At 67.2% G+C, this 57,076-nt stretch carries 53 protein-coding genes and 2 pseudogenes (1 of these 55 running past the window's edge); 25 read left to right on the top strand and 30 right to left on the bottom strand.

Translation table 11 applies throughout. The annotated features are described in order from the left end of the window. Window positions 1–222, top strand: partial view of a GNAT family N-acetyltransferase gene (locus ACIBH2_RS01475; protein ID WP_397112214.1) — the 3' end only. Its footprint begins 342 nt before the window's first position; 222 of the gene's 564 nt are visible here — the last part of the coding sequence; its start codon lies off the left edge, out of view; its stop codon occupies window positions 220–222. Between the two features lie 173 nt (window positions 223–395). Here the strand turns inward: ACIBH2_RS01475 and ACIBH2_RS01470 are convergent. After that, window positions 396–452, bottom strand: a pseudogene (locus tag ACIBH2_RS01470) (hypothetical protein); the annotation flags it as partial. Window positions 453–1,535: 1,083 nt separating this feature from the next. On the opposite strand from ACIBH2_RS01470, the pseudogene ACIBH2_RS01465 reads away from it, so the two are divergent. From ACIBH2_RS01465 to ACIBH2_RS01450, 4 genes and pseudogenes are all read left to right on the top strand, one after another. After that, window positions 1,536–1,971, top strand: a pseudogene (locus tag ACIBH2_RS01465) (Tn3 family transposase); the annotation flags it as partial. A gap of 13 nt (window positions 1,972–1,984) precedes the next feature. Beyond that, entirely contained in the window at window positions 1,985–2,173 is a 189-nt protein-coding gene (locus ACIBH2_RS01460; protein ID WP_397117021.1) for a hypothetical protein, read from the top strand. Window positions 2,174–2,178: 5 nt separating this feature from the next. Further along, window positions 2,179–2,505 (top strand): FAD-dependent oxidoreductase, encoded by a 327-nt coding sequence (locus ACIBH2_RS01455; RefSeq protein WP_397116753.1) that lies wholly within the window; start codon window positions 2,179–2,181, stop codon window positions 2,503–2,505. Between the two features lie 168 nt (window positions 2,506–2,673). Then, the gene (locus ACIBH2_RS01450) at window positions 2,674–3,441 is read left to right on the top strand and encodes a DUF6968 family protein (RefSeq protein WP_397112212.1); all 768 of its coding nucleotides are present in this window, start codon (window positions 2,674–2,676) and stop codon (window positions 3,439–3,441) included. Between the two features lie 216 nt (window positions 3,442–3,657). On the opposite strand, the gene ACIBH2_RS01445 is transcribed toward ACIBH2_RS01450, so the two are convergent. Next, entirely contained in the window at window positions 3,658–4,119 is a 462-nt protein-coding gene (locus ACIBH2_RS01445) for a hypothetical protein (protein ID WP_397112210.1), read from the bottom strand. 1,347 nt (window positions 4,120–5,466) lie between these two features. Beyond that, a complete protein-coding gene (locus tag ACIBH2_RS01440) occupies window positions 5,467–6,927 on the bottom strand; it encodes a PucR family transcriptional regulator (RefSeq protein WP_397112208.1) in 1,461 nt (486 codons plus the stop codon). A gap of 31 nt (window positions 6,928–6,958) precedes the next feature. Here ACIBH2_RS01440 and ACIBH2_RS01435 point away from each other — a divergent pair, with 31 nt between their 5' ends. The 5 genes from ACIBH2_RS01435 to ACIBH2_RS01415 all read left to right on the top strand — a co-directional run bounded on the left by ACIBH2_RS01435 (window position 6,959) and on the right by ACIBH2_RS01415 (window position 13,066). Continuing rightward, window positions 6,959–7,324 carry a hypothetical protein gene (locus ACIBH2_RS01435; RefSeq protein ID WP_397112206.1) on the top strand — a complete coding sequence of 122 codons (366 nt, stop codon included), beginning with the start codon at window positions 6,959–6,961 and terminating at the stop codon, window positions 7,322–7,324. Between the two features lie 543 nt (window positions 7,325–7,867). Beyond that, window positions 7,868–10,195, top strand: coding sequence for an ATP-binding cassette domain-containing protein (locus ACIBH2_RS01430; protein ID WP_397112204.1), 2,328 nt, complete (start codon window positions 7,868–7,870; stop codon window positions 10,193–10,195). A 92-nt stretch (window positions 10,196–10,287) separates the two neighbouring features. Next, window positions 10,288–11,103, top strand: coding sequence for a VOC family protein (locus ACIBH2_RS01425; protein ID WP_397112202.1), 816 nt, complete (start codon window positions 10,288–10,290; stop codon window positions 11,101–11,103). Window positions 11,104–11,209: 106 nt separating this feature from the next. Then, entirely contained in the window at window positions 11,210–11,854 is a 645-nt protein-coding gene (locus ACIBH2_RS01420) for a TetR/AcrR family transcriptional regulator (RefSeq protein WP_397112200.1), read from the top strand. 216 nt (window positions 11,855–12,070) lie between these two features. Further along, entirely contained in the window at window positions 12,071–13,066 is a 996-nt protein-coding gene (locus ACIBH2_RS01415; RefSeq protein WP_397112198.1) for a MaoC family dehydratase N-terminal domain-containing protein, read from the top strand. A gap of 39 nt (window positions 13,067–13,105) precedes the next feature. Here the strand turns inward: ACIBH2_RS01415 and ACIBH2_RS01410 are convergent, their stop codons facing one another. Next, window positions 13,106–14,422 (bottom strand): ABC1 kinase family protein, encoded by a 1,317-nt coding sequence (locus ACIBH2_RS01410; protein WP_397112196.1) that lies wholly within the window; start codon window positions 14,420–14,422, stop codon window positions 13,106–13,108. Between the two features lie 143 nt (window positions 14,423–14,565). Then, entirely contained in the window at window positions 14,566–15,771 is a 1,206-nt protein-coding gene (locus ACIBH2_RS01405) for a PucR family transcriptional regulator (RefSeq protein WP_397112194.1), read from the bottom strand. Window positions 15,772–16,301: 530 nt separating this feature from the next. Between ACIBH2_RS01405 and ACIBH2_RS01400 the strand changes: the two genes are divergently transcribed. Next, complete coding sequence (locus ACIBH2_RS01400; protein WP_397116751.1) at window positions 16,302–17,603, top strand: lipase family protein; 1,302 nt, start codon at window positions 16,302–16,304, stop codon at window positions 17,601–17,603. Between the two features lie 132 nt (window positions 17,604–17,735). Here the strand turns inward: ACIBH2_RS01400 and ACIBH2_RS01395 are convergent, their stop codons facing one another. The 17 genes from ACIBH2_RS01395 to ACIBH2_RS01315 form a co-directional block, all read right to left on the bottom strand. Next, the gene (locus ACIBH2_RS01395; protein WP_397112192.1) at window positions 17,736–18,569 is read right to left on the bottom strand and encodes an SDR family oxidoreductase; all 834 of its coding nucleotides are present in this window, start codon (window positions 18,567–18,569) and stop codon (window positions 17,736–17,738) included. An 83-nt stretch (window positions 18,570–18,652) separates the two neighbouring features. Continuing rightward, window positions 18,653–19,087: a VOC family protein gene (locus ACIBH2_RS01390; RefSeq protein WP_397112190.1), complete on the bottom strand. Its 435-nt coding sequence runs from the start codon at window positions 19,085–19,087 to the stop codon at window positions 18,653–18,655. A 35-nt stretch (window positions 19,088–19,122) separates the two neighbouring features. Further along, window positions 19,123–21,045: a S9 family peptidase gene (locus ACIBH2_RS01385; protein WP_397112188.1), complete on the bottom strand. Its 1,923-nt coding sequence runs from the start codon at window positions 21,043–21,045 to the stop codon at window positions 19,123–19,125. 72 nt (window positions 21,046–21,117) lie between these two features. Further along, window positions 21,118–21,906, bottom strand: a complete 789-nt coding sequence (locus tag ACIBH2_RS01380) for a ThuA domain-containing protein (protein ID WP_397112186.1) — start codon at window positions 21,904–21,906, stop codon at window positions 21,118–21,120. Between the two features lie 16 nt (window positions 21,907–21,922). Further along, window positions 21,923–22,687: an SDR family NAD(P)-dependent oxidoreductase gene (locus ACIBH2_RS01375; RefSeq protein WP_397112184.1), complete on the bottom strand. Its 765-nt coding sequence runs from the start codon at window positions 22,685–22,687 to the stop codon at window positions 21,923–21,925. 44 nt (window positions 22,688–22,731) lie between these two features. Beyond that, window positions 22,732–22,962 carry a biotin/lipoyl-containing protein gene (locus tag ACIBH2_RS01370; protein ID WP_397112182.1) on the bottom strand — a complete coding sequence of 77 codons (231 nt, stop codon included), beginning with the start codon at window positions 22,960–22,962 and terminating at the stop codon, window positions 22,732–22,734. A 15-nt stretch (window positions 22,963–22,977) separates the two neighbouring features. Further along, window positions 22,978–23,181, bottom strand: a complete 204-nt coding sequence (locus ACIBH2_RS01365) for a ferredoxin (RefSeq protein ID WP_397116749.1) — start codon at window positions 23,179–23,181, stop codon at window positions 22,978–22,980. Between the two features lie 5 nt (window positions 23,182–23,186). Continuing rightward, window positions 23,187–24,335 (bottom strand): thiolase family protein, encoded by a 1,149-nt coding sequence (locus ACIBH2_RS01360; protein WP_397112180.1) that lies wholly within the window; start codon window positions 24,333–24,335, stop codon window positions 23,187–23,189. Continuing rightward, window positions 24,332–24,763: a Zn-ribbon domain-containing OB-fold protein gene (locus ACIBH2_RS01355; protein ID WP_397112178.1), complete on the bottom strand. Its 432-nt coding sequence runs from the start codon at window positions 24,761–24,763 to the stop codon at window positions 24,332–24,334. Before ACIBH2_RS01355 ends, ACIBH2_RS01360 begins: the two co-directional genes overlap by 4 nt. Further along, window positions 24,760–25,113: a 2Fe-2S iron-sulfur cluster-binding protein gene (locus ACIBH2_RS01350; protein WP_397112176.1), complete on the bottom strand. Its 354-nt coding sequence runs from the start codon at window positions 25,111–25,113 to the stop codon at window positions 24,760–24,762. Before ACIBH2_RS01350 ends, ACIBH2_RS01355 begins: the two co-directional genes overlap by 4 nt. Window positions 25,114–25,126: 13 nt before the next feature. After that, window positions 25,127–26,362, bottom strand: a complete 1,236-nt coding sequence (locus ACIBH2_RS01345; protein WP_397112174.1) for an acyl-CoA dehydrogenase family protein — start codon at window positions 26,360–26,362, stop codon at window positions 25,127–25,129. Beyond that, entirely contained in the window at window positions 26,359–27,450 is a 1,092-nt protein-coding gene (locus tag ACIBH2_RS01340) for an acyl-CoA dehydrogenase family protein (RefSeq protein WP_397112172.1), read from the bottom strand. Before ACIBH2_RS01340 ends, ACIBH2_RS01345 begins: the two co-directional genes overlap by 4 nt. Beyond that, the gene (locus ACIBH2_RS01335; RefSeq protein ID WP_397112170.1) at window positions 27,447–28,994 is read right to left on the bottom strand and encodes an AMP-binding protein; all 1,548 of its coding nucleotides are present in this window, start codon (window positions 28,992–28,994) and stop codon (window positions 27,447–27,449) included. The genes ACIBH2_RS01340 and ACIBH2_RS01335 overlap by 4 nt, the downstream gene beginning before the upstream one ends. Before the next feature lie 11 nt (window positions 28,995–29,005). Next, entirely contained in the window at window positions 29,006–30,043 is a 1,038-nt protein-coding gene (locus ACIBH2_RS01330; RefSeq protein ID WP_397112168.1) for an alpha-ketoacid dehydrogenase subunit beta, read from the bottom strand. Then, window positions 30,040–31,032: a thiamine pyrophosphate-dependent dehydrogenase E1 component subunit alpha gene (locus ACIBH2_RS01325; protein ID WP_397112166.1), complete on the bottom strand. Its 993-nt coding sequence runs from the start codon at window positions 31,030–31,032 to the stop codon at window positions 30,040–30,042. The genes ACIBH2_RS01330 and ACIBH2_RS01325 overlap by 4 nt, the downstream gene beginning before the upstream one ends. A gap of 38 nt (window positions 31,033–31,070) precedes the next feature. Beyond that, window positions 31,071–32,468, bottom strand: coding sequence for an SRPBCC family protein (locus ACIBH2_RS01320; protein WP_397112164.1), 1,398 nt, complete (start codon window positions 32,466–32,468; stop codon window positions 31,071–31,073). 42 nt (window positions 32,469–32,510) lie between these two features. Then, window positions 32,511–33,263: an SDR family NAD(P)-dependent oxidoreductase gene (locus ACIBH2_RS01315; protein WP_397112162.1), complete on the bottom strand. Its 753-nt coding sequence runs from the start codon at window positions 33,261–33,263 to the stop codon at window positions 32,511–32,513. Between the two features lie 156 nt (window positions 33,264–33,419). On the opposite strand from ACIBH2_RS01315, the gene ACIBH2_RS01310 reads away from it, so the two are divergent. The 12 genes from ACIBH2_RS01310 to ACIBH2_RS01255 are packed head-to-tail and all read left to right on the top strand — an operon-like array spanning window position 33,420 to window position 46,188. Beyond that, entirely contained in the window at window positions 33,420–34,688 is a 1,269-nt protein-coding gene (locus tag ACIBH2_RS01310; protein WP_397112160.1) for a cytochrome P450, read from the top strand. 20 nt (window positions 34,689–34,708) lie between these two features. After that, a complete protein-coding gene (locus tag ACIBH2_RS01305; RefSeq protein ID WP_397116747.1) occupies window positions 34,709–35,542 on the top strand; it encodes an MlaE family ABC transporter permease in 834 nt (277 codons plus the stop codon). A 1-nt stretch (window position 35,543) separates the two neighbouring features. After that, window positions 35,544–36,398 carry an ABC transporter permease gene (locus ACIBH2_RS01300; protein ID WP_397112157.1) on the top strand — a complete coding sequence of 285 codons (855 nt, stop codon included), beginning with the start codon at window positions 35,544–35,546 and terminating at the stop codon, window positions 36,396–36,398. A gap of 3 nt (window positions 36,399–36,401) precedes the next feature. Then, entirely contained in the window at window positions 36,402–37,673 is a 1,272-nt protein-coding gene (locus ACIBH2_RS01295) for an MlaD family protein (protein ID WP_397112155.1), read from the top strand. Continuing rightward, on the top strand, window positions 37,670–38,710 hold the full coding sequence (locus ACIBH2_RS01290; RefSeq protein WP_397112153.1) for an MCE family protein: 1,041 nt from the start codon (window positions 37,670–37,672) through the stop codon (window positions 38,708–38,710). The genes ACIBH2_RS01295 and ACIBH2_RS01290 overlap by 4 nt, the downstream gene beginning before the upstream one ends. A gap of 5 nt (window positions 38,711–38,715) precedes the next feature. Then, on the top strand, window positions 38,716–39,762 hold the full coding sequence (locus ACIBH2_RS01285; RefSeq protein WP_397112151.1) for an MCE family protein: 1,047 nt from the start codon (window positions 38,716–38,718) through the stop codon (window positions 39,760–39,762). Beyond that, entirely contained in the window at window positions 39,759–40,904 is a 1,146-nt protein-coding gene (locus ACIBH2_RS01280; RefSeq protein WP_397112149.1) for an MCE family protein, read from the top strand. Before ACIBH2_RS01285 ends, ACIBH2_RS01280 begins: the two co-directional genes overlap by 4 nt. Next, complete coding sequence (locus ACIBH2_RS01275; protein WP_397112147.1) at window positions 40,901–41,998, top strand: MCE family protein; 1,098 nt, start codon at window positions 40,901–40,903, stop codon at window positions 41,996–41,998. Before ACIBH2_RS01280 ends, ACIBH2_RS01275 begins: the two co-directional genes overlap by 4 nt. Next, window positions 41,995–43,266: an MlaD family protein gene (locus tag ACIBH2_RS01270; protein ID WP_397112145.1), complete on the top strand. Its 1,272-nt coding sequence runs from the start codon at window positions 41,995–41,997 to the stop codon at window positions 43,264–43,266. Before ACIBH2_RS01275 ends, ACIBH2_RS01270 begins: the two co-directional genes overlap by 4 nt. Window positions 43,267–43,285: 19 nt before the next feature. After that, complete coding sequence (locus ACIBH2_RS01265) at window positions 43,286–43,993, top strand: DUF3329 domain-containing protein (protein ID WP_397112143.1); 708 nt, start codon at window positions 43,286–43,288, stop codon at window positions 43,991–43,993. A gap of 28 nt (window positions 43,994–44,021) precedes the next feature. After that, complete coding sequence (locus tag ACIBH2_RS01260; protein ID WP_397112141.1) at window positions 44,022–44,723, top strand: hypothetical protein; 702 nt, start codon at window positions 44,022–44,024, stop codon at window positions 44,721–44,723. A 31-nt stretch (window positions 44,724–44,754) separates the two neighbouring features. Further along, on the top strand, window positions 44,755–46,188 hold the full coding sequence (locus ACIBH2_RS01255; protein ID WP_397112139.1) for a carotenoid oxygenase family protein: 1,434 nt from the start codon (window positions 44,755–44,757) through the stop codon (window positions 46,186–46,188). Window positions 46,189–46,227: 39 nt separating this feature from the next. On the opposite strand, the gene ACIBH2_RS01250 is transcribed toward ACIBH2_RS01255, so the two are convergent. The 3 genes from ACIBH2_RS01250 to ACIBH2_RS01240 form a co-directional block, all read right to left on the bottom strand. Then, window positions 46,228–47,763, bottom strand: a complete 1,536-nt coding sequence (locus ACIBH2_RS01250; protein WP_397112137.1) for an aldehyde dehydrogenase family protein — start codon at window positions 47,761–47,763, stop codon at window positions 46,228–46,230. A 31-nt stretch (window positions 47,764–47,794) separates the two neighbouring features. Next, window positions 47,795–49,243, bottom strand: coding sequence for a carotenoid oxygenase family protein (locus ACIBH2_RS01245; protein ID WP_397112135.1), 1,449 nt, complete (start codon window positions 49,241–49,243; stop codon window positions 47,795–47,797). A 119-nt stretch (window positions 49,244–49,362) separates the two neighbouring features. Further along, complete coding sequence (locus ACIBH2_RS01240; RefSeq protein WP_397112133.1) at window positions 49,363–49,986, bottom strand: TetR/AcrR family transcriptional regulator; 624 nt, start codon at window positions 49,984–49,986, stop codon at window positions 49,363–49,365. A gap of 155 nt (window positions 49,987–50,141) precedes the next feature. On the opposite strand from ACIBH2_RS01240, the gene ACIBH2_RS01235 reads away from it, so the two are divergent. Next, on the top strand, window positions 50,142–50,825 hold the full coding sequence (locus tag ACIBH2_RS01235; RefSeq protein WP_397112131.1) for a hypothetical protein: 684 nt from the start codon (window positions 50,142–50,144) through the stop codon (window positions 50,823–50,825). A gap of 11 nt (window positions 50,826–50,836) precedes the next feature. Here the strand turns inward: ACIBH2_RS01235 and ACIBH2_RS01230 are convergent, their stop codons facing one another. From ACIBH2_RS01230 to ACIBH2_RS01215, 4 genes are all read right to left on the bottom strand, one after another. Further along, window positions 50,837–51,976, bottom strand: a complete 1,140-nt coding sequence (locus ACIBH2_RS01230) for a hypothetical protein (protein ID WP_397112129.1) — start codon at window positions 51,974–51,976, stop codon at window positions 50,837–50,839. 18 nt (window positions 51,977–51,994) lie between these two features. Continuing rightward, complete coding sequence (gene cbiE, locus ACIBH2_RS01225; RefSeq protein ID WP_397116745.1) at window positions 51,995–53,257, bottom strand: precorrin-6y C5,15-methyltransferase (decarboxylating) subunit CbiE; 1,263 nt, start codon at window positions 53,255–53,257, stop codon at window positions 51,995–51,997. Between the two features lie 11 nt (window positions 53,258–53,268). After that, the gene (locus tag ACIBH2_RS01220) at window positions 53,269–54,018 is read right to left on the bottom strand and encodes an SDR family NAD(P)-dependent oxidoreductase (protein ID WP_397112127.1); all 750 of its coding nucleotides are present in this window, start codon (window positions 54,016–54,018) and stop codon (window positions 53,269–53,271) included. A 142-nt stretch (window positions 54,019–54,160) separates the two neighbouring features. Beyond that, the gene (locus ACIBH2_RS01215; RefSeq protein WP_397112125.1) at window positions 54,161–54,574 is read right to left on the bottom strand and encodes a PPOX class F420-dependent oxidoreductase; all 414 of its coding nucleotides are present in this window, start codon (window positions 54,572–54,574) and stop codon (window positions 54,161–54,163) included. A gap of 142 nt (window positions 54,575–54,716) precedes the next feature. Between ACIBH2_RS01215 and ACIBH2_RS01210 the strand changes: the two genes are divergently transcribed. Then, the gene (locus ACIBH2_RS01210; protein ID WP_397112123.1) at window positions 54,717–55,376 is read left to right on the top strand and encodes a phosphate signaling complex PhoU family protein; all 660 of its coding nucleotides are present in this window, start codon (window positions 54,717–54,719) and stop codon (window positions 55,374–55,376) included. A 4-nt stretch (window positions 55,377–55,380) separates the two neighbouring features. Here the strand turns inward: ACIBH2_RS01210 and ACIBH2_RS01205 are convergent, their stop codons facing one another. Further along, window positions 55,381–56,508: a M24 family metallopeptidase gene (locus ACIBH2_RS01205; RefSeq protein ID WP_397112121.1), complete on the bottom strand. Its 1,128-nt coding sequence runs from the start codon at window positions 56,506–56,508 to the stop codon at window positions 55,381–55,383. Window positions 56,509–57,076: the final 568 nt, after the last annotated feature.

Here is a 57,076-nt window from a genome sequence, read left to right as displayed (position 1 = left end):
TCAGCCCGCTACCGCGGAATCGGCACCGCACTGGTCAACGCCGCCATCGTCGAAACACGCCAGCAAGGCGCATCACGAATCACGCTGCGCGTCCTATCCACCAACGAAACAGCCCACCGTCTCTATGCCAGAACAGGCTTCATTCTCGAGGGCACGCTGCACGACGAGTTCCTGCTGGCGGGCAAATACGTGGATGACCATCTCCTGGCGCGAAAAGCCTGAGAAACCTCAACTGGGTTTTCAGTCGTCTGGGGCATCCAGATCGCGTAGCGGGCGATGAGCGCCGAGGTCGGGCAGGTGGAAAGCGTGGTGGCCGTCAATCCCGATGTGACCGCGGATGACGCCGACAATCGGGCGGCGTCATCCTCGCGCACCGGATAGTCCTGTGCGCGAAGCTGTTCCAGGGCGCGGTCGCTGTAGACGGTGTTCCACAACGCGAGACAGTTGAGCACCAGCACTCCGGAGCCAGCGAATCTCGCTGGCAAACATAAGGTTTGGCAACGCGATGGCTGTGCTGTTCCCACCGATCAGCACCGGCGCGCACAGGCCAAATCCAGGTGATCCAAAACACTCTCCGACCACATCAATTGCCAAGGGAATGCCGAAATGGTGTTGTGGCTTAACGGGCTGCGCATCACGGGCCCCGGCCCGCTGCCCTCGCTTCAATACGAGTGACCGTTGCGGTCGAAATCCGAACCGCCATGAAGGAGTCGATCATGCGCCGCCTTTTGAAGTTCTCCCTTTCGCCCCGGACCAATTCCCATGTCATACCGTGCCCCGGGATTCGCGATCGGACGAGATCCACTCTATGTCCTCGTTCAAAATCGACAGCTTGAGCGAAAGCGTCCGGTCGGCTGACCTGCTCGAGTGGGCTCTTCGCCTCAAGGGGGATTCATCGCGGGAAGTATGCGGAGATTCGGCGGTCTGCCCGGTGCGATCGCGGCCAAGGTTACCCGATTTTGCTCAATCACCCTCTTCAGCAGGCGGGACCGGGACAGACGACGACGTTGCGGCGAGACGCGTTGTCGGGCAGATGGTTAGGGCGTGGGAGCGCGCGGCCCGCGCTCGCACCGTGCCTCGTATTTCCTGACGCGCGGGGGCGGTGTCGTACGGATGTGGACGGCTGGCCCTCTCGGTGTGTCGGGTTGCGCGTGCGATCCCGAATGCGCTGTCGGTGTCCACCAGCGAGGATCAGCGGCAGCGGGAACAGACTGCTGCACAAGGCATCTCGCAACGGAAGATCACCTCCTTGCTAAGCATGTCTTTTCGAGTCTCTGCCCCTCGCGGGCCGGGCACGAGGCAGGCGTCCGGATAGCGAGTTACCGACTCGTCGCCGCATCCCCGATCAAGGTTCCGGCAGTCGCTCGGCATGCACGATGTACAGGTTACTGACGTCTCAAGTCAGGGCGACGTAGAGACGTTGCAGGCCACGGCTTTCCGCCTGCACGATATGGTCCGGTTCTGCGACAATCACGCTGTCGAAGCCTTGAATATGCCGAAGACCCCGACTCGACGTCCCCGTAAGGGGCCCGAACCACGTCACCGACCAGCACCCACCTGCGGAACCGAGGTCATCGTCGCTACCAAACGCGAAGCGCCCTACGTGCTCGACGAAATCCTCGGCAATGCAACCGATCTGGCGCTCACCGAACATGCCACGGATACCCAGGGCGTCACCCTCGCATCCCTACTGAGCGGCAAGCTGTCCGCGTCTGGGCGGCAGGACGCCTCGCTGCGGCGCTTAAGGAATACGGGGCACTGCGCTGAACGATCTACGCCGCGAAGTACCTGTCCGACCCGAACTATCGACGCAAGATCTCCCGCCAACTCAATAAGGGCGAATCTCTGCACGCCCTGCGGCGCGACCTGCTCTACGCCCACGAAGGCATGATCCGCGCCCGCCATCTGGAGGCCCAGACCGAACTGGCTTGGTATCTGACCGTGGCGACCAACGCTGTGATCGCCTGCACCGGGATTATCGAGAATGTCTGAGATCGTTGTCATCGGAGGCGGTTTCGCTGGTGTGTGGAGCGCCGCGGCGGCCGCTCAGGTCCGCCGCGCGGTCAGTGCCGATCTGAAGATCACGCTGGTCGCGCCCAATACGGACCTAGTGCTGCGGCCCCGCCTGTACGAACAGGGTCCGGGACGTGCCAAGGTCGCGCTCGTGTCCTAGAGCCGATCGGGGTTGACCATCTGCCCGCTACCGTCTCCCCCATCGACACCGACGGACAGCAGGTGATCACCGACGACGGCCGCACCCGCGGCTACGACCGGTTGATCCTGGCTGCCGGAAGCCAACTGGTTCGCCCTGATCTGCCCGGTGCGGAGCGGCTGTTCGACATCGACACCCTCGCCGCCGCCGAGCGGCTCGACGCCCACCTGCGCGACCGGCCCGACTTCCACGCCATCGTGGTCGGCGCGGGTTTCACCGGCCTCGCAACGCGCACTCGTAGGTCGGGCATACCCATTTCCACAGCGTATAACCTCACGTGCCCGGCGAAATAGGTTGTACCGCAGATCATTTCAGAGATCTGGCACGCGTTGTCGGTCACCGACGGCAGAATTTGCGGCGGGGATGGCGCGCTAAGGGGATGATGGGTGGGTTTGCTCGGGCGCGGTCGGGTATCCCGAAAACCTACCGGCGGGAACGATTCTCGCGTAGTGGTGAGTGTCATGCAAGGCCCAGTAATCGCCTCGCGGCTGACCGACGCCGGCGAGGAGGTGCGCATCGAGGTCTACGCGCCGGTGGCGACCGAGCGGGGTGCCGGGTGCGCGTTCCGCATCGACGAACACGCCTTCGTCAGCGACGGCGATGACACTGTGGCCGCGTTGTATACCGCGCTGACGCGTATCGGGGAGCTGCTCGCCGAGGCCAACCGCGACGCCGCGCGCGCCCGGTTCGCGATCCCGGCCGAGTTGGGGTTCCCTAACCCCGCCCCCGAGGACGCCGCGGCCACACCCGCGCCCAGCGCACAGGAGAAGCTCGCGGATGAGGAAGTCGTGGCAGAGCGCGTCTTCGCCGTCGATGCTCAGCAACACCACATCCGGCTCGGTCGTCCGTTCTCCGGCCCCGAGGGGCAGTACACATTGTGTCCATTTCAGGTTGATGACCATCGGAACGGCTTCCGGTCGGTCGGCGGTCAGCTCACAGACCAAGCCCACTACAAGCACACTGCCTGGAACAACAGGGCAAGCAGTGGCCAGAGGGACAACGGCCAATTCCCAATGGCACGCCGCGCGCCGCAGCTACCCTGCGCGCGACGGCCGCGACGATGCTCGCCACTGCGGCGAGGATCGGTATCGCCACCGCACCCAACAGCAGAGCGTCTGTGGCGGAGTGGAATTCGGCCTCCTCCGCAGCGCAGCGATCAGGTTGCCCACACGATGACGAGGAAAATGTGCCGGACCACGCCAACGTCATCAGTAACCAGTACCCGTTGACCAGCGCGAAGGCACCGACGCCGACCCACGGCAAGGCGGGCGACGCGCGACCGGCGGTCCGACCCTTGCGCTCTTCATACATATTTCGAGGGCGAAGGACCGCCAGGACCATCGACAACGGCACCGATAGTGGGGAGGACAAAAGGTGCATACAACGGACCTCGCTCTGCGGACGCCGGGCAAGGCTCGTACTCGACCTTGACGTTGCTATCCGCCCTACTCATCGATGCAGGGGCCTTTGGCCGTCACCCCGAATTTGACGCCATCGGGAGATGCACCGGCATAGCGGCCGACCGCGATCGAGAACCCCCGCTCGTCCTCGTAGGAGCGATTCACGGGATCGTCGCCGGGAACCGCGTCGGGTCTGCGGGAGAAGCCGTGGGCGGTCATCGCTTCCAGGTTGGCGAGAGTCTTGTCAATGAATTCCTGCGACGGGTTGTACACGTCCTCGCTCATGATGGCAGCCCAAGGAGGCCCTTCCGACATTCCCGCTGCGTTCGTGCCGCACCCTGGGCCGCGACTGGTAGTCACTGTCGGCCGCACTGGCCAGACGGCCGTAAAGTTCTCGACGACGACCCGCTCCGCGTCGTCGTAGGTCAGGTCGACGGACGGGGTTGGTTTGTCGTTGGTGCACGCGGCAATCAATGCCAGGGTTGCGACAGCGAAAAGTATCCTCATCGGACCTCGATATTCGAGCCGGGCAGGGAACTGCCTTCGGTGGTTTGCGGGTTGCCGTATGGATTAATCTTGTCGACGCAGGGAAGCCAGTGGCCCCTTTCGCTTCCGACCCGAGGAACCGCTGGCGCGGTGACGCGGAGAAAGATTCCGTCAGGGTCCTCGCTAGTCGTCGCGTCAGGTTTGTGCTGAACCAGGCGGGATTCGGACTGCGGCGCGGCCATACCCGAGATTTGATCCATGCTCATCCGTCCATCCTCACCGGCCGCTTCCGCTTCCGGATAGAAACTCCGCATGTCATCACCACGTGAATCCGAGTATCGCTTCCATAAGTAGCCAAAGGGTTGCTGGCCAGAAAAACTCCCCGGCGTGTCGATCTACGACACGCCGGGGAGGGCAGCCAGGGCACGACTTGAAGGGGTACCTTTCCTGCTCGTTCGTACCCACAACCGCCCTGGACCGACTACCGAGATCCACTCGATGCCAACCGAGCCCAGGCCGAACCTTCGCGGGATGTCACGGGAACCGAACTCCACGATTGCGTGCCACTTTGGATCCGGATATCCGGGAACCCCCAGGAGAACAAGGGCGTGGCCGGGAACACCGAGCGACCACCAAACCCCTTACGCCCCAGACGGTTAAGGCGCGCAAAGCAACCGTCACTCGAGAGGCATTGGAGACTTCAATGCATCTCCCAATAGAGCTGAAACGACCCCCGATAAGCATCGGGTTCCGGCACGTCACCCTACCGTTGACGCAGTGACGTTTCAGTCTGAGTGCTGATGCGGTCAGGATGTCGTGCTCCAGGCTCCCCGATCGACCACGTCGGCAGCCGGTGGACCTTGGCGCAAGGAGGACTTTCCGGCGAAATGGCTGACACGTTAGCGACAGGCCAGCATCGCTGAAATCCGTTCCAGAACAAAGTATTTCATGATTCGTTGTTGCCGAGCCCAGAGGTTTCCGAAACACTACCGGTCGGTAACGAGGCGTGATGTTCTGAACTCGTTCCGATTTCGGAATGCGTCACATTGCACAACAACCAGAGGAATTCGTATGACCTCGAGAATTGTTCGCTCGTCTACTGTCGCCGCTCTCGTACTCGCGGCCGGTGCGCTGAGCGTGGGTACCGCCACCGCGTCCGCCCCCGCCGCATCCCCGGTATCGGGTTCTGCGGGTGGCGGTTCGGTGGAGGTGTGCACCGGTATTCCAGTCGGCCCGGTGGAACTCAGCTTCTGCCTGTAGCGGGTGAATAGCCGGAGCGAAACTCTCGGGGGATGCGCGGTCTCGACGGATTTCGCTCCGGTTCACCGCGCTCGGATATAAGAGACAGCCGAGCCCAACACATGATTTCTATTGCTGATCGGCGTTCTCGGAGGGGTAATTCGTTTTCGGTGCGCGGTAGGTACGGGCGACGAGCGCGGCGCGCAAATTCCACAGGCCACTGGGTTGCAGCGGATCGAGCCCGGTCAGTCTGGCGATGCGTTTGAGTCGATAGTCGACCGTGTTCGTGTGGACGTGCAGGCTCCGCGCCGTCTGCTGGCGATCGAGATTGGTGCTGATATGGCGCTCGAGCGTGGCGAGCAGATACGGGTGCTGATCGAGCGGATCCAGCAGTGAGCCGAGTGTTTCGCGGGCCGGGCCTGGGCGCGTCAGCTGATATTCGAGTGCGAGGTCGTCGAAGTGATACAGCCCGGGCTGACACTGCAGCCGCTGCACGATATCCAGGACCTCGTGCGCGCGCTCGGCCGCGGCGGGAACGTCGGTGGCGGGGGAATCGACGACCGTCGCACGGACCGGAACCTGAGCGTTTCTCGCCAGGACCGCGATGAACTCTCCGAGTCCGCCGTCGGCGATCGACGAGGTCGGGATCAGCAGTGTCCCGCCCTTGACACTGAGCAGCGACAGCGCCGTTCCCCCACATCCATCGGCGACCGCGGCTTGTACGCGACGCAGCTTGCGCCGGGCGGCGATGGCGCTGTCGAGCGCCGGATTGAGCTCGTCTGGATGAGCCGGAACGGCAAGGGCGACAACATGATAGGTATCCGCGACCTCGATGCCGGATTCGCGGGCCATCACCGACGTGGGGTGGCCAGCCAGTAGCGCGGAGGTGAGCGTGTGGACCGCGGTGTGGTGCTCGCCTACGACAGCGCGCAATTCCTTGACGTAGGCCAGCGACGCGGTGACGTTGATCGTATCGAGAACCTCCAGCAGTTTGCGTGAGACGCCCTTCAGGCTGTCGAAGTCCTCGGGAGTGGCCCGATCGATGATCAGGTCGAAGCCGAGTTTGAAGCCTTCGTGGAGCGCGTGCTGGATGGTGTCGATCGGAATTCCCTCGCGAGCCCAATTCGTCGCCGCGTCTTCCACTTTGGCGATCTTGTCCGGGGAGTCCTCACCGTCGATCATGCTGATCGCCAGTTCGAGGCAGGCCCGCGTGACCTTCGTGATGTCGCCCCGCACCGCGTCGCCGGGCAGCGTTCGGCAGGTGAAGATCGTGTCGACGAAATGGCCGACCATGGTGCGCGCCAAGGCTCGAACGTCCTTGAGCGGAGAGGTGGCCGGGCGACCCGACACCGTGAGATTCGCATGCGCGGTACTCGTACCTGTCATCTGCCGACTCCCTTCGAACAGTCGCAGCTGCGGCGTGTCAGAGGCTAACTCGCGGGTCGTCGACACAGACATCAGCCGCAGTGTTCTGTTACCGAGGCAAGAGCCTCGCGCGAAAGCTTGTGAGCGGTCACAGGAGCGCGGTGCTAGATCGACATCACGCCATGAGTACGCCGTGTTGGCCGACGTGGTCTGCCGTACCGTCATCGGGGTGCGTCGGCGACGGAAGGAATGGTAAATGCGCTCACAGCCCGCTGACGAGGAACCCGCGAATTCGCACCGGACCGGCCCTCGCCCGGAGCGCGTATCGCCCGCCGAGGCCCGCGAAAGAGCCACCCTAGTATGGGGATTCCTCGCCGCGCTGTCGGTGGTGCAGGCCGCGGAAGCCGCCGGAGTGTCGACTCTCGACTCCTTCGAGCGTGCCGCAGTGCACTGTCAACGTTCCGGGATTCCGGCCGACGCCGTACGCGCCGAGATCGAACGCGGACTCGCGGAGGGGCTGGGCGGTTCGGAACTGCTCACCGGCACCGGCACGACCATGGGATTCCTGGAACCCCTCAAGGACCTACTCGGCAAATCCATCGACCGAATCTACCGAGCCTGATCACTGCTGACATCACGAAATATGCTGCGTCTCAAAGGAACAGCCGGACCGTTGTGGTGGGACTCAGAGACGCTGCGATGAGTAGCCCCCAACGAGATCGAAGCAATATCGTGAACTCACCTGCCGAGCGATGCGGCAGGAGGCGAACACAGGTTCCAGTCATGCCACCAATGGGCGAGTCCTGCCAAACTACCCCCACGTCCGGCGGACAGACTGCACTGCCAGTGAGTCGGAGCCGCCGGGATGCCCTGAAACTCCATTCCCACGCGGCATCGACTCACTGGCGGTGGCCGTGGAAGACCTGTGGGTCGTAGCTGCGGAGCAGTTCCGTTCGGGACTCCAAGTCGCCTGTCTCACCTTGATGGCGGGAGGGACCTAGCGGCACCCCCGATGATTCCCCGATGCGTCACGCATATAGGTCACTGATTGACCTATTGGGCTTCTACCGTCGGCACGGAGGCAAGCGAAAGGAGACCGAACCATGCGGTTCGCTACTGGGCTGCTGCGTGACTACGACTGGACGCAGATCGGAGTCGAGATCGTATGAGCACCGACACGGGCACCGGGACGAATCCCACGAGGGACGCTGAGCGGGATCCGAGGAGGTGGATCGTCATCGACGGCGCGCGCGAGCACAATCTGCGATCGGTGTCGGTGGCGATCCCCAAGGACGCGATCACGGTGTTCACCGGAGTGTCCGGGTCGGGTAAGTCGTCGCTGGTGTTCTCCACCGTCGCGGTGGAGTCCCAGCGTCAGCTCAACGAGACGTTCCCGACCTTCGTGCGAAACCGGTTGCCGCGGTACGAGAAACCGCAGGTCGATCGCATCGAGGGAGTGAGCACGGCGGTGGTGGTGGACCAGAAGCCGATCGGCGGCAGCGCCCGCTCCACGGTCGGCACCGCGACCGACATCTACTCGATCATTCGGGTGCTGTTCTCCCGGGCCGGTGAGCCCTCGGCGGGGATGGCGACGGCGTACTCGTTCAATACTCCGGAGGGCGCGTGTCCGCGATGTGACGGGCTGGGGCGCACGACCACGGTCGATCTGGACGCGATGATCGACAGGACCAAATCGCTCAACGAAGGCGCGCTGCGGTTTCCGCTCTTCGCGCCCGGCATGGTGCAGTGGCAGATGTTCGCCTCGTCCGGCCTTTTCGAACTGGACAAGCCGGTGGGGAGCTACAGCGAGACCGAATGGCGCAACCTCGTCTACGGTCCGGACGGTGGAATGCCACTCGAAATGCCGGGTCCGTGGACCAGCTACGAGGGCCTGCTCGACAAATTTCAGCGACTGTATCTGAATCGGGACCTGTCGAGTTTATCGGCTCGGACGCGAAAAGCCGTGCAGCAGTTCACCACACAGGCAGCGTGCCCGCTGTGTCACGGGGCGCGGCTGAACCAGGCGGCACTGGCGACCAAGCTCGACGGTTACACCATCGACGACTACGCGAACATGGAGGTCGTCGAGCTCGTCGAGGTCCTGGGCAGGATAGATCACCCGCTCGGCGTGCAACTGGCCGCGCAGGCCATCGCGGGGCTGCAACGCCTGGACGACATCGGGTTGGGGTATCTGCATCTGGGGCGGGAGACAACCACCCTCTCCGGTGGTGAGGCGCAGCGGTTGAAGATGGTGCGGTTCCTGGGCTCGTCGTTGACGGGAATGACTTACATCTTCGACGAACCCAGCGTCGGGCTGCACCCGCGCGATGTGGGCCGGATGAACGGACTGCTGACACAACTGCGGGACAAGGGCAACACCGTGCTCGTGGTCGAGCACGACCGCGACGTCATCACTGTCGCCGACCACGTCATCGACATGGGCCCGGCGGCAGGGGTGCACGGCGGCGAAGTGGTGTTCCAGGGCACCGTCGCCGACCTGCGCGCCGCTGACACCGCGACCGGGTTGGCGCTGCGTCGCCGCAGCGCGATCAAAACCGAATTCCGCACGCCCACCGGCTGTCTGAAGGTCGTCGGCGCGAATCTGCACAATCTGTGTGACGTGAGCGTGAACATCCCGACCGGCGTGCTCACGGTCTTCACCGGCGTTGCCGGGTCGGGCAAGTCGACGCTGGTGAGCGAGGTGTTCGCCGCGCAGCATCCGGAGGCGATCATCGTGGACCAAGCGGGTCTGGGCAGCTCCACCCGCTCCACGCCGGTCAGTCACCTCGGTGTCATGGACGCCATTCGTAAGGCCTTCGCCGCGGCGAATTCCGTTGACGCCGGGCTGTTCTCGTTCAACAGCACCGGCGCGTGTCGGACCTGTGGCGGACGCGGGGAGGTGACCGCCGACATGGCGTTCATGGATCCGGTCACCACGATCTGCGAGCGCTGCCACGGCGACCGCTACGACCCCGACGTACTCGGTTACACCCTGGGCGGCAAATCCATCGTCGAGGTGCTCGCCCTGACCGCCGAGGAGGCCGTCGACTTCTTCACCGACCGCTCCACGCGCCGCAAGATCGTTTCCCTGGTCGAGGTCGGTCTCGGCTACCTCACGCTGGGGCAACCGCTGTCGAGCCTCTCCGGGGGTGAACGCCAGCGGCTGAAACTGGCTGGAGAACTCGGCAGATCCGGCGGGCTCTACATTCTCGACGAACCCACCACAGGCCTGCACATGTCCGATATCGACATCCTGCTGAGGCTGTTGGACCGGCTCGTCGACGCGGGCAATACGGTCCTGGTCATCGAACACGACCTCGATGTCATCGAGCACGCCGACCACATCATCGACCTCGGCCCCGACGGCGGCCGCCACGGCGGGCGAGTCGTCTTCGAGGGAACGCCCGCCCAGCTGCTCGACGCGCGGAACTCCTACACCGCGCGGTACGTGCGCCGTGACCTCGATCGCACCGCAGCATCCAGCATTCAATAGGACGTTTTTCGTCCTATTTGGTTCCTACGGTGGTGGCGTTCGCGCGGAATCGAGACAAGCCGCTATCGAGAAGGAGAAACATCATGGGTTTCATGGATCCTGGCAACGTCGTCTGGTTCGAGATCGCCACCAGTGATGCCGAACCGGTTCAGAAGTTCTATTCCGAACTCCTGGACTGGACCTACGAGATCGACCCCGATTCATCCATCAACGGCATCCGCTATATCCGGATCATCGCACCGAAGGCGCCTTTCCCCATGGGCGCGATCCGGGAAGCACCCGACCAGCCGACCACGATGAACATGTCGATCATCTCCGAAGACGTGCCCACCGACACCGAGCGACTGGCGAAACTCGGTGCAACCGTCCAGATTCCGCCCACGCAGGTCGCTGACGTCACCTGGTTCGCGGTGCTCACCGACCCCAGGGGCAACGCCTTTTCGTTGTTCTCCCAATCCAAGTCCGAGCGTTTCGCCGAGCGTATGGAGCAGGGCGGCAAGGCCATGAGCGAGGCCGCCTACGCGCCGACGCCGGGCGCGATGGGCTGGTTCGAGATCGGCACCACCGACGCGGTGACCACCCAGGACTTCTACCGGCAAGCGTTCGGCTGGAAGTTCGAACTCGACGACTCCGCTGGCGGCAAGCCCTACTACAACATTTTCACCACCAACGAATGGCCCTCGGGCGGAATGTACGACCACGGCACAGGTGGCACCGACTACCTGATGCCCAGCTTCCTCGCCGCCGACGTCCCCGCGGTGACCACCCAGGGCGAAAGGCTCGGCGCCACCATCGAAGTCGCGCCGGAGCCGAATCCGGACGGCTTGGTCTTCGCCCGGCTGCTCGATCCGGACGGCAACCGGTTCGGACTGTTCTCACTGCCCGACTCGATGAATGCGGGAAACTGATGCTCGACGCCAAATGAGGCCGCACGGATCCGGAGCATCGTGCCCCCGGGCGATCGTCGATCCTTTACAGTGAGCGACGCTCGGTTTCTGGATACAGAGGGGTGCGATGCCGCCTAAGGCTGTCAGGCAGCGCCGTCGTCCGACGCAAGAACGCGCCAAGGCGACGCGGGAACATATCTTGGAGACGGCGGCGCGGCTGTTCGGGGAGCGGGGGATCGCCAATACGTCGACGAATCGGATCGCGGCCGAGGCGGGGGTGAGTATCGGTACGGTGTATCGGTACTTCGAGGATCGATCGGTGATGGTCGACGAGTTGTTGGGGCGGCTGCTCACGGATGCGGAGCAGAGGTTCACCGAATGGGTGTCGACCCTGTCGCAGCAACCCTTTCCGCGGCTGCGGGATTCGATGCGGGAGGTGATCGTCGATCTCCTCGAGGTGTTCGCCGACGCGTTGGTCACCAATGCGAAGCTGGTGCGCGCGCTGGTCGAGGGCGTGCAGTTCTACAGCAGCGGTATTCCGGAGTTCGAACCGCGCCTGCGGCTGTTGGTCAAGGTGGTGTTGATCCAATTCTTCGGTCCTGGAAACGATCACAAGTACGACACCATGACGTTCGTGTTCATCAACACCGGCTTCGCGGCGGTGCTGCGGGCCTCGGCCCTCGAGATGGACGGTGACGCACGGCGGGAGGCGATCACCATGACGGCGTCGATGATCGCCAACTGGCTCGAGGCCGAGGCGCGCGCGGCCTGACGAAGCGGCTGCCGGACGGACAATGACAGCGCACTGAATTCTGTATTTCGTCACCAATTCCGTTCGGGCACACGGTGATAGATGACAGACGATTTGTTCGTCACAACTCCGCGCCCGGATCTCGGTGAAATTTCCAGGATTTCGCCAGGAATTGCTTTACCGAGGTCCAGAACGTCGAATCTATAGCGGCACACCAGGTTCGAATGGAAGGCGACCATGACCAGCACGACACATGCCGCAGCCGAACAAGCCATGGCTCTGGTGGGCCACCACTACCGATGCCGGGAACCATTCGTGGTCGAACGCCGTCACATTCACGAGTTCGCGCGTGCCGTACAGGCTTTCAATCCGGCGCATTGGGACGAACGGGCCGCCAGGCACCTGGGTTACGAGGCGATCGTCGCGCCGCCGACCTTCGCGGCTCTGGTGTGGCACAAGGCGCGTCGCGAAATTCTGGAGCATCTCATAACCGGCTACCACATCGACCGTGTCGTGCACGTCGACCAAACTCTGGAAATAGGTCGGCCGCTACTCGCGGGTGATGTGCTGACCTGTGATGTCTATTTCGAATCCTTTCGGCATTTTCATTCTTTCGACGTCATCACCGTGACGGCCGTACTCACAGACCAACACGGGTTACCCGTCCAGACCGGCTCCACCGCGGTTCTCGCGCATACCGGCGCGCACACGCGCGACAAGGACCATAGGCACTGCGCCCCTACCGATCTGATCGCGGCGGACGACACCCGGTTCGCCGTGGTTCGGCGGCCGCGTCGACCGCGCACCGGCGTGAATTTCGATCGGCTGGCCGTGAATACCGAGTTGCGCGCCACGAACGTGAACCTGACCGCTCGTGATCTCATGAATTTCGCTCGCGTAGTGGGCGACACACCCACGACGGCGACCGACCGACTGGCCGCGCGCCCCCCACTCGTCGCACCCGGTCTGCTGGTACTGGCGCTGACGGCCGAATACGTCACCTCTTGGTGCAAGGATCCGGGCGCGGTGACGAAATATCACGCGGAGTTCGCCAACCAGGTGCATTACCTCATGGTCCCGCAGGCCGGGGGCACGGACATCGAGTTCCACGGCAGAATCACCGAACTCGATCACCTCCAGCGCACCGCGACCGTCTCGGTCAGCGCGAAGTCGCAGGGGCGCAAGCTATTCGGTTACGCGAGTGCCACAGTGCAGTTCGCCAGACCACTGTGACGGCTACTGATCGGCCCCGAACGGTGTTGGGACGCAGCCTTATTGCCCGCTGACCCACTGCGCGATGGCTTCTCCGATTTCGGTGGTGGGCGGCTCCTGGTAGAGCCACTCCCGCGCGATGCGGTGCCAATTGTTCGTGGCCGCCAACTGTCCGAGCGTCGCGAAGGTCCACAGGTCAGCGCGGCGGGAGAAGACGTGCTCGGGAGGCAGCAGTTGCTGGCGCAGACCGCGAAACTGCGCGACCCTCGGGTCGATCGCTTGCACGACCGCCGCGGTGGCCCGCTCGGGTGTGACCGTGAACCGTCCGTCGAGCAGGTGCCAACCGGCGGCCGCCCACACGTAATCGACGCATTCCTGCGGTGTCACCTTCGCATCCGGTGCGATGATGCCGCGCCCGCGCCACTGATCGTAGAGATCCTGGGCGCGGTCCTCACCGGCGGCCCGCAAGGCCGCACGTTCGAAATGCACTGCGGCGGGATCCATTTGCTTGTAGAGACCGAAATCGACGAAGGCCACGCGGCCATCGGCGGCGAGCAGAACATTGCCCGGATGCGGGTCACCGCAGAATTCGTGGTCGGTGAAGATCGAACTGATGTAGAAGCGGTAGATCACCTCCCCGATCCGGTCGCGCTCGACGTCGGGAAGGGCTCTGATCTGCGCGAACGACATACCGTCGACGAACTCGGTGACCAGGACGTGGTGCGTGCAGTATTCGAGGACGCTGTCCGGGACCAGAATGAACGGATGATCGCGGTAGCGTTCGGCGAGACGATGTTGAGTCCGCGCTTCCCGCAGATAATCGAGCTCGCTGTTGATATTTCGCGCGACCTCGTCGATGACCTCGGTGTCGGCCGCCGACGGCAGCACGGATTTCCACAGCTTGCTGAAGAACGCCAGATTTCGCATATCGGCGGCGACGGCGTCGTCCACACCGGGATACTTCACCTTCACCGCGACCGTGCGGCCGTCATGCAATCGGGCCCGGTACACCTGTCCGATGGACGCGGCCGCGACCGGGCGCTCGTCGAAGTCGGCGAAGACGCGATGCAGCGGACCCAGATCATCCTCGAGCACCTGTCGCATGGCGGCGAACGACACCACCGGGGCACGGTCCTGTAGTTCGGTGAGCTTCTCGCGGAACATTTCCCGATGCGATTGCGGGACCAGATCGAGGTCGAGTACGGACAGCATCTGCCCGAGTTTCATTGCCGCGCCCTTCATTCCGCCGAGCACGGTGACCAACTGTTGCGCGGCCTGCAGGGCGGAGCGCTCCGCGAGAATCGCGCGCGCCCGGTCGGGCCGTCCGATCATCGCCAGTCGCGCGCCGATCCCGCGGGCGGTGCGCTCCGCGGCCAACTAGCCGATCCGGCCGCCGCGCGCGAGCCGACTGGCGGGTATTCGGTCACTCATCGCTTACCTCCCACGAACCTGAAGAGCGGCAACACTAGTCCGGCTGCGAATCGACCGCAGCGCCGAATTCGACGGCCGGTGCGCCGATTTCACGCCGAGACCTTTGGTCGCGGGCCGGGGCGTGCCTGAGACCGGTCGGCCTCGGGACCCGTCGCGGCCGGGGAGCGATCGCTGAAAGTTCGGGCGATCATGGCCGACCGAAGTTTGCACAGGCCGGAGGCCGTGGTCGGATCCAGGCCGGTCAACTGGCCGATGCGCCGCAGCCGATAGTCGACCGTATTGGCGTGGATGTGCAGTGCGCGCGCGGTGCGCCGACGATTGAGGTTGGTGCCGATATGGCATTGCAGTGTTTCGAGCAGTTCGGGGTGGGCGTCCAGCGGCTCCAGCATCGATCCGAGGAACTCGCGGCCGGGGCCGGGGCGGGTCAGCTGGTATTCGAGCGCGAGTTCGGTGAAGCGGTACAGCTTGGGCGGTGCCTGCAAGCGCTCGACCATATCCAGCAGTTCGTGGGCGCGCTCCGCCGCCGCGGGCACCTCCGCCACCGGGGCGGTGACCGCGCCGACAGTGACCGCCACCCCCGCCGCTTCCGACAGCGAGGCCACCAGGTGATCGAGGTCGTCGTCGCTCGATGTCGTTGTCGGCAAGAGGATCGTCCCGCCACCGACGCTGAGCAATGCGAGTACGTCCGCTCCGCAGTGCGCGACGAGCTCGTTGCGCAGATTGTCGAGTCTGCGCCGCAGGGCACCCACATCGCGCAGCGTGCTCCGCTCGTCGGTGTGGTTCGGAATCGTCAGGGCGAGAACGATGTACTCCGGGGCGATCGCTATCCCGTACTCGCGTGCCATCGTCGAAGTGGGGAGACCGCTCAACAGGGTGGCGGCGAGCCGCTGAGCGCCCGGGTGCTGTTCACCGGCGACGACTCGCCGTTCACCGAAGTAGGCCTTGGTCACGGCCACGCTCATCATGTCCAGCCGCGCGACCATTACTTTCATCGCGGCGACGAGCCCGCCCGTCTCGACCGCGGCCGTCTTCGACACCAGACGATCGAGGCAGAGTTCGAAGCCCTGGTGGATCGTGTGCAGGACGGTGTCGACCGGCACCCCGGTCCGCGCCCAGCCCGCCGCCGCCGTGGCGATCTGCTCGACCTCCGTGGGTTGGGGGCCATCGAGTACACCGACCGCCAGCTCCAGGCATTCCCGCACCACCGCGGCGGCGGACTTCGGGGGGTCCGCCGGGCCGGGCCAACGCCGTTCGGCCGCCGCCAGACCTGCTGATTTCGTCTTATCGGTTGTCATTGTCGACGCCCTTCTTCGATCGCTGTGTCTCAGCGCGGCTGTCCCGTGTGATCGGGCGACAGCGTGCGGTTCCGTGCGCTGAGCCAGGCGAATTCGCCGCGATACTTGCCAGCGATCGAACTCTAAAGTGATCGATTGCTCACCTTCTACTCCTCTTTGTCCATTGACCCACCGGCTCGATGACGGGTGGTGTGAGCTGGTCGTTCTCGTGCACAACGGACAGGCTCGGAGCCGCCGAGTGACGCCATTACGGCAACAACACTCACCTTCGGTCGCGGCGGCGCACCATCCGCGACTCCGCGCGCGAACAGCGCCGCGCGTTATCCGTTGTGAGGCAACACAATCAGCAGGCGAACGCCTTCGATCCGCCCGAACGTGGACCTACCGTGAGGGAGATGCCCCGTGCCGAGCAATGGGAGGATGCGCGGATGTCTGTGCCACGCAGGGTTGGTTCGTTGGTCGGCGCGGCGCGACCGTGGGCGACGTTGACAGGTCTGTTGGACCGATGGGACCGCGCCGAGCCGGTACTCATGTTGCCCAGCCAGGATGCGTTCGGAGTGGCGCCGGAAGGGTTGGACGCGGTCGCGCCGGGGACGGTACTGCGCAGCCGTCGCGTGAATGTCGCGATGTTCGGTGTTGTGCGGCAACAGGTTTCCGCATGGCAGCTGCTGTATCGCAGCACCGACATGGACGGGCGGCCGGAGGTCGCGGTGACCACCGTGCTCGTCGCCGGTGACGCCGACCCGCGACTGCCGCGCCCACTGCTGGCGTTCCAGTCGGCCATCGACGCCGTGACCGAATGTTGCGCTCCGTCCTACGCGTTGTGCCACGGCGCACGCGCGCTGGGGTCGATCACGCAGTTGGAGTGGTTGCTCATGATTGTGCCCGCGCTGCGGCGCGGATGGGCCGTCAGCGTCGCCGATCACGGTGGCCCGCAAGGCAATTTCGGTGCGCCCAGAGAACCCGGCTACCGGGCTCTCGACGGCATCCGCGCCGCGTTGGCGTTCCGGCCGCTCGGGCTAACACCGGATGCGCCGGTTGTGCTGTGGGGGTACTCCGGTGGCGGCATGGCCAGCTCATGGGCCGTCGAGATGGCACCCGGGTACGCTCCCGAACTCGACATCGTCGGCGCGGTACTCGGTTCGCCCGTGGGTGATCCCGGAGAAGTGTTCCTGCGACTCAACGGCGGACTGTTCGCGGGCTTCCCCGCCATGGTGATCGCCGCCCTGCGGCGGCTCTATCCGGTACTCGACCGCCTGACGCGCGATCACTTGGCCGAGACCGGACTCCCGCTGCTGGCCCGAGCCGAACAGCTCCCCCCACTGCGCACGCTCATGCACCTGGCCAACCACAACCTCGACGATCACCTCACCCGCCCCCTCGCCCAACTGTGGGCCGACCCGGAACTCCTCGTCCTCCTCGAGGATCTGCGCTTGGGCAACAACATCCCAACCTGTCCGCTGCTCGTCGTACAACCGATGTACGACCAGGTCATCCACCGTGCAGCGGTCGACGGCCAGGTCGCCCGCTACGACCGCGGCGGCGCCGAGGTGACCTACATCCGCGACCGCCTCAGCGAACACTTCACCCTCCTCGCACTGGCCACTCCCCTCAGCCTCAACTGGCTGGAAGCACGCATCGCGGGAAACCCACAGCACCAGACCGGATCCCACACCGTCTGGTCCATCGCCCTCCACCGCGCGAGCCTGCGCGGCTACCTCGACATGGCCGTCGGCATCGCACGCGCCGCCCTGAGCTGGCCCCTGCGCAGCTCACCTCCCCCACCGATACCCGCGGTGCGGCGCGGCCCGATGCCGCGCGCCGCGGGCTAGATGGTCGACGTCCGTGTACTCAACGGACGCCCACCGGTCCACGCGCTCGAGGCGATCACACGTGACGCATTGACCGAGAAGGTTGCCGAGCGCCTCGCGGATTCGCTGTGCCGCTAGCGATCCGGGGCACGGTCACCGGAACGCGTCGATGTTCTCCGCCGCCCAGTCGGCGAAGGTCCTGGCCGGGGAACCGGTGATGTGCGAAATCGTGTCGCGCACCCGTCGCAGCTCGTCATTGATATCGCCGCCGGTGACGTCGAGGACGGCGTCGGCGGCGTCCTCGCCGAAGACCTCGACCATGGCCGGGCGCGCTTGGGCGGGAGTGATCTCGATGAGGTCGATGTCCCGGCGCAGCAGGCTCGCGATGGTGTCGATCTGCTGGCGAGCGCTGATCGGGGCCGGGCCGGTCAGGGCGTATCGCTGCCCGCGGTGACCGGGTTCGGTCAGTGCGACGCGTGCCACCGACGCGATGTCGGCGGGGTGCACGGTGGGCAGTTCGGTGTCGGCGTAGGGCAGCCGAACCGGTTGGCGCGCTTGGATTGTCGAGGCCCACATGAGCGCGTTGGAGGCGAACTGGGTGGGGCGCAGGGTGGTCCAGTCCATACCGCTGGCCTCGAGGAGTTTCTCGACGGACGCGTTCTCGGCGGCGGGGCCGAGGTGCGGGTGGGTGTGCACGGTGATCGACGAGACCAGGACGACGTGCTCGACTCCGGCGGCCCGGGCGGCGTCGAGGATCTCGCCATCCGTGCCGAGGCGCGGCACGAGGAATAGCGCGCGTACGCCGTCCAATACTGTTGGCAGTGCGGGGATATCGGATAGGTCGCCTGCGACGGCCTCGACACCGGCGGGGAACCCGGCTCCCGAGATATCGCGAGTGAGCGCCCTGACCGGCTCACTCCCGTACGCGCGCAACTCCTCGAGCAGTGAGCGTCCGATATTCCCCGTGGCTCCCGTTACCAGAATCATGTGCCGTCCTTCCGCGCGCGATGATCAACTCGCGCTCACGCTAAAACCTGAAGTCGCCTCGAGGTCAAGCGCCGCGGTCGACGTCAGTCGAGGCAGAATTCATTGCCTTCGACGTCCTGCATCACCAAGCACGACTCGTTGAAGCCGTCGGCGCGCAGGAGGTGCAGACGGGTCGCGCCGAGGGCGACCAGGCGGGCGCATTCGGCCTCGAGCGCGGCGACGCGTTCCTCGCCGACGAGTCCGGTGCCGACGCGCACGTCGAGGTGTACGCGGTTCTTGACGACCTTGCCTTCGGGTACGCGCTGGAAGTACATGCGCGGGCCCACGCCCGTCGGGTCCATGCAGACGAAGGCCGAGCCTTGCCGCTCCGGCGGCAGTGACCGATCGAATTCGCCCCAGTCGGCGAAGCCCTCGGGCGGCGGCGGGACGACATAGCCGAGCACCTCGCACCAGAAGCGCGCCACGCGTTCGGGTTCCGCGCAATCGAACGTGATCTGGATCTGTTTGACCGCTGCCATCGGTCCACCATAGAACCGAATGCGTTGTGCCCGTGCTATGTCGGGTCGCCGGTGTCGCGGCCGCCGAGATGCTCGGCGAAGAGGCGTTCGATGGCCCGGTGCAGCTGGATCTGGTTCTCGGGGTTGTCGAAGCCGTGTCCCTCGTCGGCGGCCACGAGGTACTCGACCGGGACGCCGCGAGCGCGCAGCGAGGCGACGATATTGTCGGATTCCTCCTGGACGACGCGAACATCGTTGGCGCCCTGGGCAACCAGGAGCGGGGTGCGAATGCGGTCGACCATGGTGATGGGCGAGCGGGCGAGCATCTCGGCTTCCTGGGCCGGGTCCTCCGGGTCGCCCACGTAGCGGTACCAGTTGTTGATCATGGAGGGCCGGAGGAACGCTGGCAGGGTACGCATGAAGTTCGCCAGGTCCGAGATTCCGACATAGTCCACCGCCGCGGCAAAGCGATCGGGTGTGACCGTGATGCCGAGCAGGGCCGCGTAGCCGCCGTAGGAGCCACCCGCGATGCCGACACGCTCCGGATCGGCGTGGCCCTGTGCGACCGCCCAGTCGACGGCGTCGAGGAGATCGTTCTGCATCTTTCCGGCGAATTCGCCTATGGCGCTGGTGATGTGGCGTTTACCGTAGCCCGAGGAGCCGCGGAAGTTGACCTGTAGCACCGCGTAGCCGCGATTGGCCAGGAACTGCACCGTCGAGTTGTAGGTCCACCAGTCGTGGAACCACGGCCCGCCGTGCACCAGCAGTACCAGCGGCGGTTTCTCGGGAGCGCCGACCGGCAGGGTCAGAAACGCGGGCAGCGGCAATCCGTCCCGCGCCGGGAAGTGAACTGCCGTCATGGGAGCCAGGTTCGCGGAGTCCAGCCGAGGATGCGCGCGAAACAGCAGGCGGCTCTCACCGGTGTCGTGATCGTAGAACCACGTGACCCCCGGTTCGCGGTCGCCGACGAACGTCGCCACCCACCGCCGCTCCGATTCGTCGGAGGACAGCTCCGACAACACACCCTCGGACAGCGTGGACAGTACGGCGTACACCTGCGCGAAATGCGGGTCCAGCACCTCGATTACGGGCCGGTCGCCGACGAAACGCGCGGCGATGACCTCCCCGGTGCGCGCGCTCCGGAACAGGCTCGCGGGCAGGCCCGGGATCAAACCCACGGTGCACAGGCTGTGCTCCTCGACGGCGGCGACGACTGTTTCCCTCCCGGTCTCCCGGTCGATACGCACCAGCCGCAGATCGTCGCAGTCCTGGTACGCGCCGACGAGCAGGCCCTGTCCGTCCGGTGTCACCACCGCGGGGATCACCCCCAGCGGATGCTCCGAGCCGCCCAGGCGGCGCAGCAGTCGTTTGTCGCCGGTCTCGGGGTCGATCGCGTAGATCTCGTGGGTGCCGTCCTCGGCCTGCGACACGAAGAACGCCGCCTTGCCGCGTCGATCCACCAGCGATGTGTCGGTTGGTTCGGGCCGCTCCAGATGCGGCGTCGTCTCGCCGGTGGCCAGGTCGATGCGAAACAGGTCGATGTACATCGGTCTGCGGTTCATCCACACGTACACGGCTCCGGGATCCGCCGTGACCGGCTCGATGCCGATGACGCGCGACCCCGGCGGCAGGGGTGTCAGATCGACCGCGGGCTCGTCCGGCGCGGTCAGATCGACCCGGTACAGATGCCAGTCCTCGTTCCCGTCGATGTCCTGCTGATACAGCAGCCAGCGCGGATCGTCGGTCCAGTGGTAGGTCTTGATGCCGCGCCGCGCGTCGCGGGTGACGCACACCGCGTCCTCGTGCTCGTCGTCGATCGCCCGTACCCACACGTTCGTCCGCCCGAATCTCGGTGCCAGATAAGCGATTCGCGTGCCGTCCGGCGAAATCGTCGCCGCCGCGAACTCCGGATCGGCGAAGAATTCCGCGATGTCGATCGTTGCGGCCGCGGATTCCGCGCGACTCGATAGCTCCGTCATTCGTACGCCCTTCACATCCGCCGGTGCTTCCTGAATCCGACCTCAGGGAACCACCATGACGCAGCGGCAAACTCAAGTCCGAGGGCTGTGACCGGCGATCTCCGGCATCTCGCCGGTGACCGCCCAGTGCAGGCAGCGGCGCAGGATGGTGCGGTAGGCGGGCACGGTCCAGCTGGCCAGGTCGGTCCGGCCGAGGTCGTCGACGCCGAGGTCTTGCAGGTCGTAGCGGCCTCGGCAGTGGCCGAGCGTGAAGTAGCAGACCGCCCCGGGCGCGTGGTCTTTCAGGTAGAGGATCGGGCGGGGTTCGTCATCGGTGGTGTGGCCTTCGGCGAATCCTGGCGATTCGCCGACGTATCGGGTGTGCGCCAGGACGCGCAGCGGCGGATGCAGTTCGCTGATGTAGAGCTCGTCGGTGACCTCGAAGGGGGCGATGCCCGCGACGAGAGGATGGTCGGGCTCGGTGTATTCGACCTTGTAGGGGGCGATCGGCGGATGTCCGAGGAATTGGCTGCCCAGCAGGCGCGGCAGTTCGCCGAGCGTGCGCGGCGTGGCGAACTCGTTCGGGCCGATGGGTTCGATGGCGGAGTTGGTGCCGTGCAGCGCCAACCACCGCCCGCCGCGAGCGACGAACCGGGACAGCGCCTTTCGCTGCTCGGGCGTGGGCACGGTATTGCAGGTGTAGGTGATGAGCAGGTCGGCGCGGTCCAGGGCGTCCACGCAGTCGTAGTTCTCGAAGACTCGGGTTTTGACCTGCTCGTGCTCGGCCAGTTCGGTGAGCAGCCGGAGGCGGGCGTAGTCGAAGTCGTGCCATTGGCCGCCGCACACCAGCACGGCGTCGATGCGGCCCGCGGGTCCGGACATGGGAATCCTTACGTCGTCAGTAGTCGAAGCGGTTGGTGAAGCCGCCGTCGATCACGAGATTGGTGCCGGTGATCTGCCCCGCGACCGGCGCGGCCAGGAAGGTCACGGCGGTGGCGACATCCTCGTCGGAGGCGAGTTTGCCGAGCGCGGTGGCGCCGACCGCGCCCTCGAACAGCGGCGGGATGCTGGCGCGAATGTTGTCCCACACCCCACCCTCGAAGTACACCGGCCCCGGTGAAACCGCGTTCACGCGAATGCCTTTCGGGCCGAGCTGACGCGCCTGCGCGGAGACGTGCTGCAGCATGGCGGCCTTCAACGCGCCGAAGCTGTTGGCGGTGGGCAGAATTCCGGCCTCCAGGGCCGAGGTGCTGGCGATGGCGATGACGCTGCCCGCGCCGCTGCGCTCCAAATGCGGTGTGGCGGCCTCGATGAGCGTGACGAGGCTCATCAGGTCGGTTTGGAAGTTGTTCAGCCAGGCGTCGGGGCCTTCGCCGACCGAGGCCGACGCGTTGGCGACGACGATGTCGAGCCCGCCGAGCGCCTGCGCCGCCTCCTCGACGAAGGCCGTCAGCGCGGCGCTGTCGGCGACATCGAGGGACCGGTGGAATACCGTGCCGCCCTGCTCCCCCAGCTCCCCCGCCGCCTGCGACAACTTCTGTTCGTCGCGCGCGCAGATGCCCACCGACGCGCCCTCCGCGAGCAGCGCGCGGGCGATGGCCCGCCCGATGCCCCGACTGCCGCCGGTGATGAGCGCGCGCTTGCCTTTGAGATTCAGATCCATGGTGACTCCTTCGAACGAGGCGGTACGGCCGCACCGCGCGTGGTTTACAGATCCAGCAGCCCGAGCGTGGTGCCCACCGGATAGTCGGTATCGGCCGCCGCGTCGCCGTAGCGCAGCACCCCGTCGGCGGGCGCCGGGATCTCGGTCTCGACCTTGTCGGTGCCCACCGAGTAGATCGGTTCGCCCGCTGCCACGGTGCTGCCGTCGGGGACCAGCCAGCCCATGAAGGTGCCCTCCGTCATCGACACATCGAGCTTGGGCATCTTGATTTCCATACGTATTCGCTTTCCTTACAGGCTGTTTCGAGGTCGGAGGCGCAACGCCCGGCTCGGGCACCCGGCGACGGCGCTCTCGGCGTCGGCGAGCGCTTCCGGCAGGATGTCGTCGCGCAGGATGTCCACGGTGCCGTCGTCGCCGACGGCGAACAGGTGCGCTGCGATCGATTCACAGATGCCGTGGCCGACGCACAGGTCGCGGTCGACGACGATCTCCATGGCGCTCACCGCGTGAGAATGGTGCAGCCGCTGAGGCCGGGCGCACCGTAGACGTGGGAGAAGGCCACCGATGGCGAGCCCGGCACCTGCCGCTCGCCCGCCGCGCCGCGCAATTGCAGCACGTTCTCGTGAATCTGCCGCAGCCCCGACGCGCCGATGGGTTCGCCGTTGGCGAGGCAGCCGCCGTCGGTGTTGATCGGCAGCGCGCCGCCGATATCCGTTGCGCCGCTGTCGATCAGCTCGGTCTGTTCACCGTGTGCGCACAGCCCGGTCTCGGCCATGTGGATGATCTCCGCTCCGGCGTCGGTGTCCTGTAGCTGCGCCAGATCGACGTCACCGGGCCCGATTCCGGCCAGTTCGAAGGCGGCGCGCGCCGCGTCGACCGACGGGCTGTCGCCGCGGTCGATGGACAGTGACGGGCTCAACACCTCGAACGAGCCCGGCCGTCGGGTGCGCACGGCGGTGGCCGCCACATACACCGGATCGGGTCGATATCGCTTGGCGTGCTCGGCTTTACACAGCACGAGCGCACACGCCCCGTCGCCCGGGGAGCACAGCATGTACTGCCGCAGCGGGTCGCTGAGCAGCAGCGAATTGTTGATGTCGTCCTCCGACAGGGCTTTGCGACGCCACGCGTTGGGGTTGCGCGAGCCATTGCGAAAAGCCTTGGCCGCCACCGTGGCCAGCAAGCGCCGCGGCACCTGGTGCTCGTGCAGATAGCGTTGGATCTTGAGCGCGAAGAACTGCGAGGTCATGGCGAGCCCGGTGGTGCCGTACCACTGCCCCAGCCCCATCTGTTCGGGCCGGATGGCGAAGGCGCCGCGGGGATGGGAGTCGAAGCCGACCACGAGCGCGAGTTCCGCCGCGCCGGAGGAGATCGCGTGCACCGCCGAGCTCAGCGAGCTGCTGCCGGTCGCGCATCCGTTCAGGACATTGAGGAACGGCACGCCGGTCAGTCCCAGGTCGGCGACGAGGGTGTCGGCCGATCCGCCGGACATGCTGCCGCCCACCGCGTACTGGATATCGGGCCACGACACCGACGCGTCGTCGAGCGCGCGGTGGATCGCCCGCACCGCTTCCCGCCGCACCGTGGTGTCCTGGTATCGCCCGAACGGGGTGCACCCGACGCCGATGATCGCCACCGCACCGCTCATCCTGGCTCTCCCGTCGCGACCGGCTCGAACGCGAAAGTCGTCGCCTGTTCCCCACAGTGGGTGAGCACATCGAGGGTGGTGAGCCGCATCGGCATGCCGATGCGCAGTTTCTCGGCATCGGATTCGGTGAGCAGCGCTTCGACGATCACCTCACCGGGCAGCTCCACATACCCCACCCCGAAGGCCTCGAATTCGCCGCCGCGCGGTACGTACGGCGGGCTGGGCGGCGGGAACCGCTGCACGGTCCAGCTCCACAGCACCCCCTGATCGGCGAGGCGCACCGTGCTCATCTCGACGCCGCCACAGCGGCGGCAGGAGTCCTGGGCCGGAAAATCGGTTTCGGCGCAGGTGCCGCATCGGCCTCCGAGCAACCGGAGTTCGCCGTCGTGTAGTTCCATGATTCGCGGATCGATCGGTCTGGCCGTCATATCCGGTCACCTCCTCCGGTGTTATCGCGTGCCGCGGGGCGCACCCCGCGCTTGTGCACCACCACATCGCCGTGCACGGCCGCCTGGCAGGCGAGTCGGACCGGTCCGGTCCGTCGCCCGAGTGTGGCGGCCAGTTCCTGAATGGCTTGCGCCTCAGCGGGTTCGGGCTCCGAGAGGTGTTCGGCGTGTTCGAGCACCTCGGCGAAGCACACCCGGCAGTCGCCCTGGCCGCCGCAGACGGTGGGCCAGCGCAGCCCGGCCGCGATTCCGGCGGCCATGATGGATTGCCCTGGGGCGGCGGGGAATTGGATGCCGGACGGTCGCACCGTCACGGTCGGTTGGGCGGCCACCACACTGCCCCGCTCACCCGCGCCGCAGTTCGCGCCAGGGCCGTCCGCGATTCGGGTCGGGTTCGCGGTCGAGGCCGAGGACGCGTTCGGCGATGATATTGCGCTGGATCTCCGAGGTGCCCCCGGCGATGGTGAGCCGTCGGCTGTCGAGCAGGGCGTAGGCTTCCGCGCTCACCGGTTCGGCTCCGGGTTCGGGCACGATCGCCGAGGTGTCGTCCCAGTAGGCGGCGCGCGGCCCGGCGAGTTCGAATCGGATCTCCGCGATGCGCTGCGACAGCTCGGACTGCACGAGTTTGGTGATCGACCCGGTGGCGTCGGAATCCTTGGTGCGCACCCGTGATCGGAGCGTGGTGAGCGCCAGGGCCCGTTCGGTGGCGATCAGCGCGGCCAGCCGGTCACGCATGGATTCCTCCTGCCACCCGCCCGTCTCCCGAGCGAGCGCGAGGACCGGTTCCAGTGCGACGACGGCGACTTCGGAGCCGCCGGAGAGCCCCGACCGTTCGGCGTCGAGCGCCGACAGCGCCACTCGCCACCCCTCGTGCACCGGACCGAGCCGGGCGCTGTCGGGCACCATCACATTGTCGAAGAACACCTCACAGAAGTGTTCGCTGCCGGTGAGCTGGCGCAGTGGTCGCACGGTGACGCCCGGCGCGCGCATATCGAGCAGGAAGCAGGTGATTCCGGCGTTCTTGGGCCGCTCCGGGTCGGTGCGCGCCAGCAGCAGCCCGTAGCGGGACTGGTCGGCGAAGGAGCTCCACACCTTCTGCCCGTTGACAATCCAGTGTCCGTCATCGGTGGCGACCGCCCGGGTGGCCAGCGAGGCCAGGTCCGACCCCGCGCCGGGTTCGCTGAACAGCTGGCACCACATATCTGCGCCGGAGATGATGCCGGGCAGGTAGCGGGCGCGCTGTTCGGCGGTGCCCCAGCTGATGAGGCCGGGGCCGACCAGGGTGATGGGGACGAAATGCCGGATCGGCAGGTCGGCGCGATAGTGCGCGAGCACCGACCGCACCACCGCGCCGTGCTCGGCGTCCAGGCCCGCGCCGCCGTACTCCGGGGGCCAGTGGGGGACGGTGAAGCCGCGGCGGCTCACCGCCTCGAACCAGGTGCGCGTCGCCTCCGGATCGGTGAGGGCCGGGTCGCCGGGGTCGCCGGATTCGATGGCCGCCAACCATTTCGGCGGCAGAGTCGCCCGCACCCACTGTTCGACTTCGTGCCGGAAGTCCGCGAGTTCGCCGCTGTCGGTCATGATCGACCGTCCCGGTCGTCGACGAGGGTGGCGAGGCGTCGCCGGTAGTGCGGTGCGCCGCCGGTCTGCGCGGCCACGGCGTGCGCGCGGCGCAGGTAGCGGTGCGCCCAGTGTTCCCAGGTGATCGCGATACCTCCGTGTAACTGCACCGTCGCCTTGGTGACGGTGACGGCGGTGTCGGTGGCCAGCGACGCCGCCACCGCCAGGTCGATCTCGGTATCCGGCGCGTCGGGTGCGGTGGTGAGCGCCCAGGCGGCCCCGTACACGGCCGAGCGCGTCAGTTCGACCTGGGCGAGCAGGTCGGCGAGCCGGTGCTTGACGGCCTGGAACGAGCCGATGCTGCGGCCGAATTGCACTCTGCCGCCGACGTATTCGATGGTGCGGTCGAGGGCGTGGCGGGCCACGCCGAGGGATTCGGCCGCGAGGACGAGGTCGGCCCGCGCGCGCATCGCGGCGAGGGCGCGGCGGGCGGCGTCGTCGCGCAGCACGCGCAGTGGCTCGACTTCGGCGCAGTCGACGCGGCCGACCCGCCGCGACAGGTCCAAGCCCGACAGCGGTGTGACCGTGACCGCGTCGGTGTCGGCGGGCAGCACCGCGACGGCGGGCGACCCATCGGCGGAATCGGTTGCGGTACAGACGATCAGCTCCGCGCCGTCGATATCCCAGACGGGTTCGATCCGTCCCGACAGCCACGGTGTCGCCGCGGTGCCGCGCAGTTCCGGCCCTGCCGAGGACCGCGTTCCGAACAGACGGGCGTCCACCGCAGCGAGGGGCGTGCGGGCACCGGCCGGGTTCGGCCAGCCCGCGTCGCCCGCCGCGTCGGCCAGCGCGCTCGCCACCGCCATCGACACCACCGGCCCGCCGTACAAAGCGGCTCCCGCTTCCTCGGCGAGAATGGCGAGATCGATGGCGCTGCCCCGGAATTCGCTGTGCTCGTCGCCGAAGAGCAGGTCCTCGATACCGGCCTCGTCGGCCAGCTCTCGCCAGCCGGTGTAGGCGGTCTCGAACCGCTGGCGCAGCATCTCGCGCAGTGCCCGGTGCTCATCGGTGAACTCGAACAGCGGCGGCGTCTCGGTCGCGTGGTTCATGACGCACCGCCCACGGCCTCGGCCGTCTCCCGGTGCGCGGCCAGATAGCGGTCTCGCAGCCGCCGTTTGTCGACCTTGCCCATGGCGGTGCGCAGGTCGAAGTCGACGAACTCGACCAGTCCGGGACATTTGTAGTGCGCCAGGCGATTTCGACAGAACTCGATGAGTTCCTCGGCGGTGGGCCGCTGTTCGGTGGGCACCACCAGCGCGCACAGCCGCTCACCGAGATCGGCGTCGGGAATACCGATCACCGCGATATCCGCGACGCCGGGATGGGTGCGCAGCACCGCCTCCGATTCGGCGGGATACACGTTCACGCCGCCGCTGACCACCATGTCGGCGGCCCGGTCGGTGAGGTACAGGTACCCCTCCTTGTCGAGGTAGCCGATCTCGCCGATGACGAAGACGTCGTCGGCGATATAGCTGCGCCGCGTCTTGTCCGGGTCATTGTGGTAGGCGGGGTGCGCGCCGATGGTGGAGCGCACACAGACCAGACCGTGTTCGCCCGCGGGCAGCACGGCCCCGTTCTCGTCACGAATACTCAGCTCGTAGCCCGGCAGCGCCTGCCCGACCGAGCCCGGATGCGCCAGCCACTCCTCGGAGGAGATGAAGGTGACGGTGCCGACCTCGGTGGAGCCGTACGCTTCTCGCAGCACCGGGCCGAACCACTCGATCATGGCCCGCTTCACCTCCACCGGGCAGGTCGCACCGGTGTGCACGAGCGAGGTGACGCTGCTGACGTCGTAGCTCCTCCGCACCTGTTCGGGCAGTGCCAGCAGCCGCGAGAAGTGGGTCGGCACCATCATCGTGGTCTCCACCCGATGCCGGTCGATGAGCCGCAGCACCTCTTCGGCATCGAATTTCGGCAGGATCACCAGCGGCACCCCGGCGCAGAGGGCGCGCACCCCGCCGATCGGCCCGGTGTGGTGCATGGGCCCCACGATGAGGTGGCGACCGGTGGGCCGCACCGGGGACGCCTCGATGCGGCTGACGTGTTCGACCATCGAGGCCCCGCCCGGGAACATCTGGTCGGGCAGCCGCACGCCCTTGGGCAGTCCGGTGGTGCCGGAGGTGTAGTACAGCGGCGCGGCGGGTGCGATCTCCGCGGAGACCTCGACGTCCGGGGCGGCATCGAGGACGCTGTCCAGCGGATCGATACCCTCGGCTCCCGCTGTGTCCCAGGCGATCACACGCACGCTCGGTGACGCCGCGCGGGCGATCGGCGCGGTGCGCGCGCTGCACAGCACGGTGTGCACGCCGCCGTCGTCGAGAATATGGCGCACCTCGTCGGCGGTGAGCTGGAAGTTCACCGGCACCACCGATTTTCCGGCGAAGGTGGCGGCCAGATGCGCCAGGGCGGTGTAGGTGCTGTTCTCCGCCATCACCCCGACCCGCTGGTCGTCGCCGATACCGGCGGCGAGCAGCCAGCCCGCCAACCGGTTCACCATCGAATTCAGTTGCGGCCACGTCCATTCCGTCGTGCCGTCGGTGACGGCGAGCCCCGACGGGTCTCGGCGCGCGACCGCTGCCAGACCGTGTACCACTACCCCACTCCTCAGCTCGCCACGCGCGTGCGCGAGCGCGCCAAGGTCTGGCGCACCGCCGCCACCACGGCATCCGGATTCGGCACGAACGCGTCCTCCAGGGGTTTCGCGTAGGGAATCGGGGTATTGGCCCCGGCCACCCGAGCCACCGGCGCGCCGAGCTCGTAGAACAGCTCCTCGCTGATCATGGCGGCCAGTTCCGCGCCGAAACCGTTGCGGCGCACCGCTTCGTGCACCACCACGGCGTGCCGGGTGCGCGCCACCGACTCCAGCACCGCCCGCTCGTCCAGGGGCACCAGCGACCGCAGGTCGATGACCTCGGCCTCGATACCCTCGGCCGCCAACACCTCGGCCGCGGCCAGCGCGTCGTGCACCTGCCGCCCGTAGGAGATGAGGGTGATGTCGCGCCCGGGCCGCGGCGTGGCCGCCACACCGAGGGGCACCACGTGGTGGCCGACCGGAACCGGTTGCGGCGGCGCGAAGTACAACAGGCTCTGCTCGACGATCACACAGGGGTCGGGGTCGAAGACGCAGGCGGTCAGCAGCCCCTTGGCATCGGCGGGATTGCTGGGCACCACCACCTTCAGGCCCGGAATATGCGTCAGCCAGGCCTCGAGCATCTCCGAATGCTGTGCGCCGAACTGCATTCCGGCTCCGGCGGCGCAACGCACCGTCAGCGGCACGCTGGTCTGCCCGCCGGACATGTAGCGCAGTTTGGCCGCGTGGTTGGAGAGCTGGTCCATACAGACCGCGAGGAAGTCCATCAGCATGATCTCGGCCACCGGCCGCATGCCCGCCACCGCCGCGCCCACGGCCGCGCCCATGATGGCCTGTTCGCTGATCGGGGTGGCCCGAACCCGGTGCGCCCCATACTTGCTCGACAGGCCCGCGGTCACCTTGAACACGCCGCCGCCCGGATCGGCGATGTCCTCGCCCAGCAGGAATACCGACGGATCCCGCCCCAAGGCGTCGTCCAGCGCGCTGCCCAGCGCCTGGAACCCCAGCATCGGCTGGGTCTCGACGGTGGTCTGCCCGGTCGCGTCGCTCATGCCAGCGCCTCCTCGTAGACATCGGTGAACACTTCGGAGAGGTCGGCCACCGGACTCTCGTTCGCGAAGCGGAAGGCGTCGTTGACGGCGTCCTTGGTCTCGGCTTCGATGGCCGCGAGCTGCTCCTCGGTGGCGATCGCGCTGGCGGCCAACCATTCCCGGAACTTCACCACCGGGTCCGCGGCGCGCGCCGCCTCCAGTTCACCGGGTTTCATGTACTCGTTCTGATCCGACATCTGGTGGCCGTAGAACCGGAAGGTCATGGCCTCGATGAGCGTCGGCCCCGCACCGGCGCGCGCCCGCGCGATGGCGTCCTTGGCGGCACGGTGCATGGCGACGGGGTCGTTGCCGTCCACCCGCACGCCCGGGAAGTCGTAGGACGCGGCACGGTCGGCGATGCGCCCGACACTGGTGCCGTCGGCGTAGGAGGTGTGCTCGGCGTAGAGGTTGTTGTGGCAGCAGAACACCACCGGCAGCTTCCACAGCCCGGCCAGGTTGCAGGCCTCGTGGAACGCGCCGATATTGCTGGCCCCGTCACCGAAATTGACCACGGTGACCTGGTCGGTGCCGCGCAGCTGGGCGGCCAGCGCCAGTCCCGCGCCGACGGGCAGGCCACCGCCGACGATGCCGGTGGTGACCATCAGCCCGGATTCGGGGTGGGTGATGTGCATCGGCCCGCCCTTGCCCTTGCACGTGCCGGTGGCCTTACCGAAGAACTCGGCCCAGAGTTCGCGCAGCGGAACACCTTTGGCGAGCTGGTCGTGCAGGCCGCGATAGGTGGTCACCACGTAGTCGTCGCGCCGCAGCAGCGCGCCCATGGACGCGGCGACGATCTCCTGTCCGCGCGGCGAATAGTATTGGGCGCTGACCTGGCCAGCCAGCACCAGCGCGCGAAACTTCTCGTCGCACACCTTGATTCGGGTGGCGAGGGTGAACACCTCGAGCAGGGTGTCCGGGCCGATATCGGCGGGAACGGTGGTGTCGTCCACAGCGATCCTCACTGTTGATGGGGTTGATCGGTGACGCGTCAGGAGCCGAGCTGCGCGTCGAGGTCGCGGTGGAACTGCCGGATCCGCACCTCTTGGTAATTGGCCAGCGTCACACCGGGTTTGGTCATGGCCTTGAGCCCGCGCTGCACCTTGGGCAGGTTCGACAGGTCCTGGTTGAAGACCGGTGCGAGCCCGTTCAATTCCGGCGCGGCACTGAAGTCCTCGTCGGGGCCGAGCCAGTGGATGGGCCCGGCCTTGGGCTTGGGCACGCCCGCGGGCAGCGGGTAGAGCATCATGATGTCGAACACGCAGCGGTCCGGGTCGTTGCCGTAGGGCCGGAAGCGGTAGGTCAGCGGTGCGCCCACACCCGCCCACGGCACGAAGTTCGGGAACACGAAATACTCGATGGCATCGACGATTTCGGAGTCGCTGGTACCGCTCAGATCGGCCCCGGTGGCCTGGGCCAGTCGGTCGCGCAACGCGGCGGCGACGGTGGCGCGCACCGATCCGCCTTCCGGCACGTGGACACTGCCGATGCCCTCGGGGTAGAAGTCGCGGAACATGGCCTCGAGCACGTCCTGGGGGTCGAGCTGTTCGCCCAGGTTCGGGCTGCTGGTGGCCTGCGGCGTGATCATCCGGTTGAAGCCGGGCAGTCCGTCGTCGCGGGTGTAGATGTCGTACTGGGTATTGCTGTCGCCCAGGTAGTCCAGCAGCTGCGGATGCGTCGCGATGACGTGATAGGACTCGATGAACGCCTCGAGCGCCACCTTCCAGTTGCAGTCCACGACCTTGGCGACGTGCACCGCCTTGAAGCGGTTCTCCAACTTGTAGTGCGACAGATGCTTGTCCACCTCGCCGAGGTAGGTCGCCAGCGAGACCGCGTCGCGATCGGGATTGACGAACACGTACCCGGCCCACACGCCGGTCAGCGCCTCGGGCAGCGCGAACTCCGGATCGGCGACGTGCGGGAAGTCCCAGCGACCCGGCACATCCTTCAGCGCTCCGTTCAGGCTCCAGGTGAAACCGTGGAAGGGGCAACGCAATTGGGTCGCGGTGCCGGTGTCGTCGCAGAGCCGGGTGCCCCGGTGCAGGCAGGCATTGTGGTACGCCTTGATCTCGCGGTCCTCGGTGCGCACCACGATGAGGGAGATATCGGCGATGTCGTAGACGATGTAGTCGCCGGGTTCGGGGATGTCCTCCTCGCGACAGGCCATCTGCCAGGTCTTCTTCCACACCTTCTCCACCTCGCGGCGGTGGAAGTCGTGGCTCAGGTAGCGGTCCTTGTCGATATCCTCCGACCCGAGGTATTCGTAGGACTCCGAGAGCAGCGGCGGCGGCACCTCCCGGCTGTCGGCCGCCAGCAGGCTCTGTACGGTGGGCCCGGCGGAGCGCGCCTCACCGGGCGCGATCTCGGCGGGGTTCTGGATGTCGGTCATGACCTTCTCCGAATTTCTCGACTATCTGTGTGACGGTGGCGATTACGAGGTCGCCATCAACTGCTCGACATAGCGCTGCGCGGCATTGGCGATGAACGCCGAGCCGTTGACGGTCCACCCGCCGTCGACGAACAGCACCTGCCCGGTGACGTAACTCGAGGCGGGCGAGGCGAAGAAGTTCACCACCGAGGCGATGTCCTCCGGGACGCCGAGCCGCCCCAAAGGCATGGCGGCGCCGATCGCCTCGGCGATCCCCGGATCGCCGAATTCGCCCCGCGTGCCCTCGGTGATGACCAGACCCGGCCCCACCGCATTGACCCGAATGCCCAAGGGCGCGTATTCGGAGGCCATCTGCTTGGTCAACGCGACCACCGCCGCCTTGGACGCCGGGTACGCGCCCCGGCCCTCTCCCCCCGTTTCGGCGAGCACCGAGGTGAGGTTCACGATCGCGCCGCCACTCTCCCCGAATTTCGGCACCAGCGCGCGGGCGACCAGCCAGCTGCCGATCACATTGGTGCGCAACACCTGATCGACCTCCGACAGGGTGCTCTCGGCCAGCGTGCGCGACCGCCAGATGCCCGCGTTGTTCACCAGGATGTCAAGGGAGCTAACGGTTTCCGCCAGGGCGGCCACCTCGGTCTCGTCGGAGATATCGCAGCGCACGGCCCGGCCCTTCACGGCCGCCGCGGTGTGCTCGGCCGCCTCCCCGTCCAGGTCCACGGCGATGACCTCGGCACCCTCCCCCGCGAGCCGGTGCGCGATCGCCCGGCCAATGCCATTCCCAGCACCTGTCACCAGAGCTTGCACGCCATTCCTCCGATCCCGGGCCATTGCCACCCGCTTGCCTATGACCGGTATCACTATTATATTGACCGACTAATTAGTCAAGCAGGAGCCGATCGGCTCTTCGGTCCTCAAATCTTGTGGACACCAACATCTTTGGAGGCCTCCGTGACCTCGACCCCAGCGCACTCCGTCGACGAGTTCGATCCCCTGGATCCGCAGACCCTGCAATGTCCGCATGCCTGGCACGCCCGGTTGCGCGCCGAGGCGCCGGTGCATTTCGTGGCGAGCCGGGGCATGTGGTTCGTCACCGCGCGCGAACTCGTCGCCAAGGCGCTGTCCGATCACGCCACCTTCTCCTCGGCTTTCGGCCTGCCGCAGATGCCGATTCCGGATTCCATCTCCGACGAGGTGGAGAAGATCCAGGCCGAGGGGTGGCCGCCCGTGCCGACCCTGCTCACCGCCGATCCGCCCGAGCACCACTACTACCGCCGCATGCTGGCCAAGGCGTTCACGCCGCGGTTCATCGCCCAGCTGGAGCCCGAGATTCGTTCCATCGCACAGGATTTGGTGCGCGCCATCCCGAACGGCGCGCCGTTCGAGGTGGTGCGCGGATTCGCCGCGCCGCTGCCGCTGCGGGTGATCGCCAAGGTGCTCAATGTGCCCGATGACCGCATCGACGACTTCAAGCGGTGGTCGGATCAGTTCACCGCCACGGTGGGCGGGCAGCTCGACGACGCGGGGCTGCTGGAGCAGGCGCGCAATATGGTGGAGTTCCAGAAGTACTTCGCCGCCCAGCTCGACGAGCGTCGGGCCGCGCCGAGCGACGACCTGTTGAGCGGCCTGGTGACCGCGCACAGCATGGACGACGATGACGAACCGCTCAGTACCGGAGCGATTCTCAATATCATCGTGCAGCTGCTCATCGCCGGGAACGAGACCTCCACCAAACTCATCACCGGGGTGCTGCACGAACTGGCGCGCGAACCCAAGTACTGGGATCAGCTGCGCGAACACCCCTCGGATCGCTCGGCCGATCTCATCGAGGAGGGGCTGCGCTTCCTCACCCCGGTGCAGTCGATGTTCCGGATCACCAAGGCCGACGCCACCCTCGGCGACTACACCATTCCGGCCGGGCAGCTGGTGGTACTGGTGTTCGGATCGGCCAATCGCGACGAGGAATTGTTCTCCCGCCCCGACGATTTCGATCCGGATCGCGGAAACGCCAAGGCGCATCTGGCCTTCGGCGCGGGCATCCACTCCTGTCTCGGCGCGCCGCTGGCGCGGTTGGAGAGCCGGATCGCGTTGGAGGAGCTCGCCGCTCGCTTCGGGTCGGTGCGACTGGGCGAGGACAACGACTTCGCCTACGAGCCCAGCTTCATGTTGCGCGGTCTGCACCGCCTGAACCTGGTGTTCGCGGAGGGCGAGCAGCGGTGACCGAGGTCGGCCCCTCCCCCATGCCCAGCCCGGCCGCGGCCGAGGTGATCCAGTGGTCGCGCGGCTACGCCGACCGCCATCCCCTCGCCGCGCTGCGCACCGTGGGCGGACAGGTGGTGCTGGGGGTCCGCGCGTTCCAGCACCTGGGCGGCACTATCGTGCGCCGCCGGTTCCCGTTCGGCGAATTCGTCGAACAAGCCACCTTCATGGCGCGCACGGCGGTGGTGCCGACCCTGTTCGTCACGGTGCCCATCAGCGTGACGCTGTCGATTCAATTCGGTTTGCTGGCAAGTCAATTGGGGGCCACCTCGATGGCTGGCGCGGCCAATGGCCTGGCCACCATTCGGCAAGGCGCGCCGCTGGTCGCCGCCATTCTCATGGCGGCGGCGGTGGGGTCGGCCATCAGCGCCGATCTGGGTTCGCGCACCATTCGCGACGAGGTGGCGGCCATGGAGGTCATGGGCGTCTCGGTGATTCGCCGACTGGTGGTGCCGCGCCTGGTCGCCAGCATCGTGGTGGCGGTGGCGCTGACCGGATTCACCTGCTTCATCGGCTTTCTCGCGGGATACGCCTTCACCGTCGTCCTCCAGGGCGGCACGCCCGGCAGCTACACCGCGACCTTCTCCTCCTTCGCGACCGTCGCCGATCTGATCCTCACCCTGCTCAAGGCCGTGGTGTTCGGCGTCATCGTCGCGATCGTGGCCTGTTACAAGGGCCTCGACACCCGCCACGGCGCGGCCGGGGTGGCGAATTCGGTGAATGCCGCCGTGGTGCAGTCGATTCTGCTGCTCATGGTGGTGAATGTGCTGTTCACGCAGATGTATCTGATTCTCTTCCCCAAGGCGAGCTTCTGAGATGGCCGCCACCTATTCGCCGCCTGGGCTGCGTACGGTCGCCGCCGCGACGCGTCCGGCCGTCCACCACCTGTCGCGGGTGGGCCATATGGTGGCGTTCTTCTTTCGCACCATGGCCGGAATCCCCTTGGTGCTCACCCGGTATCGGCGCGAATTCCTGCACCTGTTCTCGGATGTCACCTGGGGCAACGGCTCGGTGGTGGTGGGCGGCGGCACGGCGGGCGTAGTGTTGATCGTGGGCGCGGCCGGTGGCGCGGTGGTCGGGCTGGAGGGCTACAACGCGTTGAGCCTGCTCGGCCTGGGTCCGGCGACCGGGCTCATCACCGCGCTGGCGGCGGTCCGCGAACTCGCGCCGCTCATGGCGGCGCTGGCCTTCGGTATTCAGGCGGGCTGCCGGTTCACCGCGCAGTTGGGCGCCATGCGCATCGGTGAGGAGATCGACGCGCTCGAATCGGTCGCGATCCGACCGATCCCCTATCTCGTGACCACCCGGGTGCTGGCCTCGGCGCTGGCCGTGGTGCCGCTGTTCGTGGTGTGCCTGGCCCTGAATTTCCTGGTCTGCCAAGTGGTGGTGGGCTTCTCCAGCGGACAACCGTCGGGCAGTTACCTGCACTACTTCACGCTCATGCTCAGTGGCCGGGACATGATCTTCGCGGTGATCAAGGTGGCGATCTTCGTGGCCATCATGGCGACCATCCAGTGCTACTACGGCTTCTACGCCACCGGCGGCCCGCGCGGCGTCGGCATCGCGGCGGGGCGGGCCATGCGCGCCAGCATCACGATTATGACCATTCTCAACATGCTCTTGACCATGGCGTTCTGGGGGATCGACGCTGGCGGAAGGCTCGGTGGCTGAGCGGTGGCCAATGATTTCGAACTCGACGGCCGTGGACCGTCCACTCCGGCGCTGTTGCTGACCGGGACGGCGTTCGTCGTGGTGTGCACCCTGTTCACGTGGCTGTTGGTCGCCAAATCCAATGGCCGCCTGGACGAACGGGTGCGGATCACGGCGGAGTTGTCGTCGGTCGGCGACGGACTGCCCACGAAATCGGATGTGAAGTTCCGGGGGATGCTCGTGGGCATGGTGCGCGAGGTGACGCCCGCGCGCGACGGCAGGCCCAATATCGTGCACATCGATCTGAAACCCGAACACGCACAGGGCATTCCGAGCACCGTCACGGTACGAATCGTGCCCAGCAACGCGTTCGCGGTCTCGTCGGTGCAGTTCGTCGACAATGGCGACGCGCCCGCACTGCGCGACGGCGCGCGTCTGGCCGAGGATCGCACGCTGCCGACGCAACTGTTCCAGAGCACCCTGGCCAAGGTGCGTGAACTGGTCGCGGCGGTGGCGCGGCCGGGCACGGCGCAGACCCTCGGGTTGATTCGCACGCTCTCCGACGCGACGGTCGGGCAGGGGCCGACGCTGACGGCCGCCGTCGACGGGCTGAACCGGGTGACCGCGGAGATGAACGCGCTCACCGTCGACGACAGCGGACCGGCCACGTTGCGGACCTGGGAATCGGCCATCACGGCCCTGCGCGGCACCGCTCCCGATCTCGTCGACGCGCTGCACAGCGCGGTGACGCCCATGCGCACGGTCGCCGAGCGACAGACGCAGTTGACGCAGCTACTCACCGGGGCGCAGAGCACGCTCGGCACCGTGGGCACGGCCGTCGACAATCACATCGACGAGCTGGTCGACATCACCACCAACCTGACGCCGGTGGTCGGGGTGCTGGCCGACAACGAGGCCAAGTATCCGGCGCTCATGGTGCGGCTCAACAGCACCGTCGACAAGTTCTTCCAGGAGTTGTGGACGCGCACCGGCAGCAAGCTGGCCTTCACCTTCCGCCTGGTGGTGTCGCTGACACCGCTGCGACTGTACGTGCGCGCCGACTGCCCCGTGTACGGCGAATTGCGCGGTCCCAGTTGCGATACCGCGCCGGAGACGACTCCCGTTCCGGAGACGGTCGGCATTCCCGATATGCGCAACTACACGCCCCCGCCGGGCACCGTCGCGGCTCCGGCGCCGACCGATTCCGCCGCGGAGATTCTGCTCGGCCCGCTCGGAATACCCGCGCCGCCACCGGCTTTCACGCCGCTGCCGCAGGGTGAGGAGGTGCCGCGATGACCGCGTTCCGTCGTCAAGTGGTGTGGCTGAGCGCCTTTCTCGTCGTCTGCCTGTCGCTGACCTGGATGATTCTGGTGACGCTGCGCCGCGATGTGGCCGGGCCGACGCACACCTACAGTGCGGTCTTCACCGATGTCTCGGGGTTGAAGGCGGGCTCGGATGTGCGCATGGCCGGGGTGCGGGTGGGCCGGGTGGATTCGGTCGACCTCGACGGCGCGCTCGCCCGGGTGCGGTTCCGGGTGCAGCGGGATCAGCCGGTGTACGGCAATACCAAAGCGGCGGTGGTGTACCAGAATCTGGTCGGGCAGCGCTATCTCGGGCTGTCGCTGGCGGATTTCGGGCGGCCGGAGCGGCTGCCCGACGGCGGCGAGATTCCCGTGGAGCGCACCGAACCGTCGTTCGATGTCACCGCGCTGCTCAATGGTTTCGAGCCGCTGTTCACGCTGTTGGATCCCGATAATCGCGGCAACCTGTCCAATGCGCTGATCCAGGCACTGCAGGGTGATACGGCCGCGATCACCACGCTCATCACCGAAACCTCCCGGCTGGCACAGACATTGGCGGGTCCGGACGAGGTGTTGGGCCGGGTGATCACCAGCCTCAACGACGTCACCCAGACCTTGGCGGCGCAGGGCACCGCGCTGGAATCCACGCTCGCCCAGGTGCGGGTGGTGATCACGGGGCTCAATGACCGTCGCGGGCAGCTGGTGTCGTCGGTCGGCTCGATCGGCACCGTGGTCGGACGGTTGGCGGCGATTCTCACCGGCGTCGCCCCTGATCTACAGGCCATGCTGGGTCGCCAGCCGGGCTTTCTCGCCACCATCGTGGGCAATCCGGAGGGGATGGCCACGCTGGGCGCGAATATGCCCGCGGTCTTCAAGGGTCTGGCCCGGGTCACCGGGGACAGCACCGCCATGAGCGCGCAGGCCTGCGACTTCAATTTCACGATCGCCGATTTCCTCACCCCCATCGTCCCGGCGATCGTCGACGCCGCGACGCCCGGCGGTCACCGCGAATATTCGGCGATGTGTAGGTGATGCTGATGTGGAAGAGACTGTGGCACAGGGGCCGAGACCTCGAATCGGTGAACAAGGCGTGGTTGGGCGCGCTGTCGCTGGCCGTCATCACGGTCCTGGTGGCCACCACCACCGCCATTACGCAGCTGCACCTCGGGCAGGTCACCTATGCGGCGGAGTTCGCGCAGGCGGCCGGTATTCGCGGCGGGGACCAGGTGACGGTGGCGGGTGTACCGGTCGGCACGGTGGACGACACCCGCCTGGCCGGTGACCGGGTGGTGGTGACCATGAAGATCCGCAAGGGGGTGCAGATCGGCCCGGCCTCCACGGCGGCCATCAAACTCACCACCGTGCTCGGGGCGCGCGAGGTCACCATCGCCCCGGCCGGTGCGGGCGAGCTGCCCGGTCGTCGCATCGAGTTGGCGCGCACCAGCGTTCCCTACGATCTGCAGAAACTGCTGCAGGATTCGACCACCACGTTCGAACAGGTCGACGCCGAGCAGTTCGCGCGGTCCATGCAGGCGCTGGCGGTGCAGTTGCGCGATACGCCCGGGGTACTGCCGGACGCGCTGGCGAATGTGTCGAACCTGTCGCGGGTGATCTCCGAGCGCCGCGATCAGATCGGCGCGCTGCTGCGCAATACCGCGCAGCTGACCACCATTCTCGGTGCGCAGCAATCCGATATCGGGGTGCTGGTCACCCAGGGCGAGTCGCTGGTGCGCGAGATCGTGTCGCGCCGGGCCGCGGTGGTGCGGTTGTTGGACGCCGCCACCACGCTGGTGAACACGGCCTACGACGTGCTCACCGTGAACCGGGCCGATATCGATTCGATGCTCGGCAATATCCGCCAGCTCACCTCCATGCTCGGCGACCACGACGCGTTGTTGCGCAACACCTTCCAGGTCATGCCGGTCGCACTGCGCAATATCGCCAACGCCACCGGGTCGGGTCCCTTCCTGGACTTCCTGCTGCCGGGCGGTCTGATGATCGACTCCTGGATGTGCGCGATCAGCAAGCAAGCGGCGCAACAGAATTGGCCCGAACACTTCCAGTACTTCAAGGATTGCCAGTGACGAAACGAGTACTGCGAAAGCCCGCCCGACGCCGCCGGTATCGCTGCGCCGTGCGCGTCGCGGCGCTGCTGATCGTCGCGGCGGTGGTCGTCGCGGCGGGTTATCACCTGCTCCCCCGCGGCGGGGACACCACGTTGCGCATAACCGCGCAGTTCGACAATGCGATCGGACTCTACGAGGGCAATACCGTCGCCGTGCTGGGCATGCCGGTGGGCAAGGTCGAGAAGATCAGTGCGCGTGGCGGTTACGTCGAAGCGATTCTGCTGGTGGAGGACGATGTCCGGATACCGGCGGGAGTGCAGGCGGTGACCGTCGGCACCTCCATCCTCACCGATCGGCACGTCGAACTCACTCCGGCCTACACCGACGGGCCGACCCTGGACGACGGCGCGGTCCTGGGGCTCGATCGCACCCGCACCCCGATCGAATTCGACCGCGTCATCGCCATGGTCGACAAACTCGGCACCGCCATGGCCGGTGACGGCAAGGGCGGTGGTCCGATGGCCGATGTGCTCACCGCGACCTCGGCGGTCGCGCAGTCCAGTGGGCCGGAACTCAAATCGGCGCTCTCGGCGCTGGCGGAGGCGCTGCGCACCGGCGAGGACAATGGCGAGGCGACGCGGCAGAACATCACCACCATCGTGCGCAATCTCGCCACCATGACCGATGCCGCCGAACGCAATCAGCAGGTCATCACCGATTTCGGGTCCGGCGTCGGCCAGCTCTCCGACATTCTCGCCCAGGAGGGGCTGGGGCAGGGCGAGACCGGTAGCCAGCTCAATACCGTGCTCACCCAACTCAATACGCTGCTGGCGAGCCAGGGCGACAATCTGCGGGCCACCGTCGCGAGCAGTACCTCGTTCACCCAGGCGCTGGTGGACTACCGGCGGGAACTGTCGGAGCTTTTCGACCTCGCGCCCCTCGCGGTGGACAACGTGTACAACGCCATCGACCAGAAGAACGGTTATCTGCGCGTCGGCGCGCATTTCGACAATGTGTTCTTCGACAGCTCCATGACCAAGGAGGTGTGCAATATTCTCGGGCTGCGCCAATTGGGTTGCAGCACCGGGAATATGAGCGATATGGGGCCCGACTTCGGCATCACCTCGGTGCTGGAGGCGATGACCAGGATGAACCCGTGACGCGCCGCCGCCGCATCCCGGCCCTGCTCTGCGCCGCGCTGACGGTGCCCCTGGTCGGCTGTTCGGTCACCCTGGAGGATCTGCCGCTGCCCGCGCCGGGGGTCAGCGGGCCCAGCTATCACCTGACGGCGGTGTTCTCCAACGCGCTGAATCTGCCCGACCGCGCCAAGGTGCGCGTCGGCGGCGCGGATGTCGGTGAGGTGGAGTCCATGTCGGCCCGCGACTACACCGCGGTGGTGTCGATGCGCATCATCGACAGCGTGCGGCTGCCGGTGGGCACGACTGCCGAATTGCGTTCCGCCACACCGCTCGGCGACGTGTTCGTGTCGTTGAAGCCGCCCGAGGGCGGTGCGGCGCAGACCCTGCGCGACGGTGACACCATCGGGCTGTCGGACACCCTCGCCGCCGCCACCGTCGAAGACGTTCTCGCCTCCACCTCGCTGCTGGTCAACGGCGGTGTCATTCGCAATCTCACCCAGGTGCTCAATGGTATGGGCACCGCCATGGGCGATGACGGGCACCGGCTCACCGATCTGGTTCGCCAGTCCCGGGAGCTCCTCACCAGGCTCACCGACCGCTCCGGCGATCTGCACGGCGTTCTGGTCCAAACCGCCGCGCTGGCAGACGATTTGGGGGCACGCCGCGCCGCCATGGACGACATCCTCACCTCGACCGCTCCGGCGCTGGCGGTGATCGCGGACAATACCGCCCAGATCGCCGGATTGGCCGATCAGGTCGCGGCCATCACCCGGCAGCTGGAGAAATTCCCGTCCATCGCGGACACCGACACCCGCAGCCTGGTACGCGATCTCAACGCGCTGTCGGCGTCGTTCAACGAACCCGCCACCGACCCGCGGGTCACCATGGAGAACCTGATTCGGATCCTGCCGCCGACGCTGAAGTTCTTCAGCTCCAATGCCGCACACGCCGATGTGGAACTGCGCCAGGTCGTGGTCGGCCCGGTCGACGATCCGGGGCATTTCGCCGATCCGGCGTTCAAGCTGCCGGAGCAGGCCGACTGGGCGAATTTCGTCGGATCGCTGGCGTTCGTGCTCAACCAGCTCGGCGCGCGGGTGAACGGAGCGCCCCGATGAACGTGCTCGAATATCCGGCCCGGGTCCTGGTGCGCACCGCGCGCTTCGGGGTGGCGCGCAAACTGCTGATCTCCACCCTGGCCCAGATCACCCTGGTGGTCGTCGGGGTCGCGTACCTGGTCTTCGGGGCGCTGCGCACCGACCCGTTCAGCGATCAGATGCTCATTCGGGTGCGGTTGGCCGAATCCGGTGGGCTGCTGGCGAATCAGGATGTGACGCTGCGCGGTATCCCGATCGGACGGGTGCAGCATGTGGCGCTGCGCGACGACGGGGTGGAGGCGATCGTCCGGGTCGACGCGTCGGTGCGGCTGCCGCGCGACACCCTGGTCCGGGTGTCGGGTCTGTCGCCCGCCGGTGAGCAGTACCTGGATTTCCAGCCCACCGGTAGCGACGGCCCGCTGCTCACCGACGGCAGTGTCATCGACCAGGACCGCACCACCACCCCGATTCCGCTGTGGCGGGTGCTCGGCAGTGTGGAAGGGCTGCTGGCGCAGACGAATCCGGACCAATTGCGCACCATTGTCGACGAGTTGGGCGTCGGGCCGCAGGGTCCGGAGAAACTGCGCGACCTGCTGTCGAGTATGCAATTGCTGTTCTCGACCCTCGACGGTGTGCTGCCGGAGACCACCGCGCTGCTGCGCAGCAGCCGCCCGGTGTTCCAGCTGGTCACCGACAAGGCGGCCGGATTGCGCACTGCCACCGACAATCTCGCCGCCACCCTCGACGGCGTCGGCGCGATGGACGGCGGACTGCGCACCCTCCTCGACACCACACCGCAGGTGCTCGACGGGGTGGACCGCATCATCGCCGAGAACTCGCCCACCATGGTGCAGCTGCTGGGGAATCTCACCACCGTCGCGCAACTGTCGTACGTGCGAGTTCCCGCGCTGCAGCAGCTCTTCCGCGACGATCGCGGGTCACTGCTCGAGGCAGTGCAGTCGATCATGCACGAGGGCGGGGTGTGGGCGGTGGCGAGCCTGTACTTCCGGCACTTCTGCGATTACCCGCATCCGCGCGATGTGCCGTTCGACCCCAGCTATCCGGAGCCGTACCTCAATACCTACTGCCTCAGTGACGATCCCGCGCTGCTGGTGCGCGGCGCCCGCAATGCCCCGCGCCCGCCCGGCGACGACACCGCCGGTCCGCCACCGGGTTTCGACCCCATGCAGCGCACCGATCCGACCCCACAAGGCCCGTACACCATTCCCCTGCCGTACGGCGGCCCCACCATGCCGCCGGAATCCGAACCGCAGCGGCGCGGCAACTAGCTCGACCCGAGGAGGGATCATGGCCGACAACCAGGTGCAGGACACCGACGAGACACCGGTCGCCGTCGACGACGAGGTCGATACCGACGAAAACACGACCGCCACCGAAGAAGCGGACGCGGCCACGGAAGCGAAAACCGATGCGCCCGTGGAGAAGAAAGCCATCACCACGGCGAAATCCACGGCCCCCGCGGCGAGCGCCACCGAGAAGAAGTCCGCGCGGCGCGCCAAACTCGTCGGCGCACTGCGCTCCAGCCGCCGGGCGGTGCCCGCGCTGGTCGCGGTGCTGCTGGTCGGCCTCGCCGCCGCCACCGGCATTCTCGGTTGGGAGTACAAGCAGCAGCGCGACCTCGAGGCCGCCAGCAGCGCCGCCCTGCGGGCCGCCACCGACTACGCGGTCACCCTGACCTCGGTGGACACCAACAATCTCGACGCGAACTTCACCGCCGTGCTGGCCGGATCCACCGGCGAATTCCGGGATGTGTACACGAAATCCAGTACCCAGCTGCGCCAGCTGCTCATCGACCACAAGGCCAGCGGCCACGGCGTGGTCCTGCAGGCCGCGGTGAAGTCGGCCTCCGAGGACGAGGTCGTGGTGCTGCTGTTCGTCGACCAGACCGTCTCCAATACCGAAATGCCCGATCCGCGCATCGACCACAGCCGCATTGTCATGACCATGCAGAACGTCGACGGCCAATGGAAGGCCGCCAAGGTCGACATTCCGTGACGCCTCGTCACGGTGAAAGAGGTGAACAATGAAGAACCGCACCACATCCGGCGCGCTCGTCGCGTTCCGTGACGACCTCATCCTGCGCTCCATGCTGGCCCGGGTCGGCGATATCCCGGAAGCGGTCCTGCTGCCGGTGCTGCGGATGGTCAGCGACGACCGGGCCGCCGTCGACGCGGGTTGGGCCACCCTCACCGTGCACCGCGCGCGCGGCCCGCAATTCGAGGGACCGCGGCGTTCCTATCAACGCCGATACGGCCAGTTCGTCAGCGAATTGGAGTGGGTCACCACCGAATTGCGCAAATCGCTGCCCGAGGAGGATGTGACCGAACTGGTCGCCACGGCCGTATCGAACCGGTTGCGGCGCTGGCTCCGCTTCCTGCTGCCGACCTTCGGCGCGGTGAACGCCGTCCCGGAACGGATCTACGCCGACGTCATGGATGCCGGAGTCGGTTTCGCCACCTTCCTGGTCGGCCCCATTCACCGCACCGGGGTGGAGGCCGACGGCACCCTGGTGTACGAGATTCCGGAATGTGCGATGCACACCGCGACCGGAACCGGTGTGGCACAGGAGAACTCGTGCCTCATGGGCTGCAAGACGGCCTGTGAGCGCGTATTCGACGCCGATTCGCCGATGCCGCTGGAGTTCGAACCGCATCTGCCCGGCCTGTCGTGCACTTTGCGCGTGCGCCCGTCGCAGGCGCGCAAGGCCGCCCCCGCCGCCGTCTGACCCCGATCATCTCGAGCACTCAGGAGGGGCTATGTCCAGCCCAACCACATCCGACACCGGATACCGCGACTACATTCCGCTCTACGACGAATACGACTACGACATAGACGAATTCGAGGGCAGATTGCCCGAGGACCTGCGCGGCACCCTCTACCGCAACGGCCCCGGCAAGCTCGACGCGGGCGGGCAGCCACTGGGGCATCTGTTCGACGGCGACGGCATGCTGTCGATGTTCGCCGTCGCCGACGGCAAGGTGCACTACCGCAACCGGTACGTGCGCACCAAGCACTACCACAAGTCGCTGACCTCGCAGGGCGCGCCGTACCGGGCGCTGGGCACCATGCGCCCCGGCGGCGTACTCGCCAATGCCATGCAGTTTCCCGCCAATGTGGCCAATACCGGCGTGGTCATGCACGCCGGGAAGCTGCTGGCGCTGTGGGAGGGCGGCCCGCCCACCGAAATCGATCCCGACACCCTCGACACCATCGGCGTGCACCGCTTCGACGGCAAGCTGAAATGGCTGGGCGCGTTCTCCGCGCATCCCAAATGGGATCAGGCGACCGGCGATATGTACAACTTCGGGCTCGCCATGGTGCCCAATCCCTCGCTGGCCTGCTATCGGGTGGACCGCAACGGCAAGCTCGGCAAGGTCGGCAAGGTGCAGTTGCCGCGGCCGATGTTCAACCACGATTTCGGTCTGACGCCCAAACACATGGTCTTCGTGGTCGCGCCGCTGGTCTTCCCGCTCACCAAGATGATGGGGGCGGGCCTGGGGCTGCGCAACTACATCGACGCCATCGACTACGAGGCCGCGCGCGGCACCATGATCGCGCTGCTGCCCCGCTACGGCGGCCGTCCCCGCATCCTGCACACCGATCCGCTCATGCACCTGCATCTGAGCAATACCTACGAGGACGGCACCGACACCGTCGTCGAGCTGGTCAACTACCACGCCAGCTGGGAACAGCTCAACGGGCAGTTGCAGGGGTTGCAGGACGGGCTCACCGACAACTCCCTGCCCTACGGCGGCACCCTGCTGCGGTTGCGAATCACCAAGTCCGACCGCGTGATTCACGAGGACCTGTCCGATCTGCAGGGTGACTTCCCCACCTACAACCTGCGGTACACGAGCCGCCAGAACCGCTACACGTATCTGGCCGTGGGCCTGGACGGCAATCGCTACCCGAACGCGATCGCCAAGGTGGACAACATCACCGGTGAGCACCGCGCCCACCGGCTCCCCGCGGACCATCTCGCGCACGAGGCCATCTTCACGCCGCGGCCCGGTGCGACCGCGGAGGACGATGGCTGGCTGCTGCTGGCGAGCCAGGACATGGCGCGGTCGGTGGCGCATCTGCGGGTGCTCGACGCGCGCGATATCGAGGCCGATCCGGTGTATGTGGGGTCGCTGCGGCATCATCTGCCGCTCACCTTCCACGGCAATTTCGCACCGCGCGCCGCGTGAACGATCGGGGGCGGTCCGAATACTCGGACCGCCCCTGTGTCATTCCGTGTCGCGCAAGCGAATCGGGAGTCTGCGCCGACCGCGCGCGTCCACCATGCGCATGAGCGTCGTCACCAGCCGCGAGCACAGGCGCGAGGCCGGATACCACAGTGGTTCACGCCGTAGCATGGGCCCGCGCGGCACCGTAATCGCTTGCTGGCGACAGTACTTGCGCATGCCCGCCGCACCGCCCCAGCGCGCCCCGATTCCGGACTGTTTCCACCCGCCCATGGGTAGGGCGTAGTTCTGGAGATTGGCGTAGGCGTCATTGATATTCACCGCGCCCACCTCCAGTCGCCGCGCCACCCGTTCACCGCGCCGCCGATCGCCCGTCCACACCGTCGCCGAGAGCCCGTAGACCGAGTCGTTGGCCAGGCGGACCGCCTCGTCCTCGTCGGCGACGCACACCACGGGAATGATCGGACCGAAGGTCTCCTCGGTCATACACGCCATCGAATGGTCGACGTCGAGCAGAACGGTCGGCTCGAAGAAGACGCCGACGTCGGTGGCCTTGCCGCCGACCGCTATGCGCGCACCGGCCGCCACCGCCTCCTCGACGTGGCGGCGCACGATCTCGCGCTGCGCCTGGGTCGCCATCGCACCGATATCGACGCGGAATCCGCGATCGTCGTGGCCCTGCCGCAACCCCCGCACCTGTTCGACGAGGCTCGCGACGAACCGGTCGTACACGGGCGCTTCGACATACACCCGCTCCACCGAGATACACGCCTGCCCCGAATTGAACAGACCGCCGTACACGATGCCCGCCGCGGCGCGATCGACATCGGCGTCGGCGAGCACGATGGCCGGATCCTTGCCGCCCAATTCCAAGCTGTAGGGAATCAGCCGCTGCCCACACGCCACCGCGATGGCGCGCCCGGTGCGGGTGGACCCGGTGAACTGCACATAATCGACGGCCTCCACCACGGCGCGGCCGGTGTCGCCGCCGCCGGTGAGCACCGAGAACACCGGTGGCGCACCGATTTCCGCCCAGCCGCGCGCCAGTTCGACCGCGCTGAGCGGGGTCACCTCCGAGGGCTTCACCAGCACCGCGGCCACCGCCAACAGCGCGGCGAACGCATCGAAGCACGGGTTCATGAGCGGCAGATTCCAGGGCGTGATGATCCCGACGACCGGATACGGCCGGAAGGTGCGCACCAGACGCTTCGTCTGCCCGATCGGGCTGTGCGGACGCGGCCGCTCATCGGCCAGGAAGGCCTCGGCATTGCGCGCCCAGTACCGGGCCAGGTCGATGGCGCAGGGCACCTCGATCTCGGCGTCGACCCGCGATTTGCCGGTCTCGGACTGCACCACGTCGGTGAGCGCGGCCGTGTGGTCGACCAGCCAATCCTGCAGGCGCATCAGCCATTCCGCGCGCTCACGCACCGTCAGGGCCTCCCAGGCGGGCTGGTGTCGGCGCAGCGCGCGCACCGCCTCGTCCACCTCTGCCGCCGCGTGGTCGCGCACCCGCCCCACCACGCTGCCGTCGGCCGGATTGCGGACCTCGATCGTCGCGGCGGCTTCCACTGTGCTCATGCTGTCGTTCTCCTCCGCTCGCCGCACCGTGTCAGGCCATGGCCTGGCGGTAGAGCGGGCTGTCCACGCTGTAGTAGTTGCAGTGGAATCCACTCGGAATCGCGAAGGGGATCAGCACCCGAGCCAGGGGTCCGCCCGACAGATTCCGGGCATCGAACACCACCAGCTCGGTCTCGGCGGCGCCCGCGCGATGCATCAGTGTGAGCGCGTAGCCGTCGAGTTCGTCGGTGCCGCCGACCCGGGGCGCGAAGATGAGCTCCCCGGCCGCCGCGCCGTCGCCGAAGTGGTACAGATCCTCCGCGCCCGTGCGCGTGTCGACTCGCACCACCGAATCCATGCCGTCCGCGCGGCCGTCGGCCGAGTGCAGATTGCTGTTGGCGAAGGCGTGCGCGCTGGGACGGGTCATCAGCCGGTCGTCGGGCCGGGGGAACTGGATATCGCGGTCGTTGAGGATCTCCTCGCGCACCACGTCGGTCGCGGCGCCCGGGTCGATGGTCCACCGACGCAGACTCTGCCGCGTTTCCTGATGGGATCGCCGGTGCCCGTTGATATCCGGGAACAGCGCGGTGCCGTCAGCGGCGGCGACATCGGCGACGAGGCGGCCGTCCTGCTCCCACACATTGGCCTCGTGCATCATGTGCCGCGGCTCGGCCTCGAACCAGCGGACGTCCGCCGCGGTGCCCGTCCTCGGCATCACCCCGAGTTTGGTGGGGCGGTGCGGATCCCAGGCGACGAGCGGACCGCCCGCTATGGCGCGAGTGATGCTCACATCCAGGGGCGTCACCGGGAACACCACGTGGTTCTCGGTGACGAAGAAGGTGTGCATCATGCTCTGATGCGGCACCGGGATGAATTCGGTCTTGGTCGGCCGACCCTCGGAATCGATGATGTCGTAGCGGATTTCGGGCTCGGTGCCCTTGTTGCGCGCGATCACGCCGATATTGATCAGCTCCCCGGTGCCGTGATCGACCTTCGGATGCGCCGAGAAGGTCGTGGTGATCACGCCGCCGTAGTGCTCCTCGCCCAGGGTGTCGAGGGTGCGCGGATCGAGTTCCACCGGCGGCGCGCCCTCCATCAGCGCCAGCAGTTTGCCGCCGTGCAGGATCACATTCGTGTTCGCGGTGTTGTACCGCGTCCCCGCCGCCTTCGAATCGGTGGTCATGGGATTGCCGTGCACCCCGAAAAGCCTTCTGCCCTCTTTCATTTCGAGCAGTAGCTTCTCGGTGCGGACCCACCGGTTGCGCAGCGAGACCCGGCCCTCGCCGAGGAAGAACGCGTACACCATGCCGTCGCCGTCGAACCAGTGGTAGTCCTCGTCGGTCGGCGGATACAGCGGTTCGGCGCCATTGCGGTAGAACACCCCGGCCAGATCGTCGGGCAGCTCGCCCTCGATGAACAGATCCGGCGCGTCCACCTCCATCCGATTCGGCCGGTGATGGCCGACGAGGAACGGACTCTCGCGGTAGCGGGCGGTCGCCATGCTCTCTCCTGATGCCTGCGACGGGGTCCGGACCGCGATCACGCTGCGGCGCAATCTATTAGTTGGTCCGATAATTATTTAGTACCCGCGTGCGGGACCGCTGTCAATCCGCGCGCGTCCTACCCGGCGTCGAGCAGCAGCCGCTCGAAAAGATCGTCGAGGATATCCATCTCGATGGGGTCGCTGGCCGCCGCGGCGTGCGCGAACCCGTCCACCACGGCGAGTATCAGCCGGGCCACCTGCACCGGATTCAATTGCGCGGGAATGAGTTCGGCCTGCTGACCGCGCAGTACGGCATCGGCGAGGCCCTCCACCATGCCCTTGCTCACCGCGTCGAAGGGTCCCGACAGTTCGGCGTGGCGACGCGCGTCGATCGGCGCGGTGGCCACGAATCCGGCCAGATCCGGATATTCGTGATTGATCCGCATGGACACCGCCAGCAGGGCTTTCAACAGTCCGCGCACCGAGAGCGCGCCCTCGACCGCGACCGCCGCGCGCTCCTGGATGCGGCCGTACACCTCCGCGCAGGCGGTCTCGAACAGTTGGCTCTTGGTGCCGAAGTGGTAGTAGACCGCGCCCGCCGTGACCCCCGCCATTCCGGCGATGAGGCTGTTGGTCGCCGGGCCGTAGCCATGTTGCGCGAAACAGCGGATGGCCGCGTCGATCACCCGCTGTCGAGTCTCGCCGCTGTCGATGCCCGCTGGTCGGCCCGGACCGACCTTCGCCCGTTTGTTCTGAGTCACCTGCCCATTATCACGTACCCCGACGAAACACCGTCGGTGGCGAGATATATCGGGTCCGGCGCGGTTTCGCTCTTGACACAGCTGCGACCATCCCGCCTAATGAGCACCCAAGAAATGAAACATCGTTTCGTCAGACGAAACAGAGGTATCGGCCCATGCCGCAACGACAGCTGCTCGCCACCGCCGCCATCTGCGCCACCGCGCTCTTGACCCTGCTACCCGGCTCCCCCGCCGCGGGCGCGCCCTCGGAACCGACACAGTTCGGCAATCTGTGTATGCGCACCCAAATGCTGACCGCCAATATCGACGAGGCGTCCTTCCGGCGCGCGGGCGGAACCATCGGGAATGTCGATTACACCGATCTCGCCTCGTTCGCCGCCTCGAAGCCGAAGCTGCGGCCGCTCGAGACCACCCGCTTCGACACCTACGAGAACGGGGAGTCGAAACAGGTGCGCTGCAAAGGCAAGTCGGCCGATCACATCACGGCCGAGTACGGGCCCTATGTGGCGGGCAGCGAGGGCGATTGCGCCTCGGCGAACCGTCGCACGGTGTGGGAGGCGTCGGTCATGTTGTCGGCGACCGAGCGAATGGCTCAGGTTCGGCAGGCCAATGACATCGTCATCGATCCCGATACCGCGGCGCGTACCGGCCAGGATTGGCTGGCCGACTTCCCCACCGCCACCAAGGATGCCGAGGGTCGGGTGCATCTGCCGTCGAAATCGCTTGTGGTGCCGTTGAATACGCCGAATATTCCGGAGGAGTTCAAGGGGCAGCACTACTGCACGCTGGCGTCACACGCCTACGTGAAGCGCATTCTGTTGGGGCAGGTGCTGGCCTGATCGGCGTGGAGTCACAGCTGTGAGACCGCGAGCTGTTCGGTCAGGGCCCGGTGCAGGAAGGCCGGGTCGCGCAGGTGTGGCTCCAGTAGCCGCCAGCCGTGGTAGTAGGCGAAGATGTAGGGCTCGGTGAAGGGGGTGCCGAGAAAGCCTTGGGTGAACGCCAATTCGTCCTCGGAGAGCAGCGCCGTGTCCGCGAGGTAGTCGCGCACCTTCGGCCACGGCGTCCGCTCGGCCAGGAGTAGGGCCGCATTGCAGTACGCGCCCCAGATGATATTGCGGGCGTGTTGGATTTTCGCGTAGTCGCTGTCGTCGGGGCGCAGTTCCTCGACATTGGCCAGTAGCCAGCGCTGTGCTTCGTCGCCGGGGAACAGTAGCCGGGGGACGTGGAGTCCGATGCCTTCGGAGATCACGTAGGCGGGTGCGGGCATGAACCGCACGCGAATGTCGGGGCGGTGGCCCTGAATTCGCTGTTTGAGCAGGAATTCGTAGATGTGGCCCGGAATCGCCTCGTGGGCGACGACGTAGAACAGATCAGCGAGATTGAAGGGCAGGGCGGGATCGACGAAGACGGTGCCGGAGGCGCCGCCCCGATACAGGCCGCGGAACGGTCCGGGCGCGAATTCCACTGTCACGTCGAGTTCGTCGGATCGGCCGAGGAGCGTTTCGGTGCGGCGGCGGGTCTCGGTGAGTGCGCGCTGGATCAGTTCGGTCAACCGCTCCGGGCGGCCCGTGGGGAGGCTGTGCGCGGTGCGCCAAGCGGAGAGACGTTGTGCGAGTGTGCCTTTCGTGGCCGGTAGGCCCTCGTCGAGGAGCCGGTGCGCCTGGTCGAACACCTCGTCGGGAATCCATTCGGCGGTGATGCCGAGCATGCCGCGCACCAGGTCGGGCAGTGGTATCTCCTCGCCGGTGAGCCGTCGGGCGAGGGTGTGCAGTGCCCGGAGTTGTTCGGACAGGGCCGGATCGGGGGTGGCCGCCGCCAATTCCTCGGCGGTTCGGGCGAGATCGGCCGGGTTCGCCAGCGGCTCGTTCTCCACGGCGGCGCGCAGTTCCTCCGGACCTCGGTAGTCGAGAATCCACATGCCGGTGGGGTGGGCGGTCACCAGTCGGTCGATACGCAAGCAGAGCAGGGTGTAGTCACGCGTGATGTCCACGATCCCACTGTGCCAACGTCAGCGCGACGGCTTCAATACCGACCATTGTGTGACCGGCAGCTGCGGCCGCCACGACGTGAAACCACCGAGGGGTTCGGCGCGGTAGATCTGGAAGCGGCGCAGCGTACCGCCGTGCGTGGCGGCGAGGGAGAGCAGCAGCGCATCCGATTCGGCCGTCACGGCATTGGCGACGAGGCGGCCGCCGGGGCGCAGCGCGGACCAGCAGGCGTCGACCATGCCGTCCTGGGTGAGGCCGCCGCCGAGGAAAATGGCGTCGGGGGCGGGCAGGCCCGCGAAGGATTCGGGTGCGCTCCCGCGCACCTCGATGGCGGGGACTCCGAGGGCGGCGGCGTTCTCGGTGATCTGTTCGCGGCGCGCTGGTAGGCGCTCGAAAGTGACCGCGCGGCACGCGGAGTGGGTTCGGCACCATTCAATGGCGATGGTGCCCGAACCGCCGCCGACATCCCACAGCAGTTCGCCGGGGGCGGGGGCGAGCGCGGCGAGGGTGAGGGTACGGACCTCGGATTTGGTGAGCTGGCCGTCGCCGCCGTAGACGGTGTCGGGGAGGCCGGGCAGTCTGGTCAGACGGGGTGTCTCGGCCTCTGAGAAACAGTGCACGGCAACGATATTCAGTGCGTCGCCGGGCGGAAGGTCCCAGGTCGCGGCCGTGCCGTTGATCAGGCGCTCGTTCGGTCCGCCGAGCTGTTCGAGCACCAGCATGGCCGATGCGCCGAATCCGTTGCGCGTCAACAGTTCCGCCAGCCGGGCGGGGGTGTGCTCGTCGGGGCTCAAGACGAGCAGTCGCCGTCCGTCGGCGAGTTCGGGGAGCACGGTCTCCAGTCGCCGACCGACCGCCGTCACCACCGGCGTCTCCGCCAGGGCCCAGCCCAGCCGGGCGCAGGCCAGGGACGCCGAGGACGGCTGCGGCAGGACCCGCAGCGCACCCGCGCCCACCAGCCGCGCCAGTGTCACGCCGATGCCGTAGAACATGGGGTCGCCGCTCGCGAGCACGCAGACCCGCAGGCCCGCATAGGTTTTCAGCAGGCCGGTCAGCGCGGGGACGAGCGGCGACGGCCAGGCACGGCGCTGTGCGGCGGTTTCACCCTCGGGAATCAGAGACAGTTGCCGTCCCGAGCCGAGGAGCACGTCGGCCTCGGCGATCGCGCGGCGCGCGGTACCGCTGAGCCCGTCCCAGCCGTCCGCGCCGATGCCGACGACGAACAGCGGCCGGTCCGCGGGCCAGGACAGCGAAACCGGCTCTCCCGCAGCGGAACCGGGCATCGCACCATCGGTCATCGCGGCATCCGCCGCCAAATCGATTGCGGTACGAAGCGCATGACGAAGAAGGCCACGCGCAGCACGCCGGGTACGACCACGGTGCGGGAGCGGCGGCGCAGACCGGCGACCACGCCGTCGGCCACCTGATCGGGGGTGCTGGCGGGCGGAGCCGGTTTCATACCCTCGGTCATGCGGCCGATGACGAAGCCGGAGCGAACCAGCAGCAGGTGAATGCCGCTGCCGTGCAAGGCATCCGCGAGGCCGTTGGCGAATCCGTCGAGTCCGGCCTTGGCCGAGCCGTACACGTAGTTGGCCCGGCGCACCCGCACCCCGGCGATGGAGCTGAAGACGACGATCTGGCCGGTCCCCTGGGCGCGCAGCATATTCGCGAGGATGGTGAGCGCGTTCACCTGAGCGACGTAATCGGTGTGCACGACGGCGACCGCGTGCGCCGGATCCTGTTCGGCGCGCGCCTGATCCCCCAGCACACCGAAGGCCAGCACCGCTACCCCGATACGCCCGTGCTCGGCGGCGACCTTCTCCAACAGCGGCTGGTGTCCGGCGAGATCGTCGGCGTCGAACTCCAACGCGTGCACCGCGGTGGCTCCCGCCGCCAGGATCTCGCGCCGTTCGTTCTCGAGGTCGCCGCTGCGTCGCGCCGCCAGCACCACGACGCGTCCCGGTGCGAGCCGTTGCGCCACGGCGACGCCGATCTCACTGCGTCCACCCAGTACCAGCACCACGCCATCGTCGATCTCGGCCATGGCGCACAGTCTGCCAGTAGCGCTACCGGCCCGGAGCGGCCGGGGATATGCCGTCGCCACGGCGGATGCCCGGCTCGGATGCCAGCGCGGGCGCGTCCCGGACGGACAGTCCCGTACGGTGCCGCCGCCCGCGTGGAGTCCGCTAGCCCTTCAGCCCGCTACTGGACAGCACTCGGTTGACGGTGATCGCGATGACCACGCGGGTCGGGTTCTCGCGCGGCTGGCGGTAGCGTCCGACATAGCGCTCGACCGCATCGGCGACGCTGTCCGGATCGTCGAAGACCTCGGCCGGGCCCTCCAGGGTGAGCCAGCGGGCCCCGTCCACCTGGCTCACCGCGGCATATCCGGACCGCCGGACATTGCGCACCTTGACCGATCCGCCGTCGCAGATCACGCGCGCGACCCCGGCCTCGGCGTCCCAGGTGAAGCCCACCGCCACCACATGCGGCGTGCCATCGGCGCGCAGGGTGGTGAGCGTGGCCAGGTGACGCTCCCCGACGAACTCGAGGGCGGCCTCGGTGAGCCGGGGGCGAACGATGGCGGTCGACATGGGCATGACGCTACCAATCCGGCTACCGCGCAGCATCGCCGCATGGCGGGTGCAGGCAACGGACCAGTTCATTGGGGCGAGATCGCGTACCAGGCAGTCTATTTCGTGAATATGTGCACGTTCGCGGTCGGGCGGCCAAGATTAGCCGGTGCGGACGAAATTCTCTTATGAGCTCGCGACTCTCAGCGACGAGCTCGCACAGATGGCGCGCCTCGCGCACGAGGCCACGGAGCGCGCCGATATCGCGGTGGCCGAATCCGATCTGACCGCCGCCTACGAGGTCTTCGCACTGGAGGAGCAACTACAGGTCAAGCACGCCAGATGCGAGGACCGGTCGGTCATTCTGCTCGCCCTCGAGGCCCCGGTCGCCCGGGATCTGCGGCATGTGGTGACGGCCATCGGCATCGCCGACGATCTGTTCGGGATCGGCGGGGCGCTGAGCCGGGTGGCCGACAATGTGGTGCGCCGCCATCCGCAGCCGGTCGCGCCGCCGCACGTCACCGCCCTGCTGTCCGGAATGGCCAGGGCCACCGTCGATCTCGCCGCCGCGGCCGCGGCGGCCATTACCGCGCGGCCGCCGTCGCCGGATCTGGTGCCGCCGCCGCGCGACGAGACCATCGCGCGGCTGCATCAGCAGTTGTTGCGCGCGGTGGCCGACACCAGCTGGGCCTACGGCAGCGGTATGGCGGTGGACCTGGCGCTGCTGGCGCAGCAGTACCACCGGTGCGCGGCGCACTGTCTGCGGATCGAACGGCTGATTCGCTTCCTGCACACCGGGATTCCGGTCTCCGCGCAGGAAGCGACCTAGCCGGTCACAGCCGGGTGAGGCCGTGCGGGCGCTTGTTCACCGATTCGCAGCCGTCCTCGGTGACAATGACGATGTCCTCGATGCGGGCGCCCCACTCGCCGGAGAAGTAGATCCCCGGCTCGACGCTGAACGCCATGCCCACCTCGAGGGGAATGTCGTTGCCCGACACGATGTATGGCTCCTCGTGGACCGAGAGTCCGATGCCGTGGCCGGTGCGATGCACGAAGTACTGGCCGAGTCCGGCCGCGACGAGCAGGTCGCGGGCGGCGGCGTCCACCGACTGCGCGGTCACGCCGGGGCGGACCGCGGCGACGGCGGCGGCCTGTGCGCGTTCGAGCTCGGCACAGCGGGCGGCGACCTCCTCGGAGGGTTCGCCGAGCACGTAGGTGCGGGTGGAGTCGGAGAAGTAGCCGGGTTCGACGGGGCCGCCGATATCGATGACCACCACGTCGCCGTCCTGGATCACCCGGTCGGAGACCTCGTGGTGCGGGTCGGCCCCGTGCGGGCCGCTGCCGACGATGACGAACGCGGCGGAGGTGTGCCCCTCCTCGACGATGGCGGCGGTGATATCCGCGGCGACCTCGGCCTCGGTGCGCCCGGCGCGCAGGAATTCGCCCATGCGGGCGTGCACCCGGTCGATGGCGGTACCGGCGCGGCGCAGCGCGTCGATCTCGGTGTCGTCCTTGATCATTCGCAGCTGGCGCAGCATCGGGGTGGCCGAGACCGGGACCTGGCCGAAGATCTCCGCGATGGGCAGCAGGTGCAGCGCGGGCATGTGGTCGTCGACCGCGGTGCGCGCCCCGGCATTGAGCACCGACTTGACCAGCGCGTACGGATCGACCCCGTCGGTCCAGTCCACGATCTGCAAGCCCAGTTCGCCCGCCGCGGAGCCGCCGAGCGAGGCCAACTCCAGCTTCGGGATCACCACCGACGGCGTCTCGCCCGAGGCGGGCACCACCAGGCAGGTCAGGCGCTCGAACGACTGCGCCCGCGAACCGATGAGATATTGCAGATCCGGGCCGGGGGTGATGAGCAGCGCGTCCAGATGGGCGGCGCGGGTCAACTCCGCCGCCCGCTCCAACCGCGCCCCGTAGACGTCCGCTGTGAACCGTGACTCGTCGTGAGAGCTCATGCCACCCGACGTTACCCGCCCGGCCCACCGCCCTCGACAAGATCACGGTGAGCTTTGCGCAATCGGTGCGCTCGAACGGGGGATTCCGCACAGCCCGAGGAGAATCCGCAGCCGAGGTGATCCGTCGCGCCCGGCCCGCGCTCGAATCCCGAACAGTTCCAGCCCCACCACTACACCGCGCTCACCACCTCCCTCACGACCGACCTCACTGCCGCCGACACCCACGATGAGGCGTACTGCGGTGGGCCGATGAGGGCGCTGGGCGGAATGACCCGCGACGAGGACGCGGCCTCGGAGCACGACGGCGGGGACGCAACGTAGTAATAGCCGTGACGCAACCCGGAGCGCATGGCGGAGCGGGCGGGGCAAAGCGCGCGGACGCGCGGACGGGGCGCGCGGGCGAGGGGCGCGGTCGACGTGCGCAGGCGCGACGCGCGGGCGAGGCGTGCGGGCGGGACGCGCGGGCGGAGCGCGCGGGCGGAGCGCGCGGGCGGAGCGCGCGGGCGGAGCGCGCGGGCGGAGCGCGCGGGCGGAGCGCGCGGGCGGAGCGCGCGGGCGGAGCGCGCGG

This window comes from Nocardia sp. NPDC050406 (assembly GCF_044459025.1).
In the GTDB taxonomy this organism is placed as follows: Bacteria; Actinomycetota; Actinomycetes; order Mycobacteriales; family Mycobacteriaceae; genus Nocardia.
The sequence above is the reverse complement of the archived record's forward strand: the minus strand, read 5'-3'. Positions and strand labels throughout refer to the sequence as shown.

What these genes read in the sequence shown, in the direction of transcription:
- ACIBH2_RS01460 (WP_397117021.1), top strand. Translation starts at nt 1,985, where the DNA reads ATGTCTGAGATCGTTGTCATCGGAGGCGGTTTCGCTGGTGTGTGGAGC.
- ACIBH2_RS01450 (WP_397112212.1), top strand. Translation starts at nt 2,674, where the DNA reads ATGCAAGGCCCAGTAATCGCCTCGCGGCTGACCGACGCCGGCGAGGAG.
- ACIBH2_RS01445 (WP_397112210.1), bottom strand. Translation starts at nt 4,119, where the DNA reads ATGAGGATACTTTTCGCTGTCGCAACCCTGGCATTGATTGCCGCGTGC.
- ACIBH2_RS01440 (WP_397112208.1), bottom strand. Translation starts at nt 6,927, where the DNA reads ATGACGGTACGGCAGACCACGTCGGCCAACACGGCGTACTCATGGCGT.
- ACIBH2_RS01435 (WP_397112206.1), top strand. Translation starts at nt 6,959, where the DNA reads ATGCGCTCACAGCCCGCTGACGAGGAACCCGCGAATTCGCACCGGACC.
- ACIBH2_RS01430 (WP_397112204.1), top strand. Translation starts at nt 7,868, where the DNA reads ATGAGCACCGACACGGGCACCGGGACGAATCCCACGAGGGACGCTGAG.
- ACIBH2_RS01425 (WP_397112202.1), top strand. Translation starts at nt 10,288, where the DNA reads ATGGATCCTGGCAACGTCGTCTGGTTCGAGATCGCCACCAGTGATGCC.
- ACIBH2_RS01420 (WP_397112200.1), top strand. Translation starts at nt 11,210, where the DNA reads ATGCCGCCTAAGGCTGTCAGGCAGCGCCGTCGTCCGACGCAAGAACGC.
- ACIBH2_RS01415 (WP_397112198.1), top strand. Translation starts at nt 12,071, where the DNA reads ATGACCAGCACGACACATGCCGCAGCCGAACAAGCCATGGCTCTGGTG.
- ACIBH2_RS01405 (WP_397112194.1), bottom strand. Translation starts at nt 15,771, where the DNA reads ATGACAACCGATAAGACGAAATCAGCAGGTCTGGCGGCGGCCGAACGG.
- ACIBH2_RS01400 (WP_397116751.1), top strand. Translation starts at nt 16,302, where the DNA reads ATGTTGCCCAGCCAGGATGCGTTCGGAGTGGCGCCGGAAGGGTTGGAC.
- ACIBH2_RS01395 (WP_397112192.1), bottom strand. Translation starts at nt 18,569, where the DNA reads ATGATTCTGGTAACGGGAGCCACGGGGAATATCGGACGCTCACTGCTC.
- ACIBH2_RS01390 (WP_397112190.1), bottom strand. Translation starts at nt 19,087, where the DNA reads ATGGCAGCGGTCAAACAGATCCAGATCACGTTCGATTGCGCGGAACCC.
- ACIBH2_RS01385 (WP_397112188.1), bottom strand. Translation starts at nt 21,045, where the DNA reads ATGACGGAGCTATCGAGTCGCGCGGAATCCGCGGCCGCAACGATCGAC.
- ACIBH2_RS01380 (WP_397112186.1), bottom strand. Translation starts at nt 21,906, where the DNA reads ATGTCCGGACCCGCGGGCCGCATCGACGCCGTGCTGGTGTGCGGCGGC.
- ACIBH2_RS01375 (WP_397112184.1), bottom strand. Translation starts at nt 22,687, where the DNA reads ATGGATCTGAATCTCAAAGGCAAGCGCGCGCTCATCACCGGCGGCAGT.
- ACIBH2_RS01370 (WP_397112182.1), bottom strand. Translation starts at nt 22,962, where the DNA reads ATGGAAATCAAGATGCCCAAGCTCGATGTGTCGATGACGGAGGGCACC.
- ACIBH2_RS01365 (WP_397116749.1), bottom strand. Translation starts at nt 23,181, where the DNA reads ATGGAGATCGTCGTCGACCGCGACCTGTGCGTCGGCCACGGCATCTGT.
- ACIBH2_RS01360 (WP_397112180.1), bottom strand. Translation starts at nt 24,335, where the DNA reads ATGAGCGGTGCGGTGGCGATCATCGGCGTCGGGTGCACCCCGTTCGGG.
- ACIBH2_RS01355 (WP_397112178.1), bottom strand. Translation starts at nt 24,763, where the DNA reads ATGACGGCCAGACCGATCGATCCGCGAATCATGGAACTACACGACGGC.
- ACIBH2_RS01345 (WP_397112174.1), bottom strand. Translation starts at nt 26,362, where the DNA reads ATGACCGACAGCGGCGAACTCGCGGACTTCCGGCACGAAGTCGAACAG.
- ACIBH2_RS01340 (WP_397112172.1), bottom strand. Translation starts at nt 27,450, where the DNA reads ATGAACCACGCGACCGAGACGCCGCCGCTGTTCGAGTTCACCGATGAG.
- ACIBH2_RS01330 (WP_397112168.1), bottom strand. Translation starts at nt 30,043, where the DNA reads ATGAGCGACGCGACCGGGCAGACCACCGTCGAGACCCAGCCGATGCTG.
- ACIBH2_RS01320 (WP_397112164.1), bottom strand. Translation starts at nt 32,468, where the DNA reads ATGACCGACATCCAGAACCCCGCCGAGATCGCGCCCGGTGAGGCGCGC.
- ACIBH2_RS01305 (WP_397116747.1), top strand. Translation starts at nt 34,709, where the DNA reads ATGCCCAGCCCGGCCGCGGCCGAGGTGATCCAGTGGTCGCGCGGCTAC.
- ACIBH2_RS01300 (WP_397112157.1), top strand. Translation starts at nt 35,544, where the DNA reads ATGGCCGCCACCTATTCGCCGCCTGGGCTGCGTACGGTCGCCGCCGCG.
- ACIBH2_RS01290 (WP_397112153.1), top strand. Translation starts at nt 37,670, where the DNA reads ATGACCGCGTTCCGTCGTCAAGTGGTGTGGCTGAGCGCCTTTCTCGTC.
- ACIBH2_RS01285 (WP_397112151.1), top strand. Translation starts at nt 38,716, where the DNA reads ATGTGGAAGAGACTGTGGCACAGGGGCCGAGACCTCGAATCGGTGAAC.
- ACIBH2_RS01270 (WP_397112145.1), top strand. Translation starts at nt 41,995, where the DNA reads ATGAACGTGCTCGAATATCCGGCCCGGGTCCTGGTGCGCACCGCGCGC.
- ACIBH2_RS01265 (WP_397112143.1), top strand. Translation starts at nt 43,286, where the DNA reads ATGGCCGACAACCAGGTGCAGGACACCGACGAGACACCGGTCGCCGTC.
- ACIBH2_RS01260 (WP_397112141.1), top strand. Translation starts at nt 44,022, where the DNA reads ATGAAGAACCGCACCACATCCGGCGCGCTCGTCGCGTTCCGTGACGAC.
- ACIBH2_RS01255 (WP_397112139.1), top strand. Translation starts at nt 44,755, where the DNA reads ATGTCCAGCCCAACCACATCCGACACCGGATACCGCGACTACATTCCG.
- ACIBH2_RS01250 (WP_397112137.1), bottom strand. Translation starts at nt 47,763, where the DNA reads ATGAGCACAGTGGAAGCCGCCGCGACGATCGAGGTCCGCAATCCGGCC.
- ACIBH2_RS01245 (WP_397112135.1), bottom strand. Translation starts at nt 49,243, where the DNA reads ATGGCGACCGCCCGCTACCGCGAGAGTCCGTTCCTCGTCGGCCATCAC.
- ACIBH2_RS01235 (WP_397112131.1), top strand. Translation starts at nt 50,142, where the DNA reads ATGCCGCAACGACAGCTGCTCGCCACCGCCGCCATCTGCGCCACCGCG.
- cbiE (WP_397116745.1), bottom strand. Translation starts at nt 53,257, where the DNA reads ATGCCCGGTTCCGCTGCGGGAGAGCCGGTTTCGCTGTCCTGGCCCGCG.
- ACIBH2_RS01220 (WP_397112127.1), bottom strand. Translation starts at nt 54,018, where the DNA reads ATGGCCGAGATCGACGATGGCGTGGTGCTGGTACTGGGTGGACGCAGT.
- ACIBH2_RS01215 (WP_397112125.1), bottom strand. Translation starts at nt 54,574, where the DNA reads ATGCCCATGTCGACCGCCATCGTTCGCCCCCGGCTCACCGAGGCCGCC.
- ACIBH2_RS01205 (WP_397112121.1), bottom strand. Translation starts at nt 56,508, where the DNA reads ATGAGCTCTCACGACGAGTCACGGTTCACAGCGGACGTCTACGGGGCG.